The sequence below is a fragment of the Microbacterium sp. p3-SID336 genome (assembly GCF_025143365.1).
In the GTDB taxonomy this organism is placed as follows: Bacteria; Actinomycetota; Actinomycetes; order Actinomycetales; family Microbacteriaceae; genus Microbacterium.
On the sequence record NZ_JALXPE010000033.1, the window covers coordinates 1 to 46,354 of the forward strand.

The window sequence follows — 46,354 nt, forward strand, 5'->3', positions numbered from 1 at the left end:
CTCCCGGTCGTCGTCGTCGCGCGCCTCGTCGCCGATCATCGCCGCGCCGCGCCCGTCCGGGTCGAGGTCGAGGTAGCGCTCCAGCGAGTCGTCGAGCTCCTCCAGCCACGCGGTGTGATGTGCGGCCGCGACCGTGCCCGTCATGACCGAGGGGTACACGCGGTCGCGGTAGCCCATGATGTCCCTCTTCTTGTCGCGCTTCCACGCCAGGAAGATCTCCACCACGCGATCCAGGTCGAACGCGGGGTAGTCGGTGCACTCCAGCAGATCGCGGATGTAGTCGGCCTGGAAGCGGATCTCGGTCTCCGCGGAGTCGATGCGCGCGAACCGCTCACGCCAGGCCGCGATCGACGCGGAGCGCTCCTCCGCGTCCGGCAGCGCGATGCGACCGAGGATCACGTCGCGCACGAACCACGCCTGCGCGTCGAACATGTTGAACGTGAACCACTGGTCCTGCGCGCCCAGGTACGCGAGACGGGGGTTGCCCTGCCACAGCACGCCCCGGTACAGGCCGTCGGGGTACACGGTGTTCGGCCCGGAGAGCGCGAGGTCGCCGGGCAGGAACGGGTACTTGTGCAGGTAGCCCGTGCACAGGATCACGGCGTCGACGTGACGCGAGGTGCCGTCGGCGAAGTGCGCGACACTCCCCTCGAACCGCTCCACCATCGGGCGCTCCTCGAAGCGCTCCGGCCAGTCGTAGCCCATGGGCGCCGAGCGGTAGCTCGCCGTCACCGAGCGGGCGCCCATCTTGAAGGCCTGGCTGCCGATGTCCTCCGCGGAGTAGCTCGACCCGATCACGAGCACGTCCCTGCCCGCGAGCGCCTCCGCACCGCGGAAGTCGTGGGCGTGGGCGATCGAACCGGGGAAGGTGTCGATGCCCGGGAACGTGGGCACGTTGGGGAAGGAGAAGTGCCCGCTCGCGACGACCACGCGGTCGAACTCCTCGGTCGTCGACGTGCCGGTGGGCAGGTGCTCGCTGGTGACGCGGAACACCTCGCGCTCCTCGTCGAACTCCACCCAGCGGACCACGGTCTGGAAGCGGATCAGGTCGCGCACGTCGCTCTTCTCCAGGCGCCCGGCGATGTAGTCCCACAGCACGGGTCGCGGCGGGTACGAGGAGATGGGCCGGCCGAAGTGCTCGTCGAAGCTGTAGTCGGCGAACTCCAGGGCCTCCTTCGGCCCGTTCGACCACAGGTTGCGGTACATGCTGGAGTGCACGGGCTCCCCGAACTCGTCCAGTCCGGTGCGCCAGGTGTAGTTCCACTGGCCGCCCCAGTCGGCCTGCTTCTCGAAGCAGACCAGGTCGGGGATCTCCGCCCCCGCACGGGCCGCCGACTCGAAGGCCCGCAGCTGCGCCATCCCCGAGGGGCCGGCGCCGATGATCGCTACTCGTTCTCTGTTCGTCACGTATCGTCCTCAAACTCTTCCGTCATGTATGTGGCGCAGCGCACATCCGGGCGAGGAGGACAGTTCTTCCCCGGGGGGGGAGCGGAACGCTCGACCTGCCCGGACAGTGGCTGCTCTTCGACGTTAGCAGTGCCCCGCGGCGGGGGCTGGCGGCGGGGCTGGCGGGAAAGCGTCGAGGGCTGGCGCTCGGTCGCATCGCGCGATGTCGGAGGTCGGTGCCAGGATCGGACGGTGCGAGAGACCACGACGCCGCAGGGTGGCCAGGAGAACCTCGGCGCGACCACCCGCGCGGGGCGGGGTCAGGGCGCGCTCGTGTTCGCCGCAGCCGCCGTGACGGTGGTGCTCTGGGCCTCGGCGTTCATCGGCATCCGCGGCGCGGGGCCGCACTTCGACCCCGGCGCGCTCGCGCTGCTGCGGATGGCCGTCGGCACGCTCGTGCTCACCCTCATCGCGCTGCGGCACGGCATCCGCCTGCCCGCGCGACGGCTCCTTCCGCTCGTCGCGGTGTGGGGTGTCGGGTGGTTCTGCGTCTACAACCTGGCGCTGAACAGTGCCGAGCGCACGCTCGACGCGGGCACCGCGGCGATGGTCGTCAACCTCGCGCCGCTCATGGTCGTGGTCTTCAGCGGCCTGTTCCTGCGCGAGGGGTTCCCGCGGCCGTTGGTGATCGGCGCGCCGATCGCGTTCCTCGGGGTCGTGCTCATCGGCATGAACTCCACCACCGCCACAGGCCTCGACCTCACCGGACTGCTGCTCGCCCTGCTCGCGGCCGTGATGTACGCGGGCTGCACGCTGCTGCAGAAGCACCTGCTGACCGCGGGTGCCGACGCGACCACCCTCACCTGGCTCGGCGCGGTCGCGGGGACGGTGGCCCTGCTCCCCTGGGTGGGTGCGCTGATCGACGATCTGCGGACCGCACCGCTCGATGCGACGCTCTGGGTCGTCTACCTCGGCGTCTTCGCAACCGCCGTCGCCTTCACCACCTGGGCGTACGTGCTGCAGCGCAGCACGGCGGGCAAGACCTCGGCGACGACCTACGTGGTGCCGGCTCTCGCCATCCTGATGTCGTGGATGATCCTCGGCGAGGTGCCGACCCCGCTCATGTTCGCGGGTGGGGCGCTCTGTCTGCTCGGGGTGCTGATCACGCGACTGCGTCCACGTCGCTGACGGCGTCAGGCCCGGCGACTGCGTCCGCGGCGCTGACGGCGTCAGGCCTGACAGCGGCGGACGACCGGTCGACGATCTGCGCGAGGAAGCGGTTGTGCGCGGCCTGCGCCGGATACGACGCCGGATCGGCGACGCACTCCGGGCACCAGTGCCCCCCGAGCAGGACCAGCCGGGGGCTCGCCGCGAAGACGTGGCCGAAGCCGCAGCGCCACACCAGCGGGGTGCCGAGGTCGCCGGTGCGCACGTCGCCGGTGAGCAGACTCCCACCGCGGAAGACGGCAGCCTGACGCAGGTCGCGTCGACCGATGCGGCGCCGCGGCTTCCCTTCGTCGTACCCGTGGTCCAGCAGCTTCGGCGTGCGCGAGGGGGCGGGCGGCGTGAAGGCGTCCCACCCGCCGATCCGCTGCCACGCGTCGAGACCGCCGAAGTGTGCGCGGAGAGCCGCCTCATCGCCGGTGCGGACGGCGTGCATCGTGCCCCGATGCCGCCGCACGAGCGGCCGCATCACGAGGTGCTTCACCAGCCACGCCGGAACCGTGCCGGCCAGGCGCGCCGCCGCAGGCGCACCGGCCCACACCCGTGCGAGCGCCTCCGGGACGGTGTCCCGGCGAAACGGCACCAGCGCCTCCAGCCGGTCGCTGTCGGTGAACCACTGTCCGTGGAAGTTCTGCAGCGCGAACCAGTTCCGGTCGTACCAGCCGCGGATGTCGTCCGCCCCCATACCCGCCGCGAGCGCCTGGAGCATCTTCCAGTTGGTGAGCCGCCACGCCGCCCCACCGCCGACATTGTGGATGCCGCCCCAGAACTCCTCGGGCACCTGCGCCGCACACACCGCGACCAGGAGGCGGGCGGAGTCCTCCGCCGAGACCCACTCCATGACGCCGGACAGCGGCACATGCGTCATGATCGGGTCGCGAACGGCGAGGACGCCGGAGTGCAGGATGCCCGTCTGTCGCAGCCACGCCCAGCGCGGCAGGCCCGAATCGACCAGCAGTCTCTCCGCGACGATCTTCGACTGCGCGTACTCGTCGAACAGCGAGGGGCGGAGGGGGTCTCCGACCCGCCCCCAGTGCACGGGCTCAGGGCGGTCTCCGCTCTGCGCGACCGACCCCACCCCGACCACGGCCACCCGCGCCGGATCAGGCTGAGCGTGCACGGCGCGCACGATGTTCCGCATCGAGCCGACGTTGACGCGCCGCGCCTCCTCCGGTCGCGCGTCGGCGTGCGGGGACACCACGGCCGCGAGGTGCAGCACCACATCTGATCCGGTGACCGCCGCGCGCACATCGTCGAAGCGGGTGAGGTCGCCTTCGACGATCTCCAGGTTCTCCATGTCGTGGAACTCCTGCAGGGCCGCCCGGTCGGCGCGCGTGGGCAGCACGAACGCCTTGACCACGATGTCCGGGTGCTCACGGAACGCGCGCAGGGTCGCCCGACCCCAGTTCCCGGTCGCCCCCGTGAGCAGGACGGTCCGGTTCCCCGCGACCGACCCCGTGGCGGCGGCGGGGGCAGGGCTCTTCCGTCGCCGCGGATGGCGCCCGCTCATCCGGCCGACGGGTCCATCCGCGCCGTGGAGGCGATCGCCGCGATCATCGCGCCGCCGATCTGCGCCGGGGACGCGAGGTTCAGCACCTGGCCCCCGAGGGGGTCGGCGAGCCGGTGCAGCGCCTCGATGTCGGCATCGCCGAAGGCGAAGAACAGCGGGACGATCGGGCGCGCCGGATCCTGGATGCTCTGGATGTCGGCGAGCACTCCCGGCAGGTCGAGCGCGCCGGGGTCGTCTTCGTCGCGGCCGTCGGTGAACACGGCGATCGCGTTGATCGTGCCCTCCTGATAGGTCGACTGCACGTCCCGGTAGGCCGCGTCGAACGAGCTGTAGAGGGCGGTGCCGACCGGGACGGCGGCGAGGTGCTTGGCGCCGAGGAGCAGCGAGTCCCGCACCTCGGACAGCGGCCCCCTCGGGGTGGACACGACATAGTCGCGCGGAGGATCGAGCTGGTAGGCGAACGCCCAGCCGCCGATCGTGATGTGGCCGGGCATGGATCCGGCGAAGAGGCCGGCCGCCGCGCGCACGCCGTCGATCCCCGTCATGGTCTGGCCGGGGGAGAGCTGCCCCATCGACCCGGAGATGTCGGTGAGCGTGAGGATGTTGCCGGTGAACACCGACGGGTCCGCGAGGGCGTGCCGGAGGTTCAGAGCCGGCCCCTCGTCCGCACCGATCATCGGCAGCTCGACGCCGTCGATCGTCACGGACGTCGCGGTCGGCGAGAGGAAGTGGTGCTTCTTCCTCGCCTTCGTCGCCTCTCCGAGCGCCTCGACGAACCTCGTCGCCACTGCCGTGCGCGACGTCGATCCGGTCGGCAGGACCGCGGGCACATCGACGGTCGGGATGCCCTCGGCGGTCGGAAGCACGTCGTCCGCCGGGAGGCGGTCGAGCATGCCGATGCGCAGCGCACCATCGGCCACGGGCCCGCGACCCGGCTTCGCCTTGGCGAAGTCGTTGATGCTCGACGCCGCCAGCGCGAGACCCAGGTACGAGTCGCCCGTCGCGGCCTGGGCCGCGGCGAGGATCGGACCCGCCGCCCCCATCACCGCGGCGGACGAGTCTCCGCCCTCCCCCTCCCGCGGCACGGGAACCGCGGGGTCGGCGTGAAGCGCCAGCGCCCAGCTCGGCGCGGCGGTGAGTGCCGAGCGCAGCTGCGCGGATGCCGCCAGGCCGACGCCTCGACGGGCCACGACGGTGGATCGCTCGACCAGCGCAGGGTCGGCGACGGCGACGGTGTAGGTGGAATCCGCCAACCAGACGTCGGCCTTTCCGGATGCCAGGAGCTGAGCGCCCGTGAACCCCTCGGCGTCACGGAATTCGACGGTGACGCAGTCCGGTGCGGGAACGGACGCGGCGAAATCCTTCACCCCGGGCGAGACCGCGACGGTCAGCTTCTCCCGCGAGGGGCACGACGGCGACGCGCTCGGGGCGCGGGCATCCAGCACGAGCGGGAGCGCGACGAGTTCGGCCAGGATCACGAAGGCCGCGAGCGCCAGCCACGCGGCGCTGCGGCGGAACCACGGGCGCCGGGCAGGCTCGGACGGGACGGGAGGGGTGTCGGGCTTCACAAGAAGCCAGGATATGCACGAAAGTGCGGCTGATCAGGAATATTCCGGAGTACGACACTTCGTGCGGCAGTCACGGCCCTCCCCGTCGCCGTCGTGCACCCGCGGCGTGCGATTACGCTGGTCGGCGGAGGGGCACGACGTGGTCCCGCGTGTGAACGAGGGAGACGAGACACCCATGGCCGAGCCCGACGCGCAGACCCCGCCGACCTTCTCCGCACCTCCCCCGCCACCCGCGCCCTCCCCTGCGCCGGCCGCCGCCGCACCGCTCGCCCCCGCAGCCGCTCCGCCCGCCAGCACTGCATCGCTCGACGCCCCTGCGCCTGCCGCCGGTGCCGCCGCCGCGTCCGAGGCGAAGACCGCGCCGAACGACGCCGAGATGGCGCGGGCCTCCGCCGTGCTCGCGACCGTGTCCGACGCGTATTCGGCGAAGATGGTCGGCCAGGAGCGCCTGCGCACGAGCCTCCTGGTCTCGCTCATCGCGGGCGGCCACATCCTCCTGGAGAGCGTGCCCGGACTCGCCAAGACCACCGCCGCGAGCACCCTGGCCGACACCGTGAAGGCGCAGTTCAAGCGCATCCAGTGCACACCGGACCTGCTGCCGAGCGACATCACCGGCAACCAGATCTACGACGCCGCCACCGGCACCTTCCGCACCGTGCTCGGCCCTGTGCACGCGAACTTCGTGCTGCTCGACGAGATCAACCGCTCGAGCGCCAAGACGCAGAGCGCCATGCTCGAGGCGATGCAGGAGCACCAGACGACCATCGGCGGCGAGATCCACCCGCTCCCGAAGCCGTTCCTCGTCATCGCCACGCAGAACCCCATCGAGCAGGAGGGCACCTACGAGCTGCCCGAGGCGCAGATGGACCGGTTCCTGCTGAAGGAGATCGTGGAGTACCCGAGCCCCGCGGAGGAGTTCGAGATCCTCAGCCGCATCGACTCGGGCGTGCTCGACCCCGACCGGCATGTCACGAGCGCCGTCACCCTCGACGACGTGCACCTGCTGCAGGACGTCGCGAGCCGCATCTACGTCGACCCCGCGATCCGCAACTACATCGTGTCGATCGCCTACGTCACGCGGAACCCCGCTCCGTACATCGGCGAGGAGCGCGCCCGCTTCATCAAGTACGGCGCCAGCCCCCGCGCGAGCATCGCGTTCCTGCAGGCATCCAGGGCCCTGGCACTGCTGAAGGGCCGCGCCCACGTGCTGCCGGAGGACATCCGCGAGCTGCGGCACCTCGTGCTGCGCCATCGCGTGCTGCTCACGTTCGAGGCCGACGCCGAGGGCATCCGCAGCGAGGAGATCATCGACCAGATCTTCGCGTCCGTGCCCACCCCCTGAGCGACCCGTCATGGCCAGCCTGATCACGCAGGTGAAGAGCAAGCTCTTCATCCACTCGACGCGCAAGTCGCTGCACGCGCTCGACGGCGCCTACGCGTCGCTGCTGCACGGGCGGAGCCTCGACTTCGAGGACCTGCGCCGCTACGAGTACGGCGATCAGGTGCGCGACATCGACTGGCGCGCGACCGCCCGTCTGGGCACTCCGCTGGTCAAGCGGTCACGGGCGACCCGCATGCACACCGTGATGTTCGTGGTGGACACCGGCCGCTCGATGGCCGCCCTCGCCGCCGACGAGCGCTCGAAGAAGGAGCTGGCGATCCTGGCCACGGGCGCGCTCGGCGTGCTGACGCTGCGCCACGGCGACGACTTCACGGTCGTGTACGGCGACGCCTCGCGCGTGCGGAGGCTCGCACCCGGACGCAGCGAGGGCGCACTGGAGCACGCGCTGCGCACGATCGACCGGGCCGTGGACGACAGCACGGCCCCGAGCGACCGCGACGCGCTGCTCTCCTTCGTGACGCGCACGATCTCCCGACGCATGATCGTGGTCGTGCTGACCGATGAGGCCCCCGTGTCGACGGAGACCGAGCGGATGCTGCGGCGGCTGCGCGTCCAGCACGACGTGCTGTGGATCACGCTCCGCGACGCCGACCCCGTGCTCGACCACCGCACCGGACGGCTGCGCGCCGACGTCGACAGCCAGTGGCAGGTTCCGGACTTCGTGCAGGGCGACCGGAGCATCGTGCAGGAGCTGACCGCCCAGCGCGACGCCGACGCCGCCCGCCTCGCCGACCTCCTCACGCGCATGGAGATCAGCCACGCGGTGCTGGACGGGCAGGAGGCCGCCGTGGCCCAGCTGCTGCGGCTGCTGAACCGGAGGTCGCATGCCCGGCTCTGACGAGCTCTACCCGCCGGCCCAGTACGGCTGGGGGTGGATGCTGCTCGCGTTCGGCATCCTCGCGCTGCTCATCCTCGGCGCGTGGCTGCTGATCGTGCTCACGCGCCCCCGGCGCACCGGAGCCGCCGCACCCGCCGGCACAGCGACGCCGACCACGCTCGACGTGCTGTCGCAGCTGCGCACCGAATACCTCGAGCGCATCCAGCGGGTGGAGGACGACTACCGCGGGCGCCGCCTGAGCGCGCGGCAGGCGAACCTCGAGCTCAGCCGCGTGGTGCGCGCGTTCGTGAACGAGTACAGCGGCCTGGAGGCGCCCGTGCTCGCGCTCGACGACCTGGTCGCCCGAGGCGTCCACCCGTCTCTGATCGATGCCATGGGCCGCCACTACTACCCGAGCATCTTCCGGCAGGGGCCGTCGATCGACCCGGTCGCCGGGGCCGCCGCAGCGCGGACGGTGGTGCGCGCATGGCACTAGCGAACGCGTGGATGGTGATCCTCGCCGCGGCCGTGGTCGTGGTGGCCGTCGGCGTCGGCCTCGCGCTCGGCCTGCGCCGCCGCGGCGGTCCGCGCGCGGCCGACACCGCCCGCGTGGCCAGGGCGGAACGGCTGCGGGCGCTGCCCTCGTTCCGCCAGGCGCTGTCCCGGCGCGTGCTCGCGCTGTCCGGCATCCTCGCGCTCGGTGCGGTCGCGGCGCTCACGGCGGGGGTGGTGGCGGCGCGGCCGATGTCGGCGCAGACCATCCAGCCCGTGGACACGAGCCGCGACATCATGCTCTGCCTGGACGTCTCCGGCTCCATGTCCGAGGTCGACGTGGAGGTGCTGTCGGTGTTCGACGAGCTGCTCGACGGCTTCGAGGGCGAGCGCATCGGGCTGACCATCTTCAACAGCTCCCCCGTGCAGATCTTCCCGCTCACGGACGACTACGACTTCATCCGCGAACACCTGGCGAGCATGATGAAGAGCTTCGACTACGTGGACAAGATTCCCGAGCACTGGGTCGGCACGCTGAACGGCGACGGCGCCTCGCTCATCGGCGACGGACTGGCCGCCTGCACGATGGGCTTCGATCACCCGGATGACGACCGTTCGCGCTCGGTCGTCTTCGCCACGGACAACGAGGTCAACGGCGCCTCGATCGTCACGCTCGACGAGGCGGCCGCCTACGCCGCGTCGAAGGGCGTCCGCGTGTTCGCCATCAACCCCGTGCAGGGCAAGGACGCCACGGTGAGCGCCGAGCTGACCGCGGCCGCCGAGGCCACGGGCGGGGCCGCCTTCGGTCTCCGCGACACCACGACCGTGTCCGACATCGTCGACCAAGTGCAGGAGCAGGAGGCGACCGCGCTGCGCGGAGAAGCCCAGGTCGTGTGGTCCGACTCCCCCGACCTGTGGATCGCGCTGCTGTCGATCGCGGCGCTCGGCTTCGTGCTCGTGGTCTGGAGGGTGCGCCTGTGATCTTCCAGCCCGTGCTCCCCCTCGTGCTCGTCGTCGTGCTGTGCGCCGCCGTCGCCGGTGTCGCGATCTGGGTGCTGGTGCGGCCTCCGCGCGTCGGCGGCGAGCCCGTGACCGACCCGAAGGCCCTCGCGGCGCACCGCTCGCTGTGGGCGATGCGCGTGGTGATGGTGCTGGCCTGCTTCGCGATGCTGCTGCGTCCCGGCATCCCCGGCGGCAGCACGCAGACCCTCGCGACCGACACCGACATCGTGCTGGTGGTCGACACCACGGCGAGCATCGTGGCGGAGGACTGGGGCGACGGCACCCCGCGGCTCGACGGCGTGCGTGCGGACGTGCGCGAGCTCGTGGCCGAATATCCGGGCGCCCGCTTCGCCCTCATCACGGCGGATGCGGCCGCCGAGCTGCGGATGCCGCTGACGACGGATGCGACCGCACTGATCGGGTCGCTCGACGTGCTGCGCCCCGAGGTCACCAGCCAGTCGCGCGGCTCGTCGATCGGCGTCCCCGCCGCGCTGCTGAGCGACACCCTCGCCGCCGCGGCCGCCTCGTCGCCCGACCGCTCCCGCATGGTGTTCACCTTCGGCGACGGGGAGCAGACCACCGGCAGCACGCCCGAGTCCTTCGCCGACAGCGCCCGCTACATCGACGGCGGCGCCGTGTTCGGCTACGGCACCGCCGAGGGAGGGCCGATGCGCGTCACCACCGGCGGTCTCGGCGAGGGTGGCAGCGAGTACATCCAGTACCAGGGCGCCGACGCGCTCTCGGTCATCGACGAGCAGAATCTGCAGACCATGGCCGATCAGCTCGGGGTGCCCTATCAGCACCGCACGGCCGATACCGAGCCCGAGCTCCCGGCGGCTCCGTCCACGACCACGAACTATGCGGAGTCCGGCGAGGTCGGCAACGTCACGGAGCTGTACTGGGTGGCGGCGCTCGTGGTGCTCGCCCTCCTCGGCGTCGAGCTGCTGAGGGCCACCACACTGATCGCCCGGCTGCGGGGCATGGCCCCCTCCCGCCGTGCCGCGCGCACCGGGGCACCCACGGAGGGAGGGTCCGCATGACCGTGCACGACGACGCCGCCACGCTGCTGCGCGAGAACCGCCGTCGCCGCCGCATCCGCCGCTGGGTCGCGATCGGCACGCTGCCGCTCACCCTCGCCGCACTGTTCTTCGTGGGCAAGCTGCTCAGCATGTACGCGTTCGCGCATCAGTCCGTCACCGCGTACGTGGTGGACGACTTCGCCGGCTCCGAGTCCGCGGCCCACGGACAGGAGTTCCTCAACTGGTTCGAGCCGTACAAGGCGCCGTACAACATCGGCACGGCGCTCGCAGGCGGCGAGCAGCTGCCGGAGGCGCGCGAGAAGCTGGAGGAGGCACTCGACCTCGCGACCGGGCTGGAGGTGTGCGCGGTGCGGGTCAACCTCGCCCTCGTCGTCGAGCGCCAGGGCGATGCCGCGAGGGCGGACGGCGACGGCGCCGCGGCCGCCGAGCTGTACGGCGAGGCTCTGACCCTCACCGTCGAGACTCCCGACGAGTGCCGCAGCGAGGAGGCGGAGCAGCAGTCGCCCGACCCCGAGCGGGACATGTCGGACACCCTCGACAACACCGAGGACCGGCTGAAGCAGAAGCAGCAGGAACAGCAGCAGGAGCAGCCTCAGGAACCGCAGGAGCAGGAGCAGCAGCCGCAGCCGTCCGACGAGAAGCTGCAGGACCTGCAGGACAAGCTGCAGCAGGGCACCCAGGAGCGCGATCAGCAGCAGGGCGACGACCCGGGCGGCTCCGGAACGGACAGGCCATGGTGACGGACAACGAGCGGCGGCGGGCGCGCTACGTCGGCGGGGCGGAAGGCGCTCCCCCGGTTCCGCCGCCCGGCGGGTACCGCGGCGCGAAGCGGCAGCAGCCGGACCTCACGCCGCCTCCGCCCGCCGTGGACTCGTCCCCCGGACAGGAGCGGCGGCCGTCGAACGCGCTGGGGTGGGTCGCGCTCGTCGCGGCGATCCTCTTCGTGCTGGTGCTGTTCGGTGCGATGGTCGCCGGCGGCACGGACCTGCTCTACGGCGTCACCATGATCGTGGTGCAGCTGGTGGTGCTTGGCGTGATCGTCGCGGCCCTGTTCTCTCCGGGGGGACGACGGCTCGGCACGATCGCCCTCATCCTGACCGTGCTCCTCAACGTGGCCACGGTCGGCGCGCTGAGTGCCCTGCGTACCTCGGCATCGGGGAACTACGAGGGCGTGAAGACCGCCGAGCAGCGGCACGCCGAGGCGTATCCGGCCATCAAGGGCACCGACCCGCAGCAGGCGCTGTCCCAGCAGTCGCTGGAGGAGGTGCGCGCCGCCGCGGACGCGCTGTTCGCCGATGTGCGCGAACGCCTCACCGCGGAGTTCGGCTACACGTGGACCCAGGTCGGCGCGGAGGATCTCCGCCCCGAGCGCAACGGCTACGGCGGCGAGTCGATGCTGTACGAGTTCACGACCCCGGCGTGGGCCACGAACGAGCCCGTGCAGGACTACGACCGCAAGCTCGAGGTCATGGAGGTCGTGAACCAGGTGGTGCTGGACCACGGGCTGTGGGATCTGTACTCGTTCAACGACCCGGCGAACTCGGGCATCGACCCGACCATGATCGCGAAGCTGTACGGCAGCGACGACCCGCGCACCCAGACGACCTGGGAGTACTACACGGAGAACTACCCCGACCCGCTGCGCTTCTACGCCAACATCCACGACCTCTCGAACGACACGGACGGCGGCTTCCGCACCGCCCGGGAGGCGCAGAGCGCGCGCACGGGAGAGCCGCTGGAGGGGCTGCAGCTCGTGGTGGTCGCGAGCGCCGTGCTGAGCGAGGCCGACCGCGCCGAGTTCGAGCAGAGGCTCCAGGACTACCCCGGCTTCGAGTGACCTCACGGCGCGAGTGCAAGCGGCGTGCGCGCCCCGGAGAGACGAGGGCGGTGGGAGGATGGCGGCATGCGACAGGGGGCGGTCGGCAAGGTGCGGCTGGTCGAACGCGACGGGCGTCGACTGGTCGAGAAACGGCTGTCGGATCCGGCTCGCCATGACACCGAGGTCCGTGCCCTGCGGGCGCTCGCGGGTTCGCCTCTCCCGGTGCCGGAGGTCGTGGAGGAGCGTCCTGGCGCGATCCTGATGACCGAGCTGCCGGGCTCCCGCCTGGACGATGCGGACCCGCACGCCCGGATCGAGGGGCTGCGGGCCTCTGCCGCGCTGCTGCGACGCCTGCACGCGGTCGAGATCCCGGCGGGCCTCCCGCCCGCGCCGGACGATGCGGCGATCGTCGCCCGGTACCGCGCCGCCGGAGGACCCGCGCTCCCGCTCGCGATCCCCGCCGCCGTCGGCACGGTCTTCTGTCACGGCGACTGGACCGACGGCAACCTCCTCGCCGTCGACGGACGCATCACGGGCGTCGTGGACTGGGAGGCCGCCCACGCCGGCGACCCGCTGCGCGAGCTGTCCCGCGCGGTCTGGGGCTCGTCCCGCAAGGATCCGCGCTCCGCCGCGGCGCTGATCGCGGGGTACGGCGCCGACCCCGACGCCGTACGAGCGTGGTTCCCGATCCACGCCGCGGAGCTGTGGCTGTGGTTCACGGAGGCGGGCCCCGCTGAGTACCTCGCGCAGCTCACCGCCGATCTGCGCGCCTGGCCCGGGTGAGGCCTCGCCCCGACCGGACGGGGGCCTCTCGAAGATCCGCGGTGCCGTGGCTACACTGGCGCCACAGGGACGGAGGACACCGATGATCCGAGAGCTCGATCAACAACAGTGCTACGAGTTGCTGACCACGACGACGGTCGGCCGCATCGGGTTCGAGTACGACGGCAGGGTGCACATCCACCCGGTGAACTACGCGCTCTCCGGCCGGGACATCCTGCTGCGCACCTCCCACGAGGGGCTGCTGGCCGCGGTCACCACGGTGCCGGCGGCCGTCGCGTTCGAGGTGGACTACCACGACCCGCTCGGGGCGAACGCGTGGAGCGTGCTGATGCACGGCACGCTGTCACGCGCCCCGGAGGAGGACGCGGTCGGCATCGCGGCGCGCGTGCACCCGTGGGCGGGCGAGGACCGCGACCTGGCCCTGCTGCTCCGCATCGAGAGCATGTCGGGGCGGAGCGTGCAGCGGGAGAAGCCTCGCCCCGAGATCTGAGCGCGATCCCGCTCGAACTCCCAGGAGCTGAACGGGGACGAGGGCCTGCGGTACCGGCGCGCACCGCGGTCCCCGCGAGCTGAACGGGGACGAGGGCCTGCGGGTCAGCCCGCGAACGCGAGTCCGGCGGCGAGCGCGAAGCCGAGCACGGTCGCGAGTCCGGTGGACTCCTTGGCCTTCGACTGGGCCTCCGGGACCATCGAGTCCACGAGCATGACCAGGAGCGCCCCCGCTGCGAAGCCACTCGCACCGGAGCGGAACACGTCGCCCGTGACGCTCGCGAGCGCGAAGCCCGCGACCGTGGCCGCTGCGCACAGCACGGCGACCCCCGCCCACAGCAGCAGCACTCGGGCGCGGTTCATGCCGCCGTCGAGCAGGTCGGCCGCCGAGCCGATGGACTCCGGCAGGTTCGACACGAGGATGGCGACGACGAGGGCGATGCTGACCGGCTCGCCCGACGCCAGGCCGATGCCGAGCACGAGCTGCTCAGGGATGCCGTCGAGGAGAGCGCCGACCGCGAGCTGCCCGCCGCCCGCCGCCCCCTTGGTGCGTGCCGCGCGTGCGTCGAGGATGCGCGCCGCGATGTAGTAGCTGAGCGCGCCGAGCGCGACTCCCGCCACGAGCGGCACCGGTCCGCCCCGGTCGAGCCCTTCCTCCCACAGCTCGAAGGCGATGGAGGCCATCAGGGCTCCGGCTCCGAAGCCGAGCACGATGCCGAGCCAGCGCGGCGGCCAGGTGCGGAGCAGCGCGAGCACCGCGCCGACGAACAGGGGTGCGGCCGCCACCGCGCCCCACAGCACCGCTTCGCCCATGCGCACCTCCGTCGCCCACTCTCCCACGGGCTCCTCACGTCCGCCCGGCGGCGCGCAGCATGCGGACCGCCGACCGGGGAGGTCTGTCCACCCACCGGAGTACCACTCGAATGGTAGTCTGATGCCATGCACACGACCATGGACAAGGCGGGGCGCGTCGTGATCCCCGCGGCGCTGCGCGAGCGCATCGGACTCGTCCCCGGCCCCATCGACATGGTCATCGACGGCAACGGGATCAGGATCGAGGTGCAGCCTCCCGACAACGTCGTCGAGAAGGACGGGCGCCTGGTCATCACCGGCGGCCCGACGCTCACCGCCGACGACATCCGCGAGCTGCGCCTTGCCGACCAGCGCTGACCTCCTCCTCGACACGAGCGCCGCCATCGCCCTCGTGCACGACCAGCACCCGTCTCACGAGGCCGTCCGCGCTGCCGTCCGAGGCCACGTCCTCGGGCTCGCGGGCCACGCTGCGTACGAGACGTACTCCGTGCTGACGAGGCTCCCCGGGCCCGCGCGCGTGAGCTCCGGGGCCGCCGCCGCGATCATCGAGCGGGCGTTTCCCGCGTCGGCCCCCCTCTCCGTCTCCGCCGCCCGGGGCGCCGTGGCACTGTTCGCCGCGGCGGGCATCGCGGGTGGCGCGGTGTACGACGCCCTGGTCGCCCTGGTGGCGCGCGAGGCGGCGGTGCCGCTCCTCACGTGCGATCGCCGGGCGATGAGCACCTATGCGGCCGTCGGCGTGCACGCACGGCTGGTCTGACGCACGAGAAGGCGACACGCCGCCCGCCGATAGACTGGAGAGCATGTCCAAGGTCCTCCAGTCCCTTCCCGTCGGCGAGCGCGTCGGCATCGCCTTCTCCGGAGGACTCGACACCTCCGTCGCCGTCGCGTGGATGCGCGACAAGGGCGCGGTGCCCTTCACCTACACCGGCGACCTGGGGCAGTACGACGAGGACGACATCGCGTCGATCCCCGGCCGTGCGCTGGAGTACGGCGCCGAGGCCTCGCGGCTGATCGACTGCAAGACCGCACTGGTCGAGGAGGGCTTCGTCGCCCTGGCCTGCGGCGCGTTCCACATCCGCTCCGGCGGCAAGACCTACTTCAACACCACGCCGCTGGGCCGCGCCGTCACCGGCACGCTGCTCGTCCGCGCGATGCGCGAGGACGGCGTGGACATCTGGGGCGACGGCTCGACGTACAAGGGCAACGACATCGAGCGGTTCTACCGCTACGGCCTGCTCGCGAACCCCCGGCTGCGCATCTACAAGCCGTGGCTCGACGCCGACTTCGTCACCGAGCTCGGCGGCCGCAAGGAGATGAGCGACTGGCTCGTCGCCCACGACTTCCCGTACCGCGACTCCGCCGAGAAGGCCTACTCGACCGACGCGAACATCTGGGGGGCGACGCACGAGGCGAAGACCCTGGAGCACCTCGACGTCTCGCTGGAGACCGTCGACCCGATCATGGGCGTCAGGTTCTGGGACCCGTCCGTGGCGATCGAGTCCGAGGACGTCTCCGTCACGTTCGACGCCGGCCGGCCGGTCGCCATCAACGGCGTGGAGTTCAGCGACCCGGTGGCCCTGGTGCAGGAGGCCAACGCGATCGGCGGCCGCCACGGTCTCGGCATGAGCGACCAGATCGAGAACCGCATCATCGAGGCGAAGTCACGCGGCATCTACGAGGCGCCGGCCATGGCGCTGCTGTTCATCGCGTATGAGCGCCTGGTCAACGGCATTCTGAACGAAGACACCCTCGCGACCTACCACGAGCAGGGCCGCCGACTCGGCCGCCTGATGTACGAGGGCCGCTGGCTGGAGCCGCAGTCGCTCATGCTTCGCGAGTCGATCCAGCGCTGGGTCGGGTCCACGATCTCCGGCACCGTGACGATCCGCCTGCGCCGCGGCGACGACTGGACGATCCTCGACACCGTGTCGCCCAACCTGTCGTACGGCCCGGAGAAGCTGTCGATGGAGCGGGTCGGCGACGCCGCCTTCGGGCCGGTCGACCGCATCGGCCAGCTCACCATGCGCAACCTCGACATCGCCGACTCCCGCGCCCGCCTGGAGCAGTACGCGGGCCTCGGCCTGGTCGGCGGCGCGACGGGCGAGCTCGTGGGCCGCGTGACGGCCGGCGAGTCGGCCGAGATCACCGAGTCGGTCCACGGCTCGATCTCCGAGGCGGACGAGTCGCTGGCGGGCGCCGTGGACACGGCCTCCGAGGGCGCGGCCTTCGACTCCGGCACCGACTGACTCCTCTGCACGAAGGGACGCCCCGCGCTGTCGGGCGTCCCTTCGTCATGAGGGCGGACCGGTCGTTCCCCATCGATCGGTCACCGCTCCTGGTCGCTCAGGGCTCGGGGCGACGCGGGCGCTGCGGGCGCTGCGGGCGGTCCTTGCTCGTCGGACGCGGATCGCCCGTCGGGCGCTCAGGGCTCGGAGTGGTCGGCGCCTTCTCCCCGGCGCAGCGCCTGCTCTTCGGCGCGGTCGATGACGGCCGGCAGGACCTGGTCGAAGAGCTCGATCAGGGCGGCACGCATGCCCACGTCGTCCCGCGCGCGCATCCTCTCTCCGATCACCTGCGTCGCGGCGTCGATCGCAGCCCAGTCGAACGCACCGCTCGCCTGTGCGCTGAAGCGCCGGATCAGCGGACCGAGGAACTCGATCACGGTCGTGCGGGTGGTGTTGCCCTCCAAGCGCGCATACGCCACGGCGATCGCGCGGAGCGCTCCGCTGAACGCCGCGACATCGGCGGCGCGGACGGCCGATGTCATGTCGTCGGCGAGCTCGGAGAGGTAGGCGATGTCGTCGGACCGCATGTGACGCGTGGCGTGCCGGACCGAGCCGATCCAGATGTCGCCGAAGAGGGCGACCGCGTCGCGCACCTGCTCGAGGTCGATGGGGGCCACCCGGGTGAAGCGGTTGCGCTGCATCTCGACCAGCCCGTGCTCGGCGAGTCGATCGAGCGCGTGCCGCACCGGCGTCTTGGACGTGCCGAGAGTCTCGGCGAGCTCGTAGTCGCGCAGTCGCTCCCCCGGTCGCAGTTCGCCGCTGACGATGGCATCTCGCAGCCTGCTGTAGATGTCGTCGCTCATGGTCCGCCGTTCCAGCGGACTGTCCATGCCAGGCACATCGCACCCCTTCTCCGTCATGGCGGTCCCCCCGCCGCTTCCGGACCACAGCCCCACCAGGTGTCCCCGGCCGTGTCGCCCGTTCTCTCGCGCCCGAGCGCAACGCGTAACATAACACACCCTCTTCTGTGACTCCCCGAGTGTGCAGCGGAGAGTCGCGCGGACACAACCCTCCATTATCTTGCACAGTCATGTGCATTTTAAGTATCATGGACGGATGTCCACCCGCGCCCCCCGCCGCGACGCCGTCGAGAACCGCGCCGGCATCCTCGCCGCCGCCCGCGCCGCGCTCGCCCTCGACCCGCACGCGTCGATCGACGTCATCGCCCGCAGTGCCGGCCTCTCCCGCCGCACGCTCTATGGTCACTTCGACGACCGCGACGCCCTCATCCGCGAGCTCGTCTCCAGCGGAGCCCAGCGCTTCAACGCGATCGCCGCGTCCGTGCACGACGACGACCCCCGCGTCGCGCTGGCTCGTCTTGCCGCGCGCCTCTGGCAGGAGGCCGCCCACGTGCAGGTCGCCGCAGCCCTCGCGCTCGACGAGACGCATGTCGCGCACACGGCGCAGGCCCTGGCCCCGCTGCGCAGCGCCCTCGCCGCGCTGGTGCAGCGCGGGCAGGACGACGGCAGCTTCCGCACCGACCTTGCCGCCCCCGTCGTCGCCCGGCTGATCGAGGAGATGGCGCGGGCCGTCGTGTCGCGCACCGACGCCGACTCGACCGGTGCCGGCGACCTCGCCGTGCGCTCCGTGCTGAGCATCGCCGGGCTCTCGTGGCGCGAGGCGGACGAGCTGTTGGCGGCGCATCCCGACATCGCCGCGGCCGACCGGGAGGTGCGCGCATGAGGATCACCCTGCACGAGGTGAGCAAGGGCCGGAACGGACAGGCGCTTCCCACGATGAGCCTGGAGTTCCACACCGGCGCGGTCCGCTACGCCCTCGCCGAGACCGAGCAGCGACCCACGGTGCTCGGCCTGATCGCGAGCGGCCGCATGCGTTCCGACACCGGACACGTGCACCTCGACGGCGCGCCGAACCCGAAGCAGCTGCGCCACCGCGTGGCCCTGGTCGACGCACCGGACGTCAGCGACCCGCACCCCGACATCGCCCTCGCCGGGGTGGTCGGCGAGGAGCTGATGTTCGCCGGCGTCGGCGCGACTCCGCTGCACGCCCGCCGCTGGCTCGCCAGGGTCGGCTTCGAGGAGCTGGCGTCGGTGCCGATCGGCAGCATCGACCCGGCCGCACGCGTGCGGATCCTGTGCGAGCTGGCAGTGCTGCGGGAGGGCGTCGAGGCCATCGTGCTCGTGGCCCCCGACCGGCACGGCGGGAGCCCGGACGGCTGGTGGCGCATCGCCGAGGAGTTCGCCGACCGCGGCTACGCGATGCTCGTGATCGTCGGCGGATCGGCGGCCGTCGCGCTCGAACGCATGCATGAGCTCGACGCGGTGAACGCCTCCGGCCCGATCGAGCCCCTCGTGCTGTCGGCTCCCGAGCCCGACCCCGACCCCGCGGCTGATTCCGGCCCTGATCCCGCGGCTCACCCCGACGCCGGCGCCGGCGCTGCGACCGAGCCCGACGCGAATCCTGGCCCTGCCGTCGATCCCACGACAGATCCCGTCGCGGCAACCGACCTCGGCCCGGACGTTGCGACTGATCCCGACGGCGCGACCGGCCCCGGCCCCGGCCCCGGCCCTACGGCGAATCCCGCCCGAACGGCCGCCCCCACGGCCGATCCCGCAACGGATTCCACTGCACCCGCGACGAACGAGAAGGAGGACGAGCGATGAAGGTGCCATCCATGATCGCCGCCGAGCTGCGTCGCCTGACCGCGAGCCGCATGGGCATCCTCGCGCTCGTCGCCCTCGTGTGCGTCCCGATCCTCTACGGAGGCCTGTACCTGTGGGCCAACCAGGATCCGTACGCCAAGTTCCCCGAGGTGCCGGTCGCCCTCGTCGTCGACGACGAGGGCGCGCCCGCTCCCACCGCCGGCACCGAACCCGCGACCGGGGAGACCGTCAACTACGGCGAGGACGTGGCCGACAACCTCATCGAGGGCAACGCGTTCGACTGGCAGCGGATGAGCGCGGACGAGGCCGCGGACGCCCTGCGACACGGCACCGTCGACTTCACGGTCACCATCCCCGCGGACTTCTCCGCCGCCCTGACCTCCGCCGCCGGCGACGACCCGCACCAGGCCCGCATCGAGCTGGAGACCAACGACGCCAACAACTACCTCGCCTCCTCGATGGGCACGCAGGCGGTGGAGAAGATCCGCAGCTCCGTCGCCGAGATGGTCGGCAGCGAGGCGGCGGAGCGCCTGCTGACCGGTCTCAGCGATGTGCGGGACAGCCTCATCACGGCCACCGACGGCGCCACCCAGCTCGCCGACGGCGCCGGCACGGCGGCCAGCGGCAGCGCGACCCTCGCCGACGGCACGGCCCAGCTCGCCGACGGCACGGCCCAGCTCGCCGCGGGCGCGCAGACCCTCGCGAGCGGCGCACAGCAGGTGAGTGCGGGCAATCAGCAGCTCGCCGACGTCGCCGACCGGGCCGGAGCCGCCGTCCAGCAGGCCACGGACGCGCTGCCGCAGGTGCGGACGGACATCGCCGACGTCCTCGCCCAGCAGGGCCTGACCCCCGAGGAGATCGATCAGGTGCTCGCGCGGCTCGACCCGCTCGGCAGTCGGCTGCAGGAGGGCAACGCACAGGTGCAGAGCGCCGTGGGCAACGTCGATCAGCTCGCCGCGGGTGCCGCGGCCCTGGCCTCCGGAGCGAACGACCTCGCGAGTGGGGCCGGAACCGTGGCCTCGGGCGCCGCCGCCGCGAACAGCGGTGCCGCCCAGCTGCGCGACGGTCTCGCCACGCTGTCGTCCGGCACGGTCGAGCTGCGCGACGGGCTCGCCGACGGCGTGCAGGCCATCCCCGCGTCCACTCCCGAGCTGCGCACGCTGCAGGCCGACACGATCGCCGATCCCGTGAAGGTGTCCAGCGACAAGGTCGCCTCCGCCGAGGACTACGGTGCGGGGCTCGCACCGTTCTTCGCCGCCCTCTCCGCGTGGATCGGCATCTACGCGCTGTTCCTGATCGTCAAGCCGATCTCCCGTCGCGCGGTGACGGCGCTGCACTCGCCGATCCGCATCACGCTCGCCGGCTGGCTGACTCCGGCCATGCTCGGCGCCGTGCAGATGCTCGGCCTGATGGGCATCCTCGCCCTCACGCTCGGCTTCACATTCGACCACCCGCTCGGGACGCTCGGCGTGATGATGTTCGCCTCCGCGACGTTCGCCGCGATCATCCTCACGCTGAACGTCTGGTTGGGCTCGGTCGGGCAGTTCCTCGGCCTGGTGCTCATGGTGCTGCAGCTGGTCACGGCCGGCGGCACCTTCCCGTGGCAGACGCTCCCCGCGCCGCTGGCGGCACTGCATCACGTGCTCCCGCTCGGCTACGTGGTCGACGCCATGCGCCAGCTCATGTACGGCGGCGACTACGCCCGTGCCGGCTGGGATCTGGCCGTGCTGGGCACCTGGCTCGTCGGCGCCCTCGTGCTCGCGGCGATCGGCGTCACGCGCATGACGCACCGCCGCACGCTGCGCGACCTGCAGCCGAGCCTGATCGGATGAGCAGGGTGCTCGTCCGCGGAACCCCCGCGGCGAGCGCCCGTGCGGCTAGGATTCGAGAGCGCGGCCCCTGAAACGCGCACCGGGACACGGTGGAACTGAGTCCCACCTCTCGCTACCCGGAAGAGTTCTCGACGATGATGACCGATTCACCGGCGTCCCCCGCACCCGCCCGCCCCTCGCTGGCCGCTCGCATCGGACGCATCGCCTTCCTCGTCGTCGCCGCGGTCGTGGTGGTCGCGGTGGCCGCCGCGTTCTTCGTCACCTGGACCATCCAGCGCTCCTTCCCGCAGACCTCCGGAACGACGCAGCTGGAGGGCCTGAGCGCCGAGGTGACTGTGCAGCGCGACGCGAGCGGCGTGCCCACCATCACCGCCGACACCTCGGACGACCTGTTCTTCGCACAGGGCTTCGTGCACGCGCAGGACCGCTTCTTCGAGATGGACTTCCGTCGACACGTCACCGCAGGCCGGGTGGCCGAGCTGTTCGGCGAGTCCCAGGCGGATACGGATGCGTTCCTCCGCACGCTCGGCTGGCGCAAGGTCGCCGAAGCCGAGGTCGAGGCGATGGACGACGTGACCCGCGGCTACTACGAGGCCTATGCCGACGGCGTCAACGCGTACCTGTCGACGCGCTCCGGCGCCGAGCTGTCGCTGGAGTACGCCGTGCTCGGGCTGCAGAACGCCGACTACGAGCCCGAGCCCTGGGAGCCGGCCGACTCGGTCGCCTGGCTCAAGGCCATGGCCTGGGACCTCCGCACCAACGTCGAGGACGAGACCGAGCGCGCCCTGCTCACCGCCGACCTCGCCGAGGGCTCCGGCGCCGAGGACACCCGTGCGCTGCTGGCGAAGCTCTACCCCGACTACCCGTTCGACCGGAACCCCGTGATCGTGCCGAAGATCTCGACCGTGGACCCGCTGGAGAACGACGCCGACCCCGTCGCCTTCGACACGGGCGGTCAGGGCGGGCAGACCCAGCCGGCTGACACCACCGTCGAGTGGCAGGAGGCGGCGAGCGTGATCGAGGCGGCGAGCCTGCTCGTGGGCGACGCGGGCGAAGGGATCGGCTCGAACTCCTGGGTCGTGTCGGGAGAGCTCACGGCCTCGGGCATGCCACTGCTCGCCAACGACCCGCACCTCGGCGCCTCGCTGCCCTCCGTCTGGTACCAGGTGCAGCTGAAGTGCTCGACCGTCGACGCGGACTGCCCGTTCGACGTGGGCGGGTTCTCGTTCTCCGGCCTCCCGGGGATCGTCATCGGCCATAACCAGCAGGTCGCCTGGGGCTTCACCAACCTCACCACCGATGTGACCGATCTGTACGTGGAGCGCATCGAGGGCGACTCCTACTGGCGAGACGGCGCGCTGGTGCCGCTGGAGGAGAGCACGGAGACGATCGCGGTCGCCGGGGGCGACGACATCGAGCTCACGATCCGCTCGACCGTGCACGGGCCGATCATCTCCGGCCTCACCGACGACTTCACCGCCATCGCCGAAGACCCCGCCCCCGCGCTCGGCGCCGAGGGCGCGGCACCGGCGGCCCCCGGCTCGGACGCCGCCGAGTACGCGGTGAGCCTGCGCTGGACCGCCCTCGACCCCGGCACCACCGCGACCGCCATCTTCGCGCTGTCCACCGCGCAGGACTTCGACGACTTCCGCCGCGCCGCCTCGCTGTTCGACGTGCCTGCGCAGAACCTCATCTACGCCGACGTCGAGGGCAACATCGGCTACCAGACCCCCGGGCGACTGCCCATCCGCGGCGCCGGCGACGGATGGATGCCGCAGCCGGGCTGGGACAGCAGCTACGACTGGACCGGGTACATCCCGTTCGACGAACTGCCGGTGGCGTACAACCCCACGTCGGGCTACATCGTCACCGCCAACAACGCGATCGTCACGGACGACTACGAGCACTTCCTCTCCCGCGACTGGGACCAGGGGTACCGCGCCGCACGCATCGCCCACCTGATCGAGCGTCGTGCCGCCGCGGCCCCGCTCACCGCGCAGGACATGCGCGACATCCAGATGGACGGCGAGATGTGGATCGGCAAGCAGCTGGCCGCTGCGATGTCCGAGATCGACGTGGACGGCGCCGGCCCCCGTGCGGCCGTCGACCTGCTGCGCTCATGGGACGCGCAGAACACGAAGGACTCGGCAGCCGCGGCGTACGCGAACGTGCTGTGGTCCAACCTCGTGCAGAACCTCTTCGCCGAGCGGGAGCAGCCGCTTCCCATCGACGGCCAGGGCCGGCTCTTCACCGTCGTCGGCGACATGCTGGACGACCCGTCCGACCCGCTGTGGCGCAACGCCCAGCTCGACGTCGACAGCAGGGAGTCGATGCTCGCTCTCTCCGCCGAAGAGGCCTACGACGAGCTGTCCGCGCTGCAGGGCACGGACGTCGCGCGGTGGAACTGGGGCGACCTGCACGCCATCACGCTGCGCAGCGACACGTTCGGCTCGTCCGGCATCGCGCCCATCGAGGCGCTGTTCAACCGCGGACCGTACCCCGTGGGCGGCGGAGCGTCCGTGGTGGACGCCACCGGGTGGCAGCTCGGGGTGTCCTACGCCACCACCACGGTGCCGTCCATGCGCATGGTGGTCGACCTGGACGACTTCGACGCCTCGACCTGGATCCACCTCACCGGCGCCTCCGGCCACGCCTACCACGAGCACTACGTGGACCAGACGGCCGACTGGGCCTCGGGCGTCCAGCGACCCTGGGCCTACACCGACGAGGCGGTGGACGCCGCGACCAGGGACACCCTGGTGCTCGCGCCCGCCGGCTGAGAAGCGCCCCGAGCTTCCTCGGCTAGCGTTGACGGGTGCCCACCAGTTACCTCGCCCCGAAGGGAACACCCGCGACGCTGCTGGAGTTCGAGCACGGCGGAGCGACCCTGATCGCCGAGTCCTTCGGGGAGGGACCGCACACCTATCTGCTGCTGCACGGCATCGGCATGGGCCGCAGCGTCTACCTTGACCTCACGCAGCGGCTGCGCGGCCGCGTGATCGCGCTCGACCTCCCCGGCTTCGGCGAGGCCCCCGAGCCCACCCGCACCCTCACCATGCAGCGTCACGCCGACCTCGTCGCCGCATACCTGCGTCATGTCGGCGCCGACCCCGTGGTGGTGATCGGCCACTCGATGGGCAGCCAGATCGCCGCAGAGCTCGCCGCCCGCCATCCGTCGCTGGTGGCGGGGGTCGTGCTCGCCGGTCCGACCGTCGACAAGGCCGAGCGCAACGTGGGCGCCCAGGCCCGCTACCTGCTGCAGGACCTCCTCGGCGAGCGCCCGCTCGTCATCTGGCGCGGTGCGCGGGAGTACCTCCGCGGCGGCCCGAACCTCATCCGCAAGATGCGCGCCACCATCGTGCATCAGCCGGAGAAGGCGTTCGCGCGGATCGAGTGCCCCGTGCTCGTGCTGCGCGGGGAGGACGACCCGCTCGCGCCCATGAGCTGGTGCCAGGACATCCTCGACGCAATCCCCGGCGCGCGGCTCGAGGTCATCCCCGACCACGGCCACGGCACGCTCATCAGCGACTCCGAGCCCGCGGCGCGCCTGATCGAGTCCTTCGCCGACGGCACCTGAACCCCGGCGGGTGGGACGTCAGGCGTTCACAACTCAGGAGATTCCGGCGCGTTCGGCCGATTCGGCGATCAGAGGAGGGATTGCCGACTGTTTCTCCTGAGTTGTGAACCGCGACCGTGGCCGAGCTTCGGCCCCAGCACTTCCAAAACCTCTCGCAGTGCCTCCCGCGTCCCGGCGGGGTCGGAGAGGATGTCGGCGGCGAGGGGCCGAATCGTGACGTATCCGAGGCGCGCAGCCGCCAGGTCGCGCGCGCGATCCCGCTGTTGCTTCGCCCATCCCTCGTGAAAGGCCCGACTGTCGCACTCGACGATGAGCCATCCGTCCACGACGAAGTCGACACGGCCCACCCCGTAGAGGCGGACCTGGGTCTCGAAGGACGCACCCAGTGACCGGAGGATGAGGCGGACGAAGCTCTCTGGTCCGGATTCCGCTGAGGCATCGGCGAGCGCGAGTACCGTGCCGAACCGCTGCGGCAACGCGGAGAAGATCGTTCGTAGGCGGTCCATCGTGATGATCCGCTGATGGAGGAGGCTGTCGACCGTGGCCACCGATGCGCGAGGTGACTGGCACCGCATTGCATGACGGATCGCCGCATCCAGAGACGTGACGTGGAGAGCACTTGACGCATCGTCTTCAGCCCAATGCACCCGATGCGCGCCAGCGTCTCGGCCCCCCAACCGTGAGCGGTGGGGTGCGACCTGGACGTGCACACCCTGGGCGGTGAGCACGAACACCCCGAGCAGCTGGAGCAGGGAGATGCATGTCACGCGGCCACCGATCCGCACGGCATCCGCGATCAAGGGGTCCACATCTGGCCGCGCGTATCGGTCACGGCGCAGCCGCAGGAGTCGCCCGGTCCTCACCAGAGCCGTCAGCTCACGCCCCTTCACCCCGGCAGAGCGAAGGTCCGCTCGGGTGGAGACCGTGGGTGCGAACACCTCAGCAGCACGCCGGAGAGCAGAGTCCGTTTTCACACCCCGGAGGATGTCGCGCGCAGAGGTTCGGGACCGGGAGTCCGACCGAATGTGGACTCGCTGCCCGGGAACGCTCGCCCGTGCAGGACAAGATCGCGAGACGCGTACCGTTCACAACTCAGGAGATTTCGGCCACGCGCCTGGTGCAAGGGCATGTTCAGACAGCTGACACGGCAAACCTCCTGAGTTGTGAACCAGCAGGGCGGCGGAGGGGCGGGGCGGGGACTCAGCCCGCCGCGGGAGGGGTCTGCTTCGACTCGGCGAGCTCGTCCACCACGAGGCCGCGCTGCTCGATCGTGCCGTTGCGGTAGGCCTGCCGCCCGACCATGTGCGCCGACAGCGGGGCCGTGGCGAACTGCATCAGCACCACCGGAGCCACCAGCACGAGCCCGAAGAGCACGCCGCCGACGGACCGCTGCGACAGCGCGATGGCGACGCAGATCAGCAGCAGCCCGAGCACCTGCGGCTTGGTGGCCGCGTGCAGGCGGGTCGGCACGTCGCGGAAGTGCAGCAGCCCGACGGCGGCCGAGAGGCACAGCACCGCGCCGAGCAGGATTAGGATCAGCACCGCGATGTCGATCACGGCGTCGGGGATCATCAGGCCGAACACGTTCATGGTGTCGTGTTGTCCCTTCTCGCGACGAACCGGGCGACCGCGATCGATCCGAACACGCCGACCGCGGCGATGATGAGCAGCACGGGGATGTTGCGGGTGTGTCCGTTGATGGCCATCTCCGCTCCGAGCACGCACATGACCTCGGTCAGCAGCACGTCCGCGGCGACGGCGCGGTCGAGGATCGACGGCCCCCGCACGATACGGATCACGGCGAGGATGGCCGCGAGGCCGAATACCGCGATGATCACCAGCAGCAGCACGTTCATCGGGCGCCCCCGATCGTGGCGGGGTCGACACGGCCGGCGCGCTCGTCGGCCTTCAGTCGGCGGTACTGCGCGGGGTTGCCGAGCGCCCTGACGATCCGCTTCTCCCACCCGAGCACGCCCTGCCGCTGCTTCTCCACGTCCTCCCTGCTGCGCACGCCGATCACGTGCAGGTAGAGGATGCCGCGGTCGCGGTCGGCCTCGACCACGAGTGAGCCGGGGATCAGCGACGACACCACGGCGACGTGCGTCATCACCAGGTCGTCCGCGTAGCGCAGCGGCACGGCGATGATCGCGGTGCCCGGCTGTCGGCGGAAGTCGAAGACCTGCGCGGTGACGGAGACGGCGCCGCGGAGCACGGCGAACAGGAACTGCGCCACGAACAGCGCGGCGTACCAGAGGTTCACGCGGCCGGAGAGCTCGACGGTGGGCAGCCGGAACACGCGGGTCACGAAGATCGCGACCACCAGCCCGGTCAGGAAGGAGAGCACCGTGAACTGGGCCCACAGCAGCATCCACAGCACGATCAGCCACGCGAGGAACGGCAGCTGCATACCGATGTCGCGCCAGATCCGCTTGGTCTCGGGTCTCATCCCTCCACCTCGTCTTCCAGCTGCACCAGGTTGACCGGCTGCAGCAAGCCCGCCCCGATGCGGTCGCACAGAGCGTACAGCGGTCCGGCGAAGATCGTCAGGGCCACGGTGACGGTGACCATGCCCGCGGTGGCGACGGTCATGATCTTCGGGATGTGCCGTCGCTCCTGCTGCTCGTCGGCGGCGGGGGCTCCGGTGAGGTACGAGATGCGGCCCTCGGTCTCGGTCGAGTCCTCCTCCTCGCGCCAGAACGCGAGGTTCCAGGCGCGCATCAGGGCGTACAGGGTCAGCAGCGACGTGATGATGCCGCCGAAGATCAGCACGATCATGAGCGGCGTTCCCACGGATGCCGCCGCTTCGAAGAGGGCGAACTTGCCGATGAAGCCCGAGAACGGCGGGAGGCCGCCGAGGTTGATGGCCGGGATGAAGTAGAGCACCGCGATGACCGGCGCGATCTTCAGCAGCCCCTTCACCCGCAGGATCGAGGTGCTCCCCGCGCGGCGCTCGATGAGTCCCACCGCGAGGAAGAGCGTGGTCTGCACGACGATGTGGTGGACGATGTAGTACACGGTGGCGCCGATCGCGGCGGGCGTGGCGATGGCCAGACCGAAGATCATGTAGCCCACGTGGCTGACGAGCGTGAACGAGAGGATCCGTTTGAGCTCGGCCTGCGCGACCGCGCCGAGCACGCCGACGATCATTGTCGCGAGCGCGATGATCAGCAGCAGGGTGTCGATGCTGTTGGAGGCGAACAGCTGCGTCTCGGTGCGGATCAGCGCGTAGACGCCGACCTTGGTCAGCAGTCCCGCGAACACGGCAGTGACCGGCGCCGGCGCCGTCGGGTACGAGTCGGGCAGCCAGAACGACACGGGGAAGATGGCGGCCTTGATGCCGAACGCGACCACGAGCATGAGGTGCAGCACGAGCTGCGTGTCCTGCGGCAGCTCCGACATGCGCTCGGCGATCTGGGCCATGTTCACCGTGCCGAGTGCGCCGTAGATCATCGCGATCGAGGCGAGGAACAGGATCGACGACACCAGGGACACGACGATGTAGACCGCGCCGGTGCGGATGCGCGACTCGGTGCTGCCCAGGGTGATGAGCACGTAGGAGGCGACGAGCAGGATCTCGAAACCGACGTAGAGGTTGAACAGGTCGCCCGCGATGAAGGCGTTGAAGATGCCGGCGGCGAGGATCAGGTACGAGGGGTTGAAGATGGAGATCGGCGTCTCGTCCGCGCCGTCCGCGACGCCCTGGCCGATCGAGAAGAGCAGCACGGCGAGCAGCACGATGCTGGAGACGAGCACCAGCAGGGCGGCGAGGCGGTCGACGTAGAGGACGATCCCGAATGGCACGGGCCAGCCGCCCACCGAGACCGCGAGCGGAGAGCCCGCGTCGACGACGACGAGCAGCACCGCGGCGATGACCGACACGACGGCGAGCGTGGCGACCGTGACGAACACCTGCAGCCGCGCGCTGCGTCCGAACACCAGGGTGATCGCGGCGCCCAGCAGCGGCAGGGCGACCAGGAGGGGGACGAGCGTGGTCATGGCCTGCCCTCCCCGTCTGTCGTGTCGTCGGCGTCTGCGTCTGCGGTGTCGGCGGGGTCGGGTTCGGGCACCGGGCGGGGTCCTGCGGGGGAGTCGAACGGCGCGTCATCATGGATCGCCGGGTTGTCGCGCCTGTGCAGCACGGTGATCGGTGCGGTCTGCACGCCCACGAAGTCGGTCGTCGCCTCGTCGTCGTCGGTCTCGGACTCGTCGTCCATGAGGTCTTCGTCGGCGTCGGTGCGCTCGCGCAGTGCGATGTCGGCCTCGTCGTCCTCGACCGTGTCGGCCTGACCGAGCTGCCAGGAGCGGTAGATGAGCGCGAGCAGGAACGCGGAGACCGCGAAGGTGATGACGATGGCGGTCAGGGTGAGCGCCTGCGGCAGCGGGTCGCTCAGGTCTCCGTCCGTGCCGAAGAACGGCGCGTTCCCCGGCACGCCCATCACGATGAGCAGGAGCAGGTTCGTGGCGTTGCCGAGCAGCAGGAAGCCGATGAGCACGCGGGTCAGGCTGCGCTCCAGCATCGCGTAGACGCCGCAGGCGAAGAGCACGGCCATGATCGCGATGAGGGCGAGCGAGACGTCCATCAGCCGTTCCCCCCGGTGCGCGAGGAGAAGTCGATGGCCCTGCTCTCCCCCGGACGCAGGGTCGCCTGCCGGTCGACTTCGGCGCCGAGACTGCGCAGCACGTCGAGCACGAGCCCGATCACCACGAGGTACACGCCGATGTCGAAGATGGTCGAGGTGACGAACTCCATGTGTCCGATGCCGGGGATCTCCCATTCCCAGAAGGTGCTGGTCAGCGGTGCCATGCCGAAGAAGAGCGGGACGACCGCGGTGCCGACCGCGAGGATCAGACCCGCGCCGAGCAGCCGTCCGGCGTCGGTCGGAGCCGCGGCGCCGAGCTCCCAGCGACCGCCGGCGATGTACCGCATGACGAGGGCCATGCCCGCGACGAGTCCGCCGGCGAAGCCGCCGCCCGGCAGGTTGTGCCCGGCGAACAGCAGGAAGATCGACACGACGATGATGGTGTGGAACAGGATCCGCACGATCACCTCGAGCAGGATCGACCTGTTCTCCGGCTTCATCTTCTGCCCGCCGACGAGCCAGGCCCGCGGCGCGCTGCGGTTCTCGGAGGTCTGGAAGCGCACGCCGTCCGTGGTCTCCACGAGCGGACGGCTCCTGGCCGCCCTGCGCACGGATCGGGGCAGGTTCTTGGTGGCGGCGAGCAGGTCGGCGCGATGCGTCACGAACACGAGGGAGGCGACGCCGGTGGCGGCCAGCACGAGCACCGACAGCTCGCCCATCGTGTCCCACCCGCGCAGGTCGACGAGGGCCACGTTCACCACGTTCTTGCCATGCCCGATCTCATAGGCGATCTCGGGGAAGATCGCCGAGATCGGGTCCGCCACACGGGACTGCGTGGCGACGACCGCGACGAAGGCCATGGTCACACCGACGCCGATGCCGAGCAGCGCCCGGGGGATCCGGCTGACGGAGGCGTTGTGCTCCCCCATGCGCGCCGGGAGGCGGCGCAGCACCAGGGCGAACGTCACCATGGTCACGGTCTCGACCAGGATCTGCGTGAGCGCGAGGTCGGGCGCGCCGCTGGTGGCGAAGAGCACGACCATTCCGAGACCGGTGACCGAGGCCAGCACGACCCCCGTATAGCGCTTCCGGGCGCGCACGGCCACGACCCCAGCGATCGCCATGATCGGGGCGACCGCGAGCTGCGCCGGTGTGTGCCACAGCGAGAGCTGGTAGCGGTCGATGTCACTCGCGATCAGCGCGGTGACCTCCGCTGCGACGAACACCACGAAGATCGTGCCGACGTAGACGGGGAGGGAGCCGCGCTGCGTGAGTGTCGTGCTCAGCACGGAGAGCCGGTCGATGCCGCGCATCACCAGGTAGTAGGCGTCGGCGGCCGTGAAGGGCAGCAGGCGCGCTCGGCGGTCCCAGCCGGTGCGTCTGGTCAGCAGGAAGAGGCCGACGCCCATCAGGATCGTGAGGAGGGAGATGCCCAGGGCGGGCTCGAAGCCGTGCCACAGCGCGAGGTGTCCAGGGCCTTCGACGGCGGCGCCCTCGTGGTCGAGACCCGGCGTCGCCGTGAGGGCGTAGGGCTGCAGGGCGATGTCGAGGGCCGGGGCGCCGATGCCTGCCGCGAGCGTGACTCCGGCGAGGATGATCGGCGCGGACAGGAAGCCGACGGGCGGGTCGGGCCAGGCGGTGTCCGGCAGGCGCTGACCGTCGCGGTCACGTTTGGTCCAGAACGCCCCCCACAGGAAGCGCACGCCGTATGCCGCGGTGAGCATGGATCCGAGGGCGACCCCGATGAGCGCCACCAGACCCCACACAGAGCCGCCCTGCGCATCGTCGAGGAGCGCGGTGAGGGTCGACTCCTTCGCGACGAACCCGATCGTGGGCGCGACTCCGGCCATCGACGCGACGGAGATGAAGGCGGCGGTGGCCATGACGGGCGCCTGCCTGCCGACGCCGGACAGCTCGGTGATGTCACGCGTCGAGAGCTGGCGGTCGATGACGCCCACGATGAGGAACAGCGCCGACTTGAACAGAGCGTGCCCGATCACAAGGGCGACGCCGGCGAGGGCCGCGGCCTGCGTGCCGTAGCCGACGACGACCGAGAAGAACCCGAGCTGGCTGACCGTGCCGAACGCGAGCACGCGCTTGAGATCGGTCTCCCGCAGCGCCTGGATGCCGCCGAGCAGCATCGTGACGATGCCCAGCGTGATGACGATCGGGCGCCAGGGCGCGCTGAACGCGAAGATCGGCGCGAACCGCGCGATCAGGTAGATGCCGGCCTTCACCATGGCCGCCGCGTGCAGGTAGGCGCTGACCGGTGTGGGCGCCGCCATCGCACCGGGGAGCCAGAAGTGGAAGGGGAACAGCGCCGACTTGCTGATGGCGCCGACCAGGAGCATCACGATCGCGGCGTCCACGAGGGGCCCGGTCGGTGCGATCTCCAGGATCTCGCGGATGCTGGAGGTCCCGGCGTCCACGACGAGCAGCACGACGCCGACGAACATCACCAGGCCGCCGAGCGTCGTCACGAGCAGGGCCTGCAACGCGGCACGACGGCTGGCCGCACGGCGGCGGTAGTGCCCGATGAGCAGGTAGGAGAGGATGCTCGTGGCCTCCCAGAACATCACGAGCATCACGAGGTCGTCGGTGAGGACGAGGCCGTACATGGCGCCGGCGAAGGCGAGCAGCACACCGGCGAACTGCCCGATGCCCGCGGCGTCGTCGTGGAAGTACCAGCGGCAGTACAGCAGCACCAGGGCGCCGACGCCGGTGACGATGAGCGTGAGGACCCAGCCCAGCACGTCCATGTTCATGGACAGGTCGAGGCCGAGCTGCGGGATCCACGGCACCGACTCGAAGGGCACGGGGCCGTCCAGCACCTGGGGGGTGAGCATGAGCGCGTGCACGAAGGCGGCCGCGGGGACCAGTGCGGCGACGGCGAAGGCCTGAGCTCCCAACCAGCGCACCAGAACGGGCATCAGCAGCGACCCGAGGAGGAACACGGCGAGGAGCATCAGCATATACGCGGCTCCTCGGGGCTCGTCGGCCTTGCGGCTCAGGCGGGCGGTGTCCGACCAGTTTACCGGGATGACAGTGGCCCGAGGTTCGTGGGTTCCGGCACCGTGCGAGAGTGGGCGCATGCAGCGACCCTGGGGGAGAGAGCTCGCCGGGTGGGCGGGAGCCCTCGCCTTCGCCCTCATCGCGGCGGGGCAGCTCGCCCCGACGGCCCGCGCGACGTTGCTCTTCCGCGACGGCGATTCCCTGGTCGTGGGGCTGATCGCGCGCTCGATCCTGGAGGGCGCGAGCCCGGACTGGGCCCTGTCCAGCGTGCTGTTCCTGCCGGAGTCCGCGCTGTTCACCGCCCTGTCCGCAGTTCTCCCGCTCGACGTGAACGCGCGGCTCGCGGTCGCGGCGATCCTCAACGTGCTGCTGCTCTACGGGGTGCTGCGTGTGGTCGCGGGGCACCGCACGCCCGGATCTGCGCCGGTGGCCTGGTCGCTCGTCGCCCTCGGCGCGTTCACGGCTCTGGTGTCCACCGAGTCCTCGGCCTCGCGGGACGCCCTCGAGCTCGCATCGCTGCTGCTCACCACCACGTACTACTCCGCGACCGTGCTGGGCGTGCTGCTCACGGTGGGGCTGGCGCGGCGGTTCGTCGACCGCGGTCGCCGCGGGCGCTGGCTGCTCGGGGGCATCGCGGTGACGGGGGCGGTGTCGACGCTCTCCAACCCGCTGTATGCCGCGTGGGGCACGGTGCCCCTGGGGGTGGTGACGGTGGTGCTCGCGGCTCGCGCGGCGTTCCGGCGCGATGGCCGTCGTCGGCAGCAGGGGCTCGCGCTCCTCGCGGTTCTCTCGGGCGGCACGATCCTGGGGTTCGTCGGTCGCATTCCGTTCGCGGCATGGATCGCCAACACGGGCGCCGGGTACGTGCAGCCCGGGCGCTGGGCGGAGTCGCTCGCCGGATACACAGGCCTCGCCGCGGCGCGCCTGTCGACCCCGGGCGGAGTCCTCGCCACCGCGCTGGTCCTCGGTCTCCTGGCGGCGGCGGTCGTGCTCAGCCGGCGGGCGCCGACGGAAGGAGCGCGCCTCGTGGCCGCCGTCGCGTGGGTGATGCCGCTGCTCGTGCTGGTCGGAGCCGTCGCCCTCGGCACGAACGCCGCCCGTTACCTGCAGCCGCTCGTCTTCGCTCCGCTCCTGGCCCTGGTGGCGCATCCGGTCGCCCTGCGCGTCCCCGCCCGTCTCGTCCGCCCGGCCCTCGCGGTCGTCGCGGTCGTCCTGCTGGCCCTCGGCGCCCTGGGCGCGCCGCGTCTCGCCGCTGCGGCCGCCGCACCCGACCGTGACCTGAGGTGCGTGACCGACTGGGTCGACGCCTCGGGTCGCACCGGGGGCGGGCAGTTCTGGACCGTGCGGCTGCCGAAGCTGCACCTGCAGGATCCGGCGCGACTCGTGCAGCTCGACCATGCCCTGAACGGCTACGCCTGGCTCGTCGACCGCACCGACTTCGACGTCGGCGAGGTCTCGTTCCTGGTCGAGGACGCGCAGACCGTTCCGTGGGTTCTTCCCGCCGGCGCCGTACCGGAGGCGATCGCCGAGTGCGGCCGCTACCGCATCCTCGACTTCCGCGGCTCGCCGCTGCGCATCGGCCCCGCCCACTCCTGAACCACGCGATGACCTCAGCGCGAGGGTGGCGCCGTCGTCGTCCCTGCGCGGAAGCGGCAGGACAGGTCCTGCGTGATCCCCGGCTCTCCACGGAGCATCCGCGCGACCTGCTCCCCCGCCGCTCTGCCCTTCTCCACGGCCGGCTGCACGCTCGTCGTCAGGGTGAGATCGCCCAGGCCGTCCACGGCGATGCCGTCGAACCCGGCGACGGAGAGGTCCTCCGGCACCCGGAGCCCGAGCTCCTCCGCCGCGCGGATCACGCCGACCGCCAGCAGGTCGCTCTGCGCGAGCACCGCGGTCGGCCGCGACGCCGGGTCGGCGAGGAGCATGCGTCCCACCAGGATGCCCTCGTCGATCAGGCTGCCGGAGGCCGAGATCGCCGGGGCGTCGGGGAACACCTCCCGCATGCCCGCGAGCCGGTCGACCGTGACGTCGACGGTGGCGTGGGCCACGCGCTCGGGGGTGATGAGGGTGCGCTCGCGGTCGGCATCGAGGGCCAGCGTGACCAGCGCCACGTCGCGATGCCCCAGGTCGCGCACGTGCCGGGCCACATCGGCCGAGGCCGCGACGTTGTCCAGGGTGATGCGGGGAACGTCGAGGCCGGCGTCCCCCTCGATCACGACCACGGGCAGCCCGCGGCCGAGGACGATCTCGAGCGAGGCGCGGGTGCGGCCGGAGCAGCCGATCAGCACGACCGCGTCGACCGGGGCGCTGGCGATGGCCGAGCCGTCCTCCCCCGGCTCGTCGCGCATCAGCAGGATCCCCGCGCTCAGCTCGGCCAGCCCGTCGGTGAGGCCGTCCATCATCGCGGTCGTGACGGGGTCGAGGAACGCCGCGCGCAGGTGCCCCTCCAGCACCACGGCCACGATGCCGCTGCGACCGCGGCGCAGCGAGGCGGCGCGCGGGTCGGGGCCGGTGTAGCCGAGGTCGGTCGCCGCGGCGAGCACCCTGTCCCTGGTTGCGGGGGCGACCTTGGCCTTGCCGCTGAAGACGACGGAGGCGGTCGACGTCGCCACGCCCGCCTCGCGCGCGACGTCCGCGATCGTGGGTCGGCGCGCCGTGTCCCTGCTGGTCATACTCCGAGGATAGCCCGCTTCGGTCGCCCAGGGTCGAATCGATTCGATAGGCTGTCGCCCATGGACACCGCCCTCACCCGCTCGCAGTTCGTGCGTTGGCGCGCCGCGATCTTCGCCATCTTCCTGGCCAGCGGCCTCTCGATCGCGACGTGGGCGTCCCGCGTGCCCGGCATCAAGGAGGCGCTCGGCCTCGACAACGCCCAGGTCGGACTCATCCTGCTCGGCATGGGCGTGGCGTCCATCCTCGGCATCTCCACGAGCCCGGCCGTCATGGCCCGCACCGGCGCGCGGCGCGGCATGCTCCTCGCGATGCTGACGTTCGCGACCGGCATCGCGCTGGTCGGTCTCGGCGCCACGGTCTTCGGATCCGTGCCGCTCGTCCTGATCGGCATGGTCCTGTTCGGCTTCGGCAACGGCTGCGTCGACGTCATGATGAACGTCGAGGCGACCGCGATCGAGCAGCAGATGGGGCGGACGATCCTGCCGGTGTTCCACGCCTTCTTCAGCTTCGGCACCGTCCTGGGGGCGGGCATCGGCGCGCTGGCTGCCCACCTCGCCATCGACGTGGGCACGCACGCCGTCTCGATGGGCATCGTGATCGCGGTCATCGCCGTCGTGTGCTTCTTCCAGGTGCCCGTGCGCGAAGCCGCGCTCGACCCCGAGGATCACGAGAAGCCGCCGTTCCGCGAGCGCATGCACATCGCGCTCGAAGCATGGCGCGAACCGCGCACGTATCTTCTGGGCACGGTGATGCTCGGCATGTCCTTCGCCGAGGGCGGCGCCAACGACTGGATCGCGCTCGGCACCGAGCAGGGACACGGATTCGCGGAGGGTTCGGGAGCGGTCGCCCTCGCCGTGTTCTCGGTGGGGATGACCGTCGTGCGCCTGTTCGGCGGTCCGCTGGTCGATCGCTTCGGCCGCGTGCTCGTGCTCCGGGTCCTCGCCGCGACCGCGGCGTCGGGCATCCTGCTGTTCATCCTCGCCCCGAGCCTGCCGCTCGTCCTCGTCGGCGCCGCGCTGTGGGGCATCGGCGCCTCGCTCGGCTTCCCGCTCGGCATGTCCGCCGCGGCCGACGACCCCGCGAAGGCCGCGGCCCGCGTGAGCGCGGCAGCCACCATCGGCTACGTCGCGTTCCTCGGCGGCCCGCCCGTGCTCGGCGTCATCAGCGAGCACATCGGCTTGCTCAACACGCTGTTCATCCTGGTCGCGCTCGTCGTCGTCTCCGGGCTGTTCTCGGGCGCGGCACGACCACTGCGCGCCGACGAGAAGAGCCCGGCCGCGCGCACGGCGGAGGGCTCGCGCAGGGCGGAGGGCTGACGCAGGGCGGAGGACCGAGCCTCAGTCGTCCGTCCCGCGCACGAGGGCGGCCGCGTGCGAACGACTCCGGGCGCCGAGCTTGGTCAGCACGTTCGACACGTGCGTCTTCACGGTGGGCACCGAGATGCGCAGGCGCGCCGCGAGCTGGGCGTTGGACCATCCCTGCAGGATGCCGTCCAGCACCTCGCGTTCACGCGCAGTGAGGTCGGACAGCGGAAGCTCTGTCCGACCAGCGGGCGCGGTGATGGCGGCTGCCGCCGTACCCGCCACCGCGGCGAGCGCCCGACGCGTGACCCGCGGGTCGAGCGCTCCCCCGCCGGCGGCCACCTCCCGGACGGCCTGCGCGAGCGTCGGCGCGTCGACCGTCTTCAGCAGGAAGCCGACAGCTCCGGCACGCAGTGCGGCCAGCACGAGCTCGTCCTCGTCGAAGCTGGTGAGCACCAGGACGTCCGCGAGCCCGCGTTCCACGATCTCCCTGGTCGCCGACACCCCGTCTCGGGCCGGCATGCGCAGGTCCATCAGCACGACGTCCGGGCGCAGGGCGGCAGCATTCCGCACCGCGACCTCGCCGTCCGCCGCCTCGCCGACCACCGCGATGTCGTGGGTCTCCAGCATCAGGCGCAGCCCGGCTCTGATCGCGCCGTGGTCGTCGGCCAGGAGCACCGTCGGCCCGCTCATGCCCGCACCTGCATCGGCAGCCGCGCCTCCACGACCCAGCCGTCGCCGGTCGGCCCCGCACCGAACACGCCGCCCAAGGCCGTGACCCGCTCCCGGAGCAGTTGCAGCCCCCAGCCCTCACCGTCGTGCGCGGCGGCGGCGGCAGCCGTCCCCCCGCGCGACCGCACGCTCACCAGCGCCTCGTCATCGCCGCGTCGCACGACCACGTCGACCGCCGCGCCGCTCGCATGGCGCACGCAGTTGCCGAGCGCCTCGCGCACCACCCGCACCACCGCCTGCTCGCCGCCTGCGCCGATGTCGCGCATACCCTCCGGCGGGCCGTCCACGCGCACGTCGAGCCCGGAACGGCGCGCCTCCCGCACGATGCCCTCCAGGTCGGCCCATCCCGGCGCGGAGGCGAGGGCACCGTCCCCTCGGCGCAGCACCGTGATCAGCGAGCGCAGGGCCGCATGCGCATCCAGTCCTGCGTCGCGCACGGCACGCAGCGCCGCCCGGTCGTCCGAACGCGCGGGATCGGTCGACAGCGCCGCCTCCGCACGGATCGCCATCGCCATCACGTGCCCCGCGACCACGTCGTGCAGCTCCCCCGCCATCGTCTCTCGTTCGCGCCGCACGGCCTCGATGCGGTCGCGCTCGGCCGCAGCCGCCGCCTCCTCCGCACGTTGCCGATGCAGCTCGGCGAGCTCGTGGGCCTGCGACACGGCGACCGCCCACCAGTAGTCCGTGCCGAAGACCGCGCCGAACTGCACGCCGACGAGCACCGCCACCGCCAGGGACCCGTCGCTGACGACCAGCGCCGCCGCGAAGAGCAGGACCGTCGCCGTCGCGAGCAGCGCCAGGAGCACCCGGCGCCCGCGCGGGCCGGCAAGGAAGGCCGCCGTCCAGAGCACATCGAGCAGCACGACCAGCGTGCCGATGCCGCCCGTCGTGAGCAGGTCGGCCATGAAGAGCGCCGCGACCAGCACGAGCACCGTGTACGGCCACCGCCGCTTGACCAGGGCGAGTGCACACGCCGGGAGCGCCAGCGCCAGCGCCCACCACGGGGAGACCGTCTCCGGCAGAAGGGAGAACGAGCTCCAGACTCCGCGGAACCCCAGGGCTGCCATGACCACCGCGAGCAGTGCCATGCCGACAGGGTCCAGCCACCAGCGGTGGCGCTGATACCAGGAGCCGAGCCCTCCGTCGCCCCGATCGTGCATGACCTCATGCAACCACGGCGGCCTCCTCCTTCGCATCCGACGAAGGGATGAGGCGACACCCGCGAACGGTACTTTCGCCCGATCCGCGCCGCCGCGCACAGCACGACGCTGGAGGCATGGAACTCTTCGGCGGGCTGCCGCTGCCCCTCTCCCTCGCCGTGCTGGCCCTGATCGACGGACTAAGCGTCGGCACCCTGCTGATACCCGTCTTCCTGCTCCTGCATCCTGGCCGCGTGCGCGTCGGTCGCATCCTCCTCTACCTGGGCACGATCGCGGCCTTCTACCTCCTCGTCGGACTCCTCTTCCTGTGGGGGCTGGTGAACCTCGTCGATGTCGCCGCGGATTTCCTGAGCTCCCCCGCCGGGATGATCATCCGCCTGGTGGTGGGCGCCGCGCTGCTGATCACCGCTCTCGTGATGCCGACGAAGCCCCCCGCGGATGCCGCGGCGGCGATCCCCGCACCGCGCTCCGACGCCTCCCCTTCCGCGTCCCCCTCCCTCGCGCCTGTCCTCCCTGCACCGCGCACTGACGCCTCGCCCTCTCCGGCCCCCTTCCCCGGGACCCCGCTCTCCGCACCGCGCTCCGGCTCCGCCCCTTCTCGAGCCGCCTCCCCCGGGGCCGCGCATGCCGACGCGGACCCGGCGTCCGCCGATGCCGTGTCGGTGTGGGCCCGCCTCGACGCACCCGACGCGGCTGCGGATGTCGCGCCGCCTACCGCTGTTGCGGGCGGCCCGCGCGCGGCCGCATCGCCGCCGCCCCTCCCTGCCGCGGTCGCCGGCGCGGCCCCCGTGGCACCGCGCCCCGGCCGCCTGCTGCGGTGGCGGGAGCGCCTGCTGGACCCGCGCATGCGAGGTGTCGCGGTGATGGCGGTCGCGGTGGCCGCCGGGCTCGTGGAGGTGGCGACCATGCTGCCGTACATCGTGGCGATGACCATGCTCGCCGAGGCCGGCGTCGACCCCTCGCTGCGAGTGCTCTCCCTCGCGGGATACTGCGCCCTGATGATCGCCCCGGCCCTCGTGCTCCTCGCGCTGCGACTGGTGGCGAGGGGGCTGGTGCAACGGCCTCTCGAGCGCTTCGCCGCCTGGATGGAGCGCACCGGCGCCGAGAACACGGCCTGGATCATCGGCATCCTCGGGTTCCTGATCGCCCGGTCGGCCGCCACCGAGCTCGGGCTGTTCGAGGCGATCGGCTCCATCCTCTGACCCGGCGCTCCGGACGCTCACGACGAAGTAGGCTCGTCGAGTGCGTCTCGTCATCGCCCGCTGCTCGGTCGACTACACCGGCCGGCTCAACGCCCATCTCCCACTCGCGACCAGGCTGCTCGTCCACAAGGGCGACGGCAGCCTGCTCGTGCACTCCGACGGCGGCAGCTACAAGCCGCTGAACTGGATGAGCCCGCCGTGCTCCCTCGCCCACGAGGAGCCCGGAGAGGAGGAGGCGAGCGCCGGTGTCGTCGAGGTGTGGCGCGTCACGCACAAGAAGACCGGCGATGCGCTGCGGGTGCAGATCTACGAGATCGTTCACGACTCCAGCCACGAGCTCGGCCTCGATCCCGGGCTGCAGAAGGACGGCGTCGAGGCCGACCTGCAGCGCCTCCTCGCCGAGCAGGTCGACCGCATCGCCGACGGTGCGACCCTCGTGCGTCGCGAGTACCCCACGGCGATCGGGCCGGTGGACCTCCTCGTGCGCGATGCGGCGGGGACGGCGATCGCGGTGGAGGTGAAGCGCCGCGGGGACATCGACGGTGTGGAGCAGCTCACCCGCTACCTGGAGCTGCTCGGCCGCGACCCCCACCTCTCCCCCGTGCAGGGCGTGTTCGCGGCACAGGAGATCAAGCCGCAGGCCCGCGTGCTCGCCGAGGATCGAGGCATCCGCTGCCTCGTGCTCGATTACGACGACATGAAGGGGATCGAGTCCGGCATCCCCCGCCTGTTCTGACGCGGCTCCCCGCCGTTTCCGTCACCGCACGGAGATCAGGCGCCGCGGAGGTCCTTCGAGGCGGGCCACCGCGATCTTGACCTCGGTCAACTCGTGCTCGACACCCGCAAGCCGCGCATCGATCCCCGCGAACCGCGCATCCGCACGCTCCTCCGCCTGGGCGAAGCGCACTTCCATCAGCTCGTGGACGGCGGCGAACTGCGCATCCGATCCCAGGAAACGAGCGTTCATCCGGTCGTCCGTCGCGGTGAACCGAGCGTCGACACCGGCGAACCGAGTGTCCATCCGGTCTGCCATGGCGGCGAACCGCGCATCCATGCGCGTCACGAGCCATCCGAATCCGCTCACCAACGCGACCAGGATCGTCACCGTCGTCCCCAGGATCGTGATCACTTCCATCGACACGAACATGCCCCCATTCTCACCCGCGCTCCCGCCGCTGTCACGACCCTAGGACGCAGCATTTCGCAGGTGGCGCGGCGAATCCGCAAGACGTGGAGTACCTGTGCCACTGCACACATGTGCAGGACGGCCGGAGCGACGCACGAGGGCCCATAGGCTGGACCTATGGCCCCCTCCCCCTACTCGTGCGTCCTCTGGGATGTCGACGGCACGATCATCGACGCATCGGTCGGGATCCTTCGCCGACTCACCGTCGCCCTGACGCACTTCGGGCACCCGGCCCCCACCCGCGACCAGCTGGTGCACTGGATCGGGCCGCCCATGTTCCAGTCCTTCCAGGACCAGGCGGGGATGACGCCGGAGCAGTCCGCCGAGGCCGTGGCGTTCTATCGCACGCTCGGCAAGGCCGACGGCTACACCACCGACGTGCAGACGTACCCCGGCGTGACCGAGCTCATCCACGAGCTGCACGCCGCCGGGGTTCCTCAGGCGACCGCCAGCTCCAAGCCGGAGAACCAGGTCGACGCCCTCGTCGACCACTTCGGCCTGCGCCCGGCTTTCCTCACCACGGTCGGCGCGACTCCCGATGAGTCGACGCTCGCGTCGAAGACAGATATCGTCGCCGAGGCCCTGCGCCGACTGCGCGCGCTGGGCGCAGACACGTCACGGCCCGTGCTCGTGGGCGACCGCCATCACGATGTGGAAGGCGGGGACGCCAACGACGTGCCGGTGGTCTTCGTCGAGTGGGGCTTCAGCGACCCGCACGAGGGCGACGCGGCGGCGTTCCGCGTCGCGACGGTCGCGGAGCTCCGCGCTCTGCTGCTCACCTGAACCCGCTCAGGGCACGCCATAACCACCGAACTCCCCGTCGAAAGTCCGCTCGAGTGCGATCTTCAGACGGGGAGTCCCGTGTGTGCCACCGTCTCAGACGGGGCGGATGTTCTCTGCCTGCAGGCCCTTGGGGCCCTGCGCCACATCGAACTCGACTCGCTGGTTCTCTTCGAGAGACCGGTAGCCGGATGACTGGATGGCGGAGTAGTGCGCGAAGACGTCAGCGCCTCCGTCGTCGGGGGAGATGAAGCCGAAGCCCTTCTCCGAGTTGAACCACTTGACCGTGCCCTGGGTGCTCATGTACTGCCTGTTCTGCTGGGTAAGAAGCCGACGCAGGGGTGCACCGACATCGCTAACGCTAGTGGAGGGGACCCCCAGCGGAATAGCCGCGACCAGAAGGTAATCCAAATGTTGCACGAGCGGCATCCGGCCGTCGGGCGGCGCGATCACGCGGAGAACGGCGAGGAGAGGACCGGAGAAATGGTGTGGCCCTCACCGCGGGGGGAGCGATGAGGGCCGAAGACGACCGGAGGGTGCGTCAGGTACAGCCTAGCTCCTTTTTCGCTCCCGTGTCCCCCTTTTGGGGGACAAATCGGAAAATCGGTGGGAGGATGGACGATAGCGGCCCCCTCGAGTAGCCCATTGGGGACTGAACTACTCGAGAGGGCCCAATCGCATGCACGGATCGTCCTGCCCCTGGGGTGGGCCGCGCGTCTCCTGGGGAGAGACGGAGACGATCAATCCCCTTGTGCATGCACCTTCACCCTAGGGGAGGATGTGCGCTCACGCCACGGACCGTCGGCGCGGCGCGATCGTCGAAGGTCGGGGACGGGATGCGCGAGTAGCCTGATGCGGTGACCATGCTCAACAAGGACATGACGCTGTGCATCTCGCTGTCCGCGCGGCCGAGCAACAACGGAACCCGCTTCCACAACCACCTCTACGAGGCGCTCGGCCTGAACTGGATCTACAAGGCGTTCGCCCCCGCCGATCTCGGACAGGCGATCGCCGGCGTGCGCGGGCTGGGCATCCGCGGGTGCGCGATCTCGATGCCCTATAAGGAGGACGTGATCGCGCTCGTCGACCGCATGGACGCGACGGCGCTCGCGATCGACTCGGTGAACACGATCGTGAACGACGACGGCGTGCTCACGGCCTACAACACGGACTACGCGGCCATCGCCCAGCTGATCGCGCAGCATCGGATCGACCCCTCGTCCTCCGTGCTGCTCCGGGGCTCCGGCGGGATGGCCAAGGCGACCGCCGCGGCGTTCCGGGACGCGGGCTTCCGCGACGTCACGATCGTGGCGCGCAACGAGGAGCGCGGTCGCGCCCTCGCCGCGCTGTCCGATTTCGCCTGGCAGGCAGAGCTCGGCGACGCCGGCGCGGACGTGCTCGTAAACGTCACTCCGCTGGGGATGGCGGGGGGACCGGACGCGGACGCACTCTCCTTCCCGGAGAAGGCGATCGCCGCCGCGACCCTCGTGTTCGATGTGGTCGCCCTGCCCGCCGAGACCCCGCTGATCCGGGCAGCGCGTGCGACCGGCAGGTCCGTGATCACCGGGGCGGAGGTCGCCACGCTCCAGGCGCTCGAGCAGTTCGTCCTCTACACCGGTGTTCGCCCGACGGACGCCCAGGTCCGGGCCGCCGAGGCGTATATGCGCGAAGGGGCATATACGCTCTGCGTCACGAGGCGATGCCGCTCTGCGTTGTGAGGCGATGCCGCTCTGCGTTGTGAGGCGATGCCGCTCTGCGTCAGGAGGCGATGCCGCGCCGCGTCGTGAGGCGATGCCGCTCCGCGTCGTGAGGTGATGCCGCTCTGCGCAAAGGGGCACAGCCGCGGATCAGTGCGCCCTGCCCTCCGCGAGGTAGCCGAGCCGATGCAGCGTCTCGGCGTTGCGCCAGCGCAGCATCGGCGTGGTCAGGAAGCGGGGGAGCAGCGTGGCCGGACCCTTCACCGGCTCCTCATCGATGCGCACCTGGCACCCCGTGTGGATGGTCCGCGCGCGCAGCGTCACCCGCGCCTCGCCGACCGGCCAGCCCCGCGCTCGCAGCACGGCGCTGTGCGGCGGGTGCCACTCCACGAGCTCAGTGGTGTCATCCAGCAAGGCAGGCCACACACCGACGGAGTGGTGCAGCTGCGCTCCCGGAGCGGGCCAGGACGCATCGACGTCGCGCATGCGCGAGGCGCCGACGACCCAGGTGGGATAGAGCCAGCCGTTCGCGAGCACGCGGAACACATCCTCGGTCGTGCAGGCCAGGTCGCGGGTGTTGGTCGCCATGATTCCTCCGTTCGCGGCCATCCTGCGAGACGGCGATTCGTGAGGACAGGTGCTTGACAACCCGGGCGCAGCGCCGATTAGCACAATCCTCCGCGTGACGCTCCCCCCTGGAGCCGCCGGACGACCGATGACAGGGTCGTGGCATGCTTCAGCGACTGACCACCCGGATCTCCCACGGCCTCGACGCGGTCCTGCACGAGGACTCGCCCCTGCTGCTGACGCGAGGCTACGACTTCGGCGAGCGGATCTGGCGCCGTGCGCGCTCCGGCGCCCGTTCCGCACCCTTGCGCCTGCTCGGACACGAAGCCGCCTTCGTCCGCGGCGCGGAGGGGGTCGAGCTGTTCTACGACGAGAGCCGGATCGCCCGGGCGGGCGCGATGCCCGGGCTCGTGCGCGAGCCGCTGTTCGGCCACGGCTCCGTGCACGCTCTCGACGGCGCGGCGCACCGGCATCGCAAGGCCACGTTCGTCGAGGTGGCCTACGCGGACGCACAGGTCGAGCGCGTGGTCCCGCTGCTGGAGCGGGAATGGGAAGCGGAGCGCGAGGAGTGGCGGCGCGGCGGCACCCGCAGTGCGTACGACGCTGCGGTGGGCGCGTTCGGTCGCGCGATGATGCGGTGGGCGGGGCTGCCAGGGACCGCGGCGGCGCAGACGCGCTGGTCGGCCCGACTCGCCCAGATCGTGGACGGCTTCGGGGTGCCGTACTCGCCGGAGTACCTCGTGGCGACCGCCAACCGGCTGTGGTCCGATCGGCACGCACGACGCCTGATCGAAGCGGTCCGCGGCGGATCGCTCCAGGCGCCGGAGGGAACGGCGCTGGCCGCGTGGGCGTTCCATCGCGACGAGCACGGCGAGCTGCTTCCCGCGCGGGTCGCCGGCGTGGAGCTGCAGAACAGCATCCGCCCGATGATCGCCGCCGCGCGGTTCGTGGCGTTCGCCGCGAAGGAGCTGCACGACCACCCGGAGTGGCGCGAGCGCATCGCGGCGGAGACCGCCGAGCGCGGCGCCCTCGTGGGCGGACCGCTCGCCACCGCGTTCGCGCAGGAGGTGCGCCGCACCGGGCTGTTCGTGCCCATGCTGCCCGGCCGCACGCGCACGGCGGTCGATATCGACGGCGTGCACGTCCCCGAGGGCGGGAGGGTCGTCCTCGACATCCTCGGCACCGACACCGACGAGCGGTCCTGGGCCCATCCGGAGCGCTTCGCCCCCGACCGCTTCGTCGACGTCGAGGACTACGAATCCATCGTGACGTTCATCCCGCAGGGCGGGGGAGACGTCGCCACCGGCCACCGCTGCCCTGGCGAGAAGATCGTCATCGTCGGCCTCTCCGCGGCGGTCGCCGTGCTCAGCGACCCCGACCTCGAGGTGCAGGGGCGCGGGCTGGAGGTGAACCGGCGCCGGCTTCCCACCAAGCCCGCCTCCGGTGGCGCGGTGCGGGCGAAGGGCACCCGGCGCGGCTGCCCGTTCCACTGAGCCGCGGTCGCATGAGGGGCCTTCGCTGTCAACCCGGTGGTCGCGGCCGATTCGCTCGCCGAGCGTGGAAGGCGACACGATCGACGACACCACGGAGGACACCATGAAGGCACTCACCTGGCAGGGCAAGCGCACCGTGACCGTGGAGGAGGTGCCAGACCCGCTCATCCAGCAGCCCGAGGACGCGATCATCCGCGTGACCTCCTCGGCGATCTGCGGCTCCGACCTGCACCTGTACGAACTGCTGGGCCCGTTCCTCGACCGCGGCGACATCCTCGGGCACGAGCCGATGGGCGTGGTCGTCGAGGTCGGCGCGAACGTCACCCGTCTCGCGCCGGGCGACCGCGTCGTGATCCCGTTCAACATCTCCTGCGGCGAGTGCTTCTTCTGCCTGCGCGGGCTGCAGTCTCAGTGCGAGACCACCCAGGTGCGGGAGTACGGCAGCGGCGCCTCCCTGTTCGGCTACACCAAGCTCTACGGGCAAGTCCCCGGCGGGCAGGCCGAGTACCTGCGCGTGCCGCTCGCGGACTACAACCACATCCGCGTCGCGCCCGACCTCCCGGATGAGCGGTACCTGTTCCTCAGCGACATCCTGCCGACCGCCTGGCAGGGCGTGGAGTATGCGCAGCTGCCCGAGGGCGGCACCCTCGCCGTGATGGGGCTCGGTCCGGTGGGTCAGTTCGTCTCGCGCATCGCCCGCCACCGCGGCCACCGCGTGATCGCGGTCGAGCCGGTGCCCGAGCGCCGGGCGATGGCTGAGCGACACGGCATCGAGACGCTCGACCTCACGGACACGACGGTCGCCGAGCTGCGCGACGCCACCGAGGGCCGCGGCGCCGACGCCGTCGTGGATGCGGTGGGCCTGGAGGCACACGGCAACAGCGGCATCGAGTTCATGCAGAAGGCGGTGGGACTTCTGCCCGACCCCGCCGCGCGACAGCTGCTCGACAAGGCCGGGGTCGACCGCCTCGCCGCGCTCTATGCCTCGATCGACGCCGTCCGTCGCGGCGGGACCGTATCGCTGAGCGGCGTGTATGCGGGCGACGCCGACATCATGCCGATGAAGACCCTGTTCGACAAGCAGGTGACGCTGCGCATGGGCCAGTGCAACGTGAAGAACTGGATCGACGACCTGCTGCCCCTCGTCGAGGATCCTGCTGATCCGCTCGGGGTGATGGACCTCACCACCCACCACGCGCCGCTCGACGACGCCCCCGACCTCTACCGCACGTTCCAGCAGAAGGAGGACGGCTGCATCAAGGTCGTCCTGCACCCGTCGGCCGCGTGACGCGTGGGCGGCCCGGTCCC

44 protein-coding genes are annotated in these 46,354 nt (G+C 71.3%); 26 read left to right on the forward strand and 18 right to left on the reverse strand.

Annotation, left to right across the window (positions count from 1 at the left end; translation table 11 throughout):
- The coding region (locus M3C17_RS11155; protein WP_259977799.1) for an NAD(P)-binding domain-containing protein at positions 1-1,407 on the reverse strand (1,407 nt) is incomplete at its 3' end.
- Positions 1,408-1,638: 231 nt separating this feature from the next.
- On the opposite strand from M3C17_RS11155, the gene M3C17_RS11160 reads away from it, so the two are divergent.
- Complete coding sequence (locus M3C17_RS11160) at positions 1,639-2,574, forward strand: DMT family transporter (RefSeq protein WP_259977801.1); 936 nt, start codon at positions 1,639-1,641, stop codon at positions 2,572-2,574.
- Here M3C17_RS11160 and M3C17_RS11165 read toward each other — a convergent pair.
- Positions 2,549-4,120, reverse strand: coding sequence for an NAD(P)-dependent oxidoreductase (locus M3C17_RS11165; protein ID WP_259977802.1), 1,572 nt, complete (start codon positions 4,118-4,120; stop codon positions 2,549-2,551). The two genes, M3C17_RS11160 and M3C17_RS11165, sit on opposite strands and share 26 nt — an antisense overlap.
- Positions 4,117-5,688: a hypothetical protein gene (locus M3C17_RS11170; protein WP_259977803.1), complete on the reverse strand. Its 1,572-nt coding sequence runs from the start codon at positions 5,686-5,688 to the stop codon at positions 4,117-4,119. Before M3C17_RS11170 ends, M3C17_RS11165 begins: the two co-directional genes overlap by 4 nt.
- A 376-nt stretch (positions 5,689-6,064) precedes the next feature.
- Between M3C17_RS11170 and M3C17_RS11175 the strand changes: the two genes are divergently transcribed.
- From M3C17_RS11175 to M3C17_RS11215, 9 genes are all read left to right on the forward strand, one after another.
- Positions 6,065-7,030: a MoxR family ATPase gene (locus M3C17_RS11175; RefSeq protein ID WP_259977855.1), complete on the forward strand. Its 966-nt coding sequence runs from the start codon at positions 6,065-6,067 to the stop codon at positions 7,028-7,030.
- Between the two features lie 10 nt (positions 7,031-7,040).
- Complete coding sequence (locus M3C17_RS11180) at positions 7,041-7,928, forward strand: DUF58 domain-containing protein (protein WP_259977804.1); 888 nt, start codon at positions 7,041-7,043, stop codon at positions 7,926-7,928.
- Positions 7,915-8,403 (forward strand): hypothetical protein, encoded by a 489-nt coding sequence (locus M3C17_RS11185; RefSeq protein WP_259977806.1) that lies wholly within the window; start codon positions 7,915-7,917, stop codon positions 8,401-8,403. The genes M3C17_RS11180 and M3C17_RS11185 overlap by 14 nt, the downstream gene beginning before the upstream one ends.
- A complete protein-coding gene (locus M3C17_RS11190; RefSeq protein WP_259977808.1) occupies positions 8,394-9,380 on the forward strand; it encodes a VWA domain-containing protein in 987 nt (328 codons plus the stop codon). The genes M3C17_RS11185 and M3C17_RS11190 overlap by 10 nt, the downstream gene beginning before the upstream one ends.
- Complete coding sequence (locus tag M3C17_RS11195; RefSeq protein ID WP_259977809.1) at positions 9,377-10,441, forward strand: VWA domain-containing protein; 1,065 nt, start codon at positions 9,377-9,379, stop codon at positions 10,439-10,441. Before M3C17_RS11190 ends, M3C17_RS11195 begins: the two co-directional genes overlap by 4 nt.
- Positions 10,438-11,181, forward strand: coding sequence for a hypothetical protein (locus tag M3C17_RS11200; RefSeq protein ID WP_259977810.1), 744 nt, complete (start codon positions 10,438-10,440; stop codon positions 11,179-11,181). Before M3C17_RS11195 ends, M3C17_RS11200 begins: the two co-directional genes overlap by 4 nt.
- The gene (locus tag M3C17_RS11205; RefSeq protein WP_259977811.1) at positions 11,175-12,278 is read left to right on the forward strand and encodes a DUF4064 domain-containing protein; all 1,104 of its coding nucleotides are present in this window, start codon (positions 11,175-11,177) and stop codon (positions 12,276-12,278) included. Before M3C17_RS11200 ends, M3C17_RS11205 begins: the two co-directional genes overlap by 7 nt.
- A 66-nt stretch (positions 12,279-12,344) precedes the next feature.
- The gene (locus M3C17_RS11210; RefSeq protein ID WP_259977812.1) at positions 12,345-13,043 is read left to right on the forward strand and encodes a phosphotransferase family protein; all 699 of its coding nucleotides are present in this window, start codon (positions 12,345-12,347) and stop codon (positions 13,041-13,043) included.
- A gap of 82 nt (positions 13,044-13,125) precedes the next feature.
- Positions 13,126-13,533 (forward strand): pyridoxamine 5'-phosphate oxidase family protein, encoded by a 408-nt coding sequence (locus tag M3C17_RS11215; protein WP_259977813.1) that lies wholly within the window; start codon positions 13,126-13,128, stop codon positions 13,531-13,533.
- Between the two features lie 104 nt (positions 13,534-13,637).
- Here M3C17_RS11215 and M3C17_RS11220 read toward each other — a convergent pair whose 3' ends face one another.
- A complete protein-coding gene (locus tag M3C17_RS11220; protein WP_259977814.1) occupies positions 13,638-14,345 on the reverse strand; it encodes a ZIP family metal transporter in 708 nt (235 codons plus the stop codon).
- 126 nt (positions 14,346-14,471) lie between these two features.
- Between M3C17_RS11220 and M3C17_RS11225 the strand changes: the two genes are divergently transcribed.
- Genes M3C17_RS11225 through argG form a run of 3 tightly spaced genes read left to right on the forward strand, consistent with a single transcriptional unit; the run spans position 14,472 to position 16,591 of the window.
- A complete protein-coding gene (locus M3C17_RS11225; RefSeq protein ID WP_259977815.1) occupies positions 14,472-14,702 on the forward strand; it encodes an AbrB/MazE/SpoVT family DNA-binding domain-containing protein in 231 nt (76 codons plus the stop codon).
- Complete coding sequence (locus M3C17_RS11230; RefSeq protein WP_259977816.1) at positions 14,686-15,102, forward strand: PIN domain-containing protein; 417 nt, start codon at positions 14,686-14,688, stop codon at positions 15,100-15,102. The genes M3C17_RS11225 and M3C17_RS11230 overlap by 17 nt, the downstream gene beginning before the upstream one ends.
- Before the next feature lie 43 nt (positions 15,103-15,145).
- Complete coding sequence (gene argG / locus M3C17_RS11235; RefSeq protein ID WP_259977817.1) at positions 15,146-16,591, forward strand: argininosuccinate synthase; 1,446 nt, start codon at positions 15,146-15,148, stop codon at positions 16,589-16,591.
- A gap of 176 nt (positions 16,592-16,767) precedes the next feature.
- Here the strand turns inward: argG and M3C17_RS11240 are convergent, their stop codons facing one another.
- A complete protein-coding gene (locus tag M3C17_RS11240; RefSeq protein WP_259977818.1) occupies positions 16,768-17,460 on the reverse strand; it encodes a GntR family transcriptional regulator in 693 nt (230 codons plus the stop codon).
- 226 nt (positions 17,461-17,686) lie between these two features.
- On the opposite strand from M3C17_RS11240, the gene M3C17_RS11245 reads away from it, so the two are divergent.
- The 5 genes from M3C17_RS11245 to M3C17_RS11265 all read left to right on the forward strand — a co-directional run bounded on the left by M3C17_RS11245 (position 17,687) and on the right by M3C17_RS11265 (position 24,663).
- Positions 17,687-18,313, forward strand: a complete 627-nt coding sequence (locus M3C17_RS11245; protein WP_259977819.1) for a TetR/AcrR family transcriptional regulator — start codon at positions 17,687-17,689, stop codon at positions 18,311-18,313.
- On the forward strand, positions 18,310-19,254 hold the full coding sequence (locus tag M3C17_RS11250; RefSeq protein ID WP_259977820.1) for a hypothetical protein: 945 nt from the start codon (positions 18,310-18,312) through the stop codon (positions 19,252-19,254). Before M3C17_RS11245 ends, M3C17_RS11250 begins: the two co-directional genes overlap by 4 nt.
- The gene (locus M3C17_RS11255) at positions 19,251-21,086 is read left to right on the forward strand and encodes a YhgE/Pip family protein (protein WP_259977821.1); all 1,836 of its coding nucleotides are present in this window, start codon (positions 19,251-19,253) and stop codon (positions 21,084-21,086) included. The genes M3C17_RS11250 and M3C17_RS11255 overlap by 4 nt, the downstream gene beginning before the upstream one ends.
- A gap of 137 nt (positions 21,087-21,223) precedes the next feature.
- Positions 21,224-23,866 (forward strand): penicillin acylase family protein, encoded by a 2,643-nt coding sequence (locus M3C17_RS11260; RefSeq protein WP_396820060.1) that lies wholly within the window; start codon positions 21,224-21,226, stop codon positions 23,864-23,866.
- Between the two features lie 35 nt (positions 23,867-23,901).
- A complete protein-coding gene (locus M3C17_RS11265) occupies positions 23,902-24,663 on the forward strand; it encodes an alpha/beta fold hydrolase (RefSeq protein WP_259977824.1) in 762 nt (253 codons plus the stop codon).
- 68 nt (positions 24,664-24,731) lie between these two features.
- Here the strand turns inward: M3C17_RS11265 and M3C17_RS11270 are convergent, their stop codons facing one another.
- The 7 genes from M3C17_RS11270 to M3C17_RS11300 form a co-directional block, all read right to left on the reverse strand.
- On the reverse strand, positions 24,732-25,211 hold the full coding sequence (locus M3C17_RS11270) for an endonuclease domain-containing protein (protein WP_259977826.1): 480 nt from the start codon (positions 25,209-25,211) through the stop codon (positions 24,732-24,734).
- A 652-nt stretch (positions 25,212-25,863) separates the two neighbouring features.
- A complete protein-coding gene (gene mnhG, locus M3C17_RS11275; RefSeq protein ID WP_259977827.1) occupies positions 25,864-26,253 on the reverse strand; it encodes a monovalent cation/H(+) antiporter subunit G in 390 nt (129 codons plus the stop codon).
- Positions 26,250-26,519 (reverse strand): monovalent cation/H+ antiporter complex subunit F, encoded by a 270-nt coding sequence (locus tag M3C17_RS11280; RefSeq protein WP_259977828.1) that lies wholly within the window; start codon positions 26,517-26,519, stop codon positions 26,250-26,252. Before M3C17_RS11280 ends, mnhG begins: the two co-directional genes overlap by 4 nt.
- Positions 26,516-27,109, reverse strand: coding sequence for a Na+/H+ antiporter subunit E (locus M3C17_RS11285; RefSeq protein WP_259977829.1), 594 nt, complete (start codon positions 27,107-27,109; stop codon positions 26,516-26,518). The genes M3C17_RS11280 and M3C17_RS11285 overlap by 4 nt, the downstream gene beginning before the upstream one ends.
- Complete coding sequence (locus tag M3C17_RS11290) at positions 27,106-28,659, reverse strand: Na+/H+ antiporter subunit D (protein WP_259977830.1); 1,554 nt, start codon at positions 28,657-28,659, stop codon at positions 27,106-27,108. Before M3C17_RS11290 ends, M3C17_RS11285 begins: the two co-directional genes overlap by 4 nt.
- Entirely contained in the window at positions 28,656-29,243 is a 588-nt protein-coding gene (locus M3C17_RS11295; RefSeq protein WP_259977832.1) for a Na(+)/H(+) antiporter subunit C, read from the reverse strand. The genes M3C17_RS11290 and M3C17_RS11295 overlap by 4 nt, the downstream gene beginning before the upstream one ends.
- Positions 29,243-32,215 carry a Na+/H+ antiporter subunit A gene (locus M3C17_RS11300; protein ID WP_259977833.1) on the reverse strand — a complete coding sequence of 991 codons (2,973 nt, stop codon included), beginning with the start codon at positions 32,213-32,215 and terminating at the stop codon, positions 29,243-29,245. Before M3C17_RS11300 ends, M3C17_RS11295 begins: the two co-directional genes overlap by 1 nt.
- Before the next feature lie 118 nt (positions 32,216-32,333).
- On the opposite strand from M3C17_RS11300, the gene M3C17_RS11305 reads away from it, so the two are divergent.
- Positions 32,334-33,851, forward strand: a complete 1,518-nt coding sequence (locus M3C17_RS11305; protein ID WP_259977835.1) for a hypothetical protein — start codon at positions 32,334-32,336, stop codon at positions 33,849-33,851.
- Positions 33,852-33,865: 14 nt separating this feature from the next.
- Here M3C17_RS11305 and M3C17_RS11310 read toward each other — a convergent pair whose 3' ends face one another.
- Positions 33,866-34,927, reverse strand: coding sequence for a LacI family DNA-binding transcriptional regulator (locus tag M3C17_RS11310; protein WP_259977836.1), 1,062 nt, complete (start codon positions 34,925-34,927; stop codon positions 33,866-33,868).
- Between the two features lie 60 nt (positions 34,928-34,987).
- On the opposite strand from M3C17_RS11310, the gene M3C17_RS11315 reads away from it, so the two are divergent.
- On the forward strand, positions 34,988-36,244 hold the full coding sequence (locus M3C17_RS11315) for an MFS transporter (RefSeq protein WP_259977837.1): 1,257 nt from the start codon (positions 34,988-34,990) through the stop codon (positions 36,242-36,244).
- Between the two features lie 21 nt (positions 36,245-36,265).
- Here M3C17_RS11315 and M3C17_RS11320 read toward each other — a convergent pair whose 3' ends face one another.
- Positions 36,266-36,922, reverse strand: coding sequence for a response regulator transcription factor (locus tag M3C17_RS11320; protein ID WP_259977838.1), 657 nt, complete (start codon positions 36,920-36,922; stop codon positions 36,266-36,268).
- Positions 36,919-38,121 carry a sensor histidine kinase gene (locus tag M3C17_RS11325; RefSeq protein ID WP_259977839.1) on the reverse strand — a complete coding sequence of 401 codons (1,203 nt, stop codon included), beginning with the start codon at positions 38,119-38,121 and terminating at the stop codon, positions 36,919-36,921. Before M3C17_RS11325 ends, M3C17_RS11320 begins: the two co-directional genes overlap by 4 nt.
- Positions 38,122-38,237: 116 nt before the next feature.
- Here M3C17_RS11325 and M3C17_RS11330 point away from each other — a divergent pair, with 116 nt between their 5' ends.
- Complete coding sequence (locus tag M3C17_RS11330; protein ID WP_259977840.1) at positions 38,238-39,323, forward strand: GAP family protein; 1,086 nt, start codon at positions 38,238-38,240, stop codon at positions 39,321-39,323.
- A gap of 40 nt (positions 39,324-39,363) precedes the next feature.
- Positions 39,364-40,059 carry an endonuclease NucS gene (nucS, locus tag M3C17_RS11335; RefSeq protein ID WP_259977841.1) on the forward strand — a complete coding sequence of 232 codons (696 nt, stop codon included), beginning with the start codon at positions 39,364-39,366 and terminating at the stop codon, positions 40,057-40,059.
- Between the two features lie 21 nt (positions 40,060-40,080).
- Here the strand turns inward: nucS and M3C17_RS11340 are convergent, their stop codons facing one another.
- A complete protein-coding gene (locus M3C17_RS11340) occupies positions 40,081-40,470 on the reverse strand; it encodes a response regulator (RefSeq protein ID WP_259977842.1) in 390 nt (129 codons plus the stop codon).
- Between the two features lie 156 nt (positions 40,471-40,626).
- Here M3C17_RS11340 and M3C17_RS11345 point away from each other — a divergent pair, with 156 nt between their 5' ends.
- Positions 40,627-41,292, forward strand: a complete 666-nt coding sequence (locus M3C17_RS11345; protein ID WP_259977843.1) for an HAD hydrolase-like protein — start codon at positions 40,627-40,629, stop codon at positions 41,290-41,292.
- A gap of 93 nt (positions 41,293-41,385) precedes the next feature.
- Here the strand turns inward: M3C17_RS11345 and M3C17_RS11350 are convergent, their stop codons facing one another.
- Entirely contained in the window at positions 41,386-41,592 is a 207-nt protein-coding gene (locus M3C17_RS11350; protein ID WP_017203899.1) for a cold-shock protein, read from the reverse strand.
- A gap of 554 nt (positions 41,593-42,146) precedes the next feature.
- On the opposite strand from M3C17_RS11350, the gene M3C17_RS11355 reads away from it, so the two are divergent.
- Positions 42,147-43,007 (forward strand): shikimate 5-dehydrogenase, encoded by an 861-nt coding sequence (locus tag M3C17_RS11355; protein WP_259977849.1) that lies wholly within the window; start codon positions 42,147-42,149, stop codon positions 43,005-43,007.
- A 129-nt stretch (positions 43,008-43,136) separates the two neighbouring features.
- Here M3C17_RS11355 and M3C17_RS11360 read toward each other — a convergent pair whose 3' ends face one another.
- Positions 43,137-43,574: an SRPBCC family protein gene (locus M3C17_RS11360; RefSeq protein WP_259977850.1), complete on the reverse strand. Its 438-nt coding sequence runs from the start codon at positions 43,572-43,574 to the stop codon at positions 43,137-43,139.
- Between the two features lie 143 nt (positions 43,575-43,717).
- Here M3C17_RS11360 and M3C17_RS11365 point away from each other — a divergent pair, with 143 nt between their 5' ends.
- Positions 43,718-45,046 (forward strand): cytochrome P450, encoded by a 1,329-nt coding sequence (locus tag M3C17_RS11365; RefSeq protein ID WP_259977854.1) that lies wholly within the window; start codon positions 43,718-43,720, stop codon positions 45,044-45,046.
- A gap of 103 nt (positions 45,047-45,149) precedes the next feature.
- Positions 45,150-46,334: a zinc-dependent alcohol dehydrogenase gene (locus M3C17_RS11370; RefSeq protein WP_259977856.1), complete on the forward strand. Its 1,185-nt coding sequence runs from the start codon at positions 45,150-45,152 to the stop codon at positions 46,332-46,334.
- Positions 46,335-46,354: the final 20 nt, after the last annotated feature.

Bases quoted from the DNA above. Each gene is read 5' to 3' on its own strand.
- M3C17_RS11300 (WP_259977833.1), bottom strand. From the start codon at position 32,215: ATGCTGATGCTCCTCGCCGTGTTCCTCCTCGGGTCGCTGCTGATGCCC.
- M3C17_RS11220 (WP_259977814.1), bottom strand. From the start codon at position 14,345: ATGGGCGAAGCGGTGCTGTGGGGCGCGGTGGCGGCCGCACCCCTGTTC.
- M3C17_RS11360 (WP_259977850.1), bottom strand. From the start codon at position 43,574: ATGGCGACCAACACCCGCGACCTGGCCTGCACGACCGAGGATGTGTTC.
- M3C17_RS11175 (WP_259977855.1), top strand. From the start codon at position 6,065: ATGGCGCGGGCCTCCGCCGTGCTCGCGACCGTGTCCGACGCGTATTCG.
- M3C17_RS11225 (WP_259977815.1), top strand. From the start codon at position 14,472: ATGCACACGACCATGGACAAGGCGGGGCGCGTCGTGATCCCCGCGGCG.
- M3C17_RS11200 (WP_259977810.1), top strand. From the start codon at position 10,438: ATGACCGTGCACGACGACGCCGCCACGCTGCTGCGCGAGAACCGCCGT.
- M3C17_RS11255 (WP_259977821.1), top strand. From the start codon at position 19,251: ATGAAGGTGCCATCCATGATCGCCGCCGAGCTGCGTCGCCTGACCGCG.
- M3C17_RS11210 (WP_259977812.1), top strand. From the start codon at position 12,345: ATGCGACAGGGGGCGGTCGGCAAGGTGCGGCTGGTCGAACGCGACGGG.
- M3C17_RS11190 (WP_259977808.1), top strand. From the start codon at position 8,394: ATGGCACTAGCGAACGCGTGGATGGTGATCCTCGCCGCGGCCGTGGTC.
- M3C17_RS11295 (WP_259977832.1), bottom strand. From the start codon at position 29,243: ATGGACGTCTCGCTCGCCCTCATCGCGATCATGGCCGTGCTCTTCGCC.
- M3C17_RS11340 (WP_259977842.1), bottom strand. From the start codon at position 40,470: ATGTTCGTGTCGATGGAAGTGATCACGATCCTGGGGACGACGGTGACG.
- M3C17_RS11250 (WP_259977820.1), top strand. From the start codon at position 18,310: ATGAGGATCACCCTGCACGAGGTGAGCAAGGGCCGGAACGGACAGGCG.
- M3C17_RS11215 (WP_259977813.1), top strand. From the start codon at position 13,126: ATGATCCGAGAGCTCGATCAACAACAGTGCTACGAGTTGCTGACCACG.
- M3C17_RS11280 (WP_259977828.1), bottom strand. From the start codon at position 26,519: ATGAACGTGCTGCTGCTGGTGATCATCGCGGTATTCGGCCTCGCGGCC.
- M3C17_RS11345 (WP_259977843.1), top strand. From the start codon at position 40,627: ATGGCCCCCTCCCCCTACTCGTGCGTCCTCTGGGATGTCGACGGCACG.
- M3C17_RS11260 (WP_396820060.1), top strand. From the start codon at position 21,224: ATGACCGATTCACCGGCGTCCCCCGCACCCGCCCGCCCCTCGCTGGCC.
- M3C17_RS11320 (WP_259977838.1), bottom strand. From the start codon at position 36,922: ATGAGCGGGCCGACGGTGCTCCTGGCCGACGACCACGGCGCGATCAGA.
- argG (WP_259977817.1), top strand. From the start codon at position 15,146: ATGTCCAAGGTCCTCCAGTCCCTTCCCGTCGGCGAGCGCGTCGGCATC.
- M3C17_RS11315 (WP_259977837.1), top strand. From the start codon at position 34,988: ATGGACACCGCCCTCACCCGCTCGCAGTTCGTGCGTTGGCGCGCCGCG.
- M3C17_RS11365 (WP_259977854.1), top strand. From the start codon at position 43,718: ATGCTTCAGCGACTGACCACCCGGATCTCCCACGGCCTCGACGCGGTC.
- M3C17_RS11245 (WP_259977819.1), top strand. From the start codon at position 17,687: ATGTCCACCCGCGCCCCCCGCCGCGACGCCGTCGAGAACCGCGCCGGC.
- M3C17_RS11310 (WP_259977836.1), bottom strand. From the start codon at position 34,927: ATGACCAGCAGGGACACGGCGCGCCGACCCACGATCGCGGACGTCGCG.
- M3C17_RS11325 (WP_259977839.1), bottom strand. From the start codon at position 38,121: ATGCACGATCGGGGCGACGGAGGGCTCGGCTCCTGGTATCAGCGCCAC.
- M3C17_RS11370 (WP_259977856.1), top strand. From the start codon at position 45,150: ATGAAGGCACTCACCTGGCAGGGCAAGCGCACCGTGACCGTGGAGGAG.
- M3C17_RS11350 (WP_017203899.1), bottom strand. From the start codon at position 41,592: ATGAGCACCCAGGGCACGGTCAAGTGGTTCAACTCGGAGAAGGGCTTC.
- M3C17_RS11240 (WP_259977818.1), bottom strand. From the start codon at position 17,460: ATGGACAGTCCGCTGGAACGGCGGACCATGAGCGACGACATCTACAGC.
- M3C17_RS11305 (WP_259977835.1), top strand. From the start codon at position 32,334: ATGCAGCGACCCTGGGGGAGAGAGCTCGCCGGGTGGGCGGGAGCCCTC.
- M3C17_RS11330 (WP_259977840.1), top strand. From the start codon at position 38,238: ATGGAACTCTTCGGCGGGCTGCCGCTGCCCCTCTCCCTCGCCGTGCTG.
- M3C17_RS11180 (WP_259977804.1), top strand. From the start codon at position 7,041: ATGGCCAGCCTGATCACGCAGGTGAAGAGCAAGCTCTTCATCCACTCG.
- M3C17_RS11165 (WP_259977802.1), bottom strand. From the start codon at position 4,120: ATGAGCGGGCGCCATCCGCGGCGACGGAAGAGCCCTGCCCCCGCCGCC.
- M3C17_RS11285 (WP_259977829.1), bottom strand. From the start codon at position 27,109: ATGAGACCCGAGACCAAGCGGATCTGGCGCGACATCGGTATGCAGCTG.
- M3C17_RS11290 (WP_259977830.1), bottom strand. From the start codon at position 28,659: ATGACCACGCTCGTCCCCCTCCTGGTCGCCCTGCCGCTGCTGGGCGCC.
- mnhG (WP_259977827.1), bottom strand. From the start codon at position 26,253: ATGAACGTGTTCGGCCTGATGATCCCCGACGCCGTGATCGACATCGCG.
- M3C17_RS11205 (WP_259977811.1), top strand. From the start codon at position 11,175: ATGGTGACGGACAACGAGCGGCGGCGGGCGCGCTACGTCGGCGGGGCG.
- M3C17_RS11185 (WP_259977806.1), top strand. From the start codon at position 7,915: ATGCCCGGCTCTGACGAGCTCTACCCGCCGGCCCAGTACGGCTGGGGG.